This is a genomic window from Bradyrhizobium sp. JR4.3 (assembly GCF_040547695.1).
GTDB classification, from domain to species: Bacteria; Pseudomonadota; Alphaproteobacteria; order Rhizobiales; family Xanthobacteraceae; genus Bradyrhizobium; species Bradyrhizobium canariense.
Genome location: NZ_JBEPQF010000043.1, coordinates 1 through 57,671, shown reverse-complemented (window position 1 = coordinate 57,671; position 57,671 = coordinate 1). Strand labels below are relative to the sequence as shown.

51 protein-coding genes and 7 pseudogenes (1 of these 58 running past the window's edge) are annotated in these 57,671 nt (G+C 59.1%); 24 read left to right on the top strand and 34 right to left on the bottom strand.

Translation table 11 applies throughout. From position 1 onward, the window contains the following. From ABIB91_RS37005 to ABIB91_RS36980, 6 genes and pseudogenes are all read left to right on the top strand, one after another. Window positions 1-178, top strand: the 3' portion of a protein-coding gene (locus ABIB91_RS37005; RefSeq protein WP_354171730.1) for a hypothetical protein. The gene continues 137 nt to the left of window position 1, outside the view; only the last 178 of its 315 coding nucleotides appear in the window; the start codon falls outside the window, past its left edge; the stop codon is at window positions 176-178. Then, window positions 175-906 (top strand): hypothetical protein, encoded by a 732-nt coding sequence (locus tag ABIB91_RS37000; protein WP_354171732.1) that lies wholly within the window; start codon window positions 175-177, stop codon window positions 904-906. Before ABIB91_RS37005 ends, ABIB91_RS37000 begins: the two co-directional genes overlap by 4 nt. Window positions 907-1,072: 166 nt before the next feature. Then, window positions 1,073-1,879, top strand: a complete 807-nt coding sequence (locus ABIB91_RS36995; protein ID WP_354171734.1) for a hypothetical protein — start codon at window positions 1,073-1,075, stop codon at window positions 1,877-1,879. A 118-nt stretch (window positions 1,880-1,997) separates the two neighbouring features. Continuing rightward, window positions 1,998-2,180: a hypothetical protein gene (locus ABIB91_RS36990; protein ID WP_354171736.1), complete on the top strand. Its 183-nt coding sequence runs from the start codon at window positions 1,998-2,000 to the stop codon at window positions 2,178-2,180. Window positions 2,181-2,417: 237 nt separating this feature from the next. Then, window positions 2,418-3,304: pseudogene (locus ABIB91_RS36985) on the top strand (hypothetical protein). Window positions 3,305-3,586: 282 nt separating this feature from the next. Further along, entirely contained in the window at window positions 3,587-4,171 is a 585-nt protein-coding gene (locus ABIB91_RS36980) for an AbiU2 domain-containing protein (protein WP_354171738.1), read from the top strand. Window positions 4,172-4,710: 539 nt separating this feature from the next. Here ABIB91_RS36980 and ABIB91_RS36975 read toward each other — a convergent pair. After that, window positions 4,711-5,791: pseudogene (locus ABIB91_RS36975) on the bottom strand (IS5 family transposase). Between the two features lie 1,023 nt (window positions 5,792-6,814). Between ABIB91_RS36975 and ABIB91_RS36970 the strand changes: the two are divergent. After that, window positions 6,815-6,999 (top strand): annotated as a pseudogene (locus tag ABIB91_RS36970) (hypothetical protein). 364 nt (window positions 7,000-7,363) lie between these two features. Here the strand turns inward: ABIB91_RS36970 and ABIB91_RS36965 are convergent. The 3 genes from ABIB91_RS36965 to ABIB91_RS36955 all read right to left on the bottom strand — a co-directional run bounded on the left by ABIB91_RS36965 (window position 7,364) and on the right by ABIB91_RS36955 (window position 10,355). Beyond that, the gene (locus tag ABIB91_RS36965; RefSeq protein ID WP_280096675.1) at window positions 7,364-7,567 is read right to left on the bottom strand and encodes a cold-shock protein; all 204 of its coding nucleotides are present in this window, start codon (window positions 7,565-7,567) and stop codon (window positions 7,364-7,366) included. Window positions 7,568-8,419: 852 nt separating this feature from the next. After that, window positions 8,420-8,599: a hypothetical protein gene (locus ABIB91_RS36960; RefSeq protein ID WP_354128251.1), complete on the bottom strand. Its 180-nt coding sequence runs from the start codon at window positions 8,597-8,599 to the stop codon at window positions 8,420-8,422. 670 nt (window positions 8,600-9,269) lie between these two features. Continuing rightward, the gene (locus ABIB91_RS36955) at window positions 9,270-10,355 is read right to left on the bottom strand and encodes an IS3 family transposase (RefSeq protein ID WP_354171741.1); all 1,086 of its coding nucleotides are present in this window, start codon (window positions 10,353-10,355) and stop codon (window positions 9,270-9,272) included. A 95-nt stretch (window positions 10,356-10,450) separates the two neighbouring features. Between ABIB91_RS36955 and ABIB91_RS36950 the strand changes: the two genes are divergently transcribed. Beyond that, complete coding sequence (locus ABIB91_RS36950; protein ID WP_280097061.1) at window positions 10,451-10,663, top strand: hypothetical protein; 213 nt, start codon at window positions 10,451-10,453, stop codon at window positions 10,661-10,663. A 390-nt stretch (window positions 10,664-11,053) separates the two neighbouring features. Here ABIB91_RS36950 and ABIB91_RS36945 read toward each other — a convergent pair whose 3' ends face one another. Then, complete coding sequence (locus ABIB91_RS36945) at window positions 11,054-12,085, bottom strand: IS110 family RNA-guided transposase (RefSeq protein ID WP_354171743.1); 1,032 nt, start codon at window positions 12,083-12,085, stop codon at window positions 11,054-11,056. 671 nt (window positions 12,086-12,756) lie between these two features. Here ABIB91_RS36945 and ABIB91_RS36940 point away from each other — a divergent pair. Beyond that, window positions 12,757-13,713: a tetratricopeptide repeat protein gene (locus ABIB91_RS36940; protein WP_354171745.1), complete on the top strand. Its 957-nt coding sequence runs from the start codon at window positions 12,757-12,759 to the stop codon at window positions 13,711-13,713. Window positions 13,714-13,717: 4 nt separating this feature from the next. Here the strand turns inward: ABIB91_RS36940 and ABIB91_RS36935 are convergent, their stop codons facing one another. Both ABIB91_RS36935 and ABIB91_RS36930 read right to left on the bottom strand, forming a co-directional pair. Beyond that, window positions 13,718-13,972, bottom strand: a complete 255-nt coding sequence (locus ABIB91_RS36935) for a hypothetical protein (RefSeq protein WP_279682370.1) — start codon at window positions 13,970-13,972, stop codon at window positions 13,718-13,720. A 377-nt stretch (window positions 13,973-14,349) separates the two neighbouring features. Beyond that, complete coding sequence (locus ABIB91_RS36930; RefSeq protein WP_354171747.1) at window positions 14,350-15,186, bottom strand: site-specific integrase; 837 nt, start codon at window positions 15,184-15,186, stop codon at window positions 14,350-14,352. A 683-nt stretch (window positions 15,187-15,869) separates the two neighbouring features. Here ABIB91_RS36930 and ABIB91_RS36925 point away from each other — a divergent pair. Together ABIB91_RS36925 and ABIB91_RS36920 are read left to right on the top strand one after the other, a co-directional pair. Further along, window positions 15,870-16,682, top strand: coding sequence for an alpha/beta fold hydrolase (locus ABIB91_RS36925; protein WP_354171749.1), 813 nt, complete (start codon window positions 15,870-15,872; stop codon window positions 16,680-16,682). Between the two features lie 22 nt (window positions 16,683-16,704). After that, the gene (locus tag ABIB91_RS36920; protein ID WP_354129023.1) at window positions 16,705-17,412 is read left to right on the top strand and encodes a helix-turn-helix transcriptional regulator; all 708 of its coding nucleotides are present in this window, start codon (window positions 16,705-16,707) and stop codon (window positions 17,410-17,412) included. Here the strand turns inward: ABIB91_RS36920 and ABIB91_RS36915 are convergent. The 4 genes and pseudogenes from ABIB91_RS36915 to ABIB91_RS36900 form a co-directional block, all read right to left on the bottom strand. Next, window positions 17,293-18,072: an aminotransferase class III-fold pyridoxal phosphate-dependent enzyme gene (locus tag ABIB91_RS36915; RefSeq protein WP_279682363.1), complete on the bottom strand. Its 780-nt coding sequence runs from the start codon at window positions 18,070-18,072 to the stop codon at window positions 17,293-17,295. The two genes, ABIB91_RS36920 and ABIB91_RS36915, sit on opposite strands and share 120 nt — an antisense overlap. Before the next feature lie 148 nt (window positions 18,073-18,220). Beyond that, window positions 18,221-18,703 (bottom strand): annotated as a pseudogene (locus ABIB91_RS36910) (aminotransferase class III-fold pyridoxal phosphate-dependent enzyme); the annotation flags it as partial. After that, on the bottom strand, window positions 18,700-18,897 hold the full coding sequence (locus ABIB91_RS36905; RefSeq protein WP_279682361.1) for a hypothetical protein: 198 nt from the start codon (window positions 18,895-18,897) through the stop codon (window positions 18,700-18,702). The gene ABIB91_RS36905 and the pseudogene ABIB91_RS36910, both read right to left, overlap by 4 nt. Beyond that, entirely contained in the window at window positions 18,894-19,520 is a 627-nt protein-coding gene (locus tag ABIB91_RS36900) for an acyl-homoserine-lactone synthase (RefSeq protein ID WP_354171752.1), read from the bottom strand. Before ABIB91_RS36900 ends, ABIB91_RS36905 begins: the two co-directional genes overlap by 4 nt. Before the next feature lie 213 nt (window positions 19,521-19,733). Here ABIB91_RS36900 and ABIB91_RS36895 point away from each other — a divergent pair, with 213 nt between their 5' ends. From ABIB91_RS36895 to ABIB91_RS36885, 3 genes are read left to right on the top strand one after another with little or no spacing between them, the layout of a single operon-like run. Further along, entirely contained in the window at window positions 19,734-20,171 is a 438-nt protein-coding gene (locus ABIB91_RS36895) for a hypothetical protein (protein ID WP_279682358.1), read from the top strand. A 10-nt stretch (window positions 20,172-20,181) separates the two neighbouring features. After that, window positions 20,182-21,486 carry a hypothetical protein gene (locus ABIB91_RS36890; RefSeq protein ID WP_354171754.1) on the top strand — a complete coding sequence of 435 codons (1,305 nt, stop codon included), beginning with the start codon at window positions 20,182-20,184 and terminating at the stop codon, window positions 21,484-21,486. Window positions 21,487-21,517: 31 nt separating this feature from the next. Next, on the top strand, window positions 21,518-22,540 hold the full coding sequence (locus ABIB91_RS36885) for a DUF3616 domain-containing protein (protein ID WP_354171756.1): 1,023 nt from the start codon (window positions 21,518-21,520) through the stop codon (window positions 22,538-22,540). A 418-nt stretch (window positions 22,541-22,958) separates the two neighbouring features. On the opposite strand, the gene ABIB91_RS36880 is transcribed toward ABIB91_RS36885, so the two are convergent. From ABIB91_RS36880 to ABIB91_RS36815, 14 genes are all read right to left on the bottom strand, one after another. Next, a complete protein-coding gene (locus ABIB91_RS36880; protein WP_354171758.1) occupies window positions 22,959-24,326 on the bottom strand; it encodes a DUF2272 domain-containing protein in 1,368 nt (455 codons plus the stop codon). Between the two features lie 24 nt (window positions 24,327-24,350). Next, window positions 24,351-25,499 carry a hypothetical protein gene (locus ABIB91_RS36875; protein ID WP_354213202.1) on the bottom strand — a complete coding sequence of 383 codons (1,149 nt, stop codon included), beginning with the start codon at window positions 25,497-25,499 and terminating at the stop codon, window positions 24,351-24,353. A gap of 205 nt (window positions 25,500-25,704) precedes the next feature. Continuing rightward, entirely contained in the window at window positions 25,705-26,040 is a 336-nt protein-coding gene (locus tag ABIB91_RS36870; protein ID WP_354171762.1) for a hypothetical protein, read from the bottom strand. 314 nt (window positions 26,041-26,354) lie between these two features. Next, complete coding sequence (locus tag ABIB91_RS36865) at window positions 26,355-27,062, bottom strand: hypothetical protein (RefSeq protein WP_354171764.1); 708 nt, start codon at window positions 27,060-27,062, stop codon at window positions 26,355-26,357. Continuing rightward, window positions 27,062-27,283, bottom strand: a complete 222-nt coding sequence (locus tag ABIB91_RS36860) for a hypothetical protein (protein ID WP_354171766.1) — start codon at window positions 27,281-27,283, stop codon at window positions 27,062-27,064. The genes ABIB91_RS36865 and ABIB91_RS36860 overlap by 1 nt, the downstream gene beginning before the upstream one ends. Window positions 27,284-27,904: 621 nt before the next feature. Beyond that, window positions 27,905-29,314: an ankyrin repeat domain-containing protein gene (locus tag ABIB91_RS36855; RefSeq protein WP_354171768.1), complete on the bottom strand. Its 1,410-nt coding sequence runs from the start codon at window positions 29,312-29,314 to the stop codon at window positions 27,905-27,907. 276 nt (window positions 29,315-29,590) lie between these two features. Further along, entirely contained in the window at window positions 29,591-31,777 is a 2,187-nt protein-coding gene (locus ABIB91_RS36850) for a hypothetical protein (protein ID WP_354171770.1), read from the bottom strand. A gap of 357 nt (window positions 31,778-32,134) precedes the next feature. Beyond that, complete coding sequence (gene lysS / locus ABIB91_RS36845) at window positions 32,135-33,613, bottom strand: lysine--tRNA ligase (RefSeq protein ID WP_354171772.1); 1,479 nt, start codon at window positions 33,611-33,613, stop codon at window positions 32,135-32,137. 12 nt (window positions 33,614-33,625) lie between these two features. Next, window positions 33,626-35,119 carry an Orn/Lys/Arg family decarboxylase gene (locus ABIB91_RS36840; RefSeq protein WP_354171774.1) on the bottom strand — a complete coding sequence of 498 codons (1,494 nt, stop codon included), beginning with the start codon at window positions 35,117-35,119 and terminating at the stop codon, window positions 33,626-33,628. Window positions 35,120-35,367: 248 nt separating this feature from the next. Then, complete coding sequence (locus tag ABIB91_RS36835; protein WP_354171776.1) at window positions 35,368-36,090, bottom strand: hypothetical protein; 723 nt, start codon at window positions 36,088-36,090, stop codon at window positions 35,368-35,370. After that, window positions 36,048-37,796, bottom strand: coding sequence for a hypothetical protein (locus ABIB91_RS36830; RefSeq protein WP_354171778.1), 1,749 nt, complete (start codon window positions 37,794-37,796; stop codon window positions 36,048-36,050). The genes ABIB91_RS36835 and ABIB91_RS36830 overlap by 43 nt, the downstream gene beginning before the upstream one ends. A 641-nt stretch (window positions 37,797-38,437) precedes the next feature. Further along, window positions 38,438-39,487: a hypothetical protein gene (locus tag ABIB91_RS36825; protein ID WP_354171780.1), complete on the bottom strand. Its 1,050-nt coding sequence runs from the start codon at window positions 39,485-39,487 to the stop codon at window positions 38,438-38,440. Between the two features lie 78 nt (window positions 39,488-39,565). Continuing rightward, window positions 39,566-40,129 (bottom strand): RNA polymerase sigma factor, encoded by a 564-nt coding sequence (locus ABIB91_RS36820; protein ID WP_354129039.1) that lies wholly within the window; start codon window positions 40,127-40,129, stop codon window positions 39,566-39,568. Continuing rightward, entirely contained in the window at window positions 40,119-41,360 is a 1,242-nt protein-coding gene (locus tag ABIB91_RS36815; protein WP_354171782.1) for an alpha/beta fold hydrolase, read from the bottom strand. Before ABIB91_RS36815 ends, ABIB91_RS36820 begins: the two co-directional genes overlap by 11 nt. Before the next feature lie 368 nt (window positions 41,361-41,728). Between ABIB91_RS36815 and ABIB91_RS36810 the strand changes: the two genes are divergently transcribed. The 3 genes from ABIB91_RS36810 to ABIB91_RS36800 are packed head-to-tail and all read left to right on the top strand — an operon-like array spanning window position 41,729 to window position 43,033. Further along, window positions 41,729-42,253, top strand: a complete 525-nt coding sequence (locus tag ABIB91_RS36810; RefSeq protein ID WP_354171784.1) for a hypothetical protein — start codon at window positions 41,729-41,731, stop codon at window positions 42,251-42,253. Between the two features lie 27 nt (window positions 42,254-42,280). Continuing rightward, window positions 42,281-42,577 (top strand): helix-turn-helix domain-containing protein, encoded by a 297-nt coding sequence (locus ABIB91_RS36805; RefSeq protein WP_279682334.1) that lies wholly within the window; start codon window positions 42,281-42,283, stop codon window positions 42,575-42,577. Between the two features lie 39 nt (window positions 42,578-42,616). Continuing rightward, a complete protein-coding gene (locus tag ABIB91_RS36800) occupies window positions 42,617-43,033 on the top strand; it encodes a BP74-related protein (RefSeq protein WP_354236437.1) in 417 nt (138 codons plus the stop codon). Window positions 43,034-43,072: 39 nt separating this feature from the next. Here ABIB91_RS36800 and ABIB91_RS36795 read toward each other — a convergent pair whose 3' ends face one another. Beyond that, on the bottom strand, window positions 43,073-43,426 hold the full coding sequence (locus ABIB91_RS36795) for a helix-turn-helix domain-containing protein (protein WP_354171788.1): 354 nt from the start codon (window positions 43,424-43,426) through the stop codon (window positions 43,073-43,075). Between the two features lie 114 nt (window positions 43,427-43,540). Here ABIB91_RS36795 and ABIB91_RS36790 point away from each other — a divergent pair, with 114 nt between their 5' ends. Continuing rightward, window positions 43,541-44,137: an HD domain-containing protein gene (locus tag ABIB91_RS36790; protein WP_279682330.1), complete on the top strand. Its 597-nt coding sequence runs from the start codon at window positions 43,541-43,543 to the stop codon at window positions 44,135-44,137. A 100-nt stretch (window positions 44,138-44,237) separates the two neighbouring features. After that, a complete protein-coding gene (locus tag ABIB91_RS36785) occupies window positions 44,238-45,608 on the top strand; it encodes a hypothetical protein (protein ID WP_354171791.1) in 1,371 nt (456 codons plus the stop codon). Window positions 45,609-45,610: 2 nt separating this feature from the next. Here the strand turns inward: ABIB91_RS36785 and ABIB91_RS36780 are convergent, their stop codons facing one another. Genes ABIB91_RS36780 through ABIB91_RS36770 form a run of 3 tightly spaced genes read right to left on the bottom strand, consistent with a single transcriptional unit; the run spans window position 45,611 to window position 47,898 of the window. Then, complete coding sequence (locus ABIB91_RS36780; protein WP_279682326.1) at window positions 45,611-46,300, bottom strand: DUF7002 family protein; 690 nt, start codon at window positions 46,298-46,300, stop codon at window positions 45,611-45,613. Continuing rightward, window positions 46,297-47,694, bottom strand: coding sequence for an adenylosuccinate synthetase (locus ABIB91_RS36775; RefSeq protein ID WP_354171793.1), 1,398 nt, complete (start codon window positions 47,692-47,694; stop codon window positions 46,297-46,299). The genes ABIB91_RS36780 and ABIB91_RS36775 overlap by 4 nt, the downstream gene beginning before the upstream one ends. Window positions 47,695-47,706: 12 nt before the next feature. Next, on the bottom strand, window positions 47,707-47,898 hold the full coding sequence (locus ABIB91_RS36770; protein ID WP_354171795.1) for a hypothetical protein: 192 nt from the start codon (window positions 47,896-47,898) through the stop codon (window positions 47,707-47,709). 379 nt (window positions 47,899-48,277) lie between these two features. Between ABIB91_RS36770 and ABIB91_RS36765 the strand changes: the two are divergent. Beyond that, window positions 48,278-49,570 (top strand): annotated as a pseudogene (locus ABIB91_RS36765) (DUF2130 domain-containing protein). Window positions 49,571-49,637: 67 nt separating this feature from the next. Here the strand turns inward: ABIB91_RS36765 and ABIB91_RS36755 are convergent. From ABIB91_RS36755 to ABIB91_RS36740, 4 genes are read right to left on the bottom strand one after another with little or no spacing between them, the layout of a single operon-like run. Then, window positions 49,638-50,534, bottom strand: coding sequence for a HesA/MoeB/ThiF family protein (locus ABIB91_RS36755; RefSeq protein ID WP_354171801.1), 897 nt, complete (start codon window positions 50,532-50,534; stop codon window positions 49,638-49,640). Beyond that, a complete protein-coding gene (locus ABIB91_RS36750; RefSeq protein ID WP_279682319.1) occupies window positions 50,512-51,030 on the bottom strand; it encodes a hypothetical protein in 519 nt (172 codons plus the stop codon). Before ABIB91_RS36750 ends, ABIB91_RS36755 begins: the two co-directional genes overlap by 23 nt. Next, entirely contained in the window at window positions 51,027-51,356 is a 330-nt protein-coding gene (locus ABIB91_RS36745; protein ID WP_354171803.1) for a hypothetical protein, read from the bottom strand. The genes ABIB91_RS36750 and ABIB91_RS36745 overlap by 4 nt, the downstream gene beginning before the upstream one ends. Then, window positions 51,353-52,042: a multiubiquitin domain-containing protein gene (locus tag ABIB91_RS36740; protein ID WP_354171805.1), complete on the bottom strand. Its 690-nt coding sequence runs from the start codon at window positions 52,040-52,042 to the stop codon at window positions 51,353-51,355. The genes ABIB91_RS36745 and ABIB91_RS36740 overlap by 4 nt, the downstream gene beginning before the upstream one ends. 141 nt (window positions 52,043-52,183) lie before the next feature. Between ABIB91_RS36740 and ABIB91_RS36735 the strand changes: the two genes are divergently transcribed. The 4 genes and pseudogenes from ABIB91_RS36735 (at window position 52,184) to ABIB91_RS36720 (ending at window position 57,077) form a co-directional block, all read left to right on the top strand. Beyond that, complete coding sequence (locus ABIB91_RS36735) at window positions 52,184-52,573, top strand: antitoxin Xre/MbcA/ParS toxin-binding domain-containing protein (RefSeq protein WP_354171807.1); 390 nt, start codon at window positions 52,184-52,186, stop codon at window positions 52,571-52,573. Between the two features lie 2 nt (window positions 52,574-52,575). Beyond that, window positions 52,576-53,277 (top strand): RES family NAD+ phosphorylase, encoded by a 702-nt coding sequence (locus ABIB91_RS36730; protein WP_279682313.1) that lies wholly within the window; start codon window positions 52,576-52,578, stop codon window positions 53,275-53,277. Between the two features lie 2 nt (window positions 53,278-53,279). Then, window positions 53,280-55,286, top strand: a pseudogene (locus ABIB91_RS36725) (ATP-dependent helicase); the annotation flags it as partial. A 192-nt stretch (window positions 55,287-55,478) separates the two neighbouring features. After that, window positions 55,479-57,077, top strand: coding sequence for a Fic family protein (locus ABIB91_RS36720; protein ID WP_354171811.1), 1,599 nt, complete (start codon window positions 55,479-55,481; stop codon window positions 57,075-57,077). A 305-nt stretch (window positions 57,078-57,382) separates the two neighbouring features. Here the strand turns inward: ABIB91_RS36720 and ABIB91_RS36715 are convergent. Beyond that, a pseudogene (locus ABIB91_RS36715) lies at window positions 57,383-57,671 on the bottom strand (transposase); the annotation flags it as partial.

Here is a 57,671-nt window from a genome sequence, read left to right as displayed (position 1 = left end):
CCCGATCGACCCGCGCGATCAAGAGATCAAGGCATTACAACGCGAGCTGTCCGACCTTCGCCATGACCTGATCCGACTGCAACCTCAAGACATCGCGGGCCTGCTGACCAGCTACTATGGCTGCACGATGCGGGCCGAGTGGGAGAGAAATGGAAGCGCGAGACCGCCGAAGCCGTGATCCAGCGCGCCAAGGTCGATCCGCCACTAGCCTCATATCCCGGCATCGAAGAGCGCGCGGTATGCCCGTTATGCGGGGATGGCACGAACGCATTCGGCTCGCGCGGCGGATTCGCCTATCCACGCGGGCTGGAACGTCACCTGACGGGTACGGCAATATGCACCAATGCACGGGTGCTCGGCATGGCATTCAAGCTCTCGGCCGACTACTTGAACGAGACGTCGCTCGCCACCGACCGCACCGAGAAGGAGCGGGACGAGGAGCGGCGGCAGTCGGAACTGATGGTGAGACATGCGGCGCAGGCGCCTCCGGCCTTTCTGTACCAGACCGAGTGGCGCGGCCCGGCGCGAGGCGAGGCAACGATGGGTGAGGCTGAGCAGCGGCTGCGCGATCTCGGCTTCGAGATCATGGTCGAGGGCAATGTTCGGACCTACAGATTCGTCCAGCATGACTGGCTCGTGCTTGCCGATCCGCGCGTCACCAACAAGATCGAATTCGAGGTGACGAGCCTCAGCAAACCGAAGAAAAAGCCACGGCATTGGCGCGCCAATACCTTCTACATGCTCGACAGCTACGCGCTCGATATCCCGGGCAAACTCCGAAAGAGGCTCCAGGAGGCCATCGAAAGCTTCGGTGACGCGGCGAAGTCACTGTCCCGTCAAGGCCTCGCAGGTCGAGCAAGGATTCTATTATGCGAAGACTGGTACGCCGGGCTGGGCCGCGCCTGATTGTGCCCCGGCACGGCGACGCAATCGTCTATGCCGACTTCACCGGCTTGAACCAATGCTGGGCCTCGATCATCGCCCGATGGGCAGGTGCGAAACACACCCAGATCGAGGCAGCAAGGTTGTTTCCGAAAGAGGTGGCCGACATCGCGAGGCACGAGGAAGCGCGATGAAACTCGACCGCAACACCCGGATCGGAGGGCAGCCGGCCAAGCTCGTCCGCGACCTGCTGGCCGATGCCACGAACTCCGATGGCTTCTATACCGATCTGGTCGACGAGCACCTCTTCAGAACATGGTGGCGCGCAACCATCGATGAGCTGATCGAAACCGGCAAGCTCGACGGATCGAATCGCGGCCACGTCCTGCGCCTTTGGACGACCGCACGCAAGCGCGACAAGATCTTCGGAGTGCGCCTGCCCAAAATGCCGGATTTTACTGTTCAGGCGCACGGCCTGATCGAAGCGTTGCTTGCGCACGAGCTGATCTGCGAAGAAGGTCGGCAAAGCGACGGCCGCATGGTCTATCGGGTCACCGACGAGGGCCACGCGACCGGGATGAAGTCCCTGGTTCCCCGCATGAACCGCGCTGCCGCTGAGGCTCTGCTCGAAGAGGTCCTGGCGCGCGTTGAACGGATCAACCGCGACGGCGAGCTCCTCCACTATGTTACAGAGGTGCGCGTGTTCGGGTCCTATCTCACCCACGGCGATGATCTCGGCGACCTGGACGTCGCCATCAAGATGGAACGCAGGCGAATCGCGGGCGAGTGGGTGAAGGCCGCCCAGGCTCTCGCCGACAAGAGCGGCAGGACATTGAGCTTCTTTCACAGGCTGACTTTTCCGGAGACGGAAGTCAGGCGCAGGATTAAGCGCCGTTTGTCGCGGATCTCGCTGCACGACACGAGCGAACTTGACGAGAACCCGCAGATGGGCGGCAAGACCGTCTACACGTTCACACCACCTGCGAATCAGCCTTAAGATCGCTGAACCTGTGCCAATCGCTTCGCGGCCTCAAGCGTACGAAGACCTTCACGCGCGAACAAGCTCTGGTCTCCTGCGCTTGATAGCCTTCTTCGGCGCAGGAGAGATGTCTTCCATGGATTTGATTATTTCCGGCGCACGCCTCGGAGCCGAGAGCAGTCACATTGTGGTCTTTTTCCGCGACGCGAGGTTGATGCTCCCCGGAAGCCTGGAGCATGCCGCCGCCAAACAGACGCTCCGGTCCAACAAATGCGCCAGAGCCGGCCGTCGCCCCAGCGACCATGACCCCGAGGCGTGACCGTCGAGGACCAGGACCGTGCCGGCGGCTCTCGCCGATCCACCCTTTGAGGCTCTTTCGTGATAGGAGGCAGCAGGACGAGACTGAAACAGACGTATCTTTTTGCCGTTGATCCGGCATTGAGACGGGGCCACAACGGCCGCAGTCAGCGATCGATTTCCACCTCTGTCCAGTTCGATGACGCCGTTCCGCCCGAATGACCGAACGGACCTGAAGCCTTGGGAATGGCCGGCCAGAATGTCGACCTATTATACAGACCGTGAATACGGCGCGCGCGCTCCCGCCATTGACACGATCAACGAGCGGCTCTGGGCGGGCCTGTTCAGCCTGATCCAGACCCGGATCGGAGATGGCTCGTTTGGATTCCGCTTCCCGGAGCAGTGTCCCGACGGGAACGGCCCTTGCGGTTGCGACGAGCAGTCGTTCCGTCGCGTCCTGTTGGCCGAGGTGCCATGGATCGAGTGGCCGTTCTCGGCGACCGAAGTGCCGGACACGCCCGTCATTCTCGATCTGCTCGAATTCTGCGCCAGGTCCGTCGGCGAACCGGTTCAAGGCGCCTATCACTCGTTTTTCCGGCACTACCATCTGAGCTGGGACCGCGAACCGGGTTTGGTGCGCTTCGTGGATGACGTGAACATGTTGTTCCGCCGCAACGCGCTCGCATTCGAGCTCACGCGCGCGGGCGAGCTGCGCCGCCTCCTCCCCTCCCCGCCCCGCTCGCCGAGGCAATCGGCTGGGCGCTGTTTCAGACCGGCGATGGCGAGACCGATCGCCTGCTCGAAGGCGCCCGCCGGCGCATTTTGTCGCCCAAGCTGGAGGATCGCCAGGACGCGCTGGAAAAGCTCTGGGACGCATTCGAGCGGCTGAAGACGCTTGAGCCGGGCGCCAACAAGCGGGTTCAGGCCGACGCACTGCTGGACCGCGTCGCCCTGCCCGGATCGGGATTCCGGCAGGCGTTGGCTCGCGAGGCGGCCGAACTGACGATGGTCGGCAACAGCTTTCGCATCCGCCATTCGGAAACGACCCAGGAAGCTCTCACATCGTCCGACCAGATCGACTATCTCTTCGCGCGAATGTTTGCTTTCGTGCGAATCCTTCTGAAGGCAACCGGCCGTGGCGGATAGGAAGCCGCCCGCCGTTGCGACATCGACCGTGACCCCTGGTACGGCGACTCCGATCAGGAAATCGTCGGTCTATGGACGAGCTTTCGGGGATTAGAATTCGTGCTCATGATATCCGCTCCAGTCGTTTCCAAGAGCCCGATTCTAGGTGAATGGCTATACAGACCAGGACGCATCGGAGTAACCACAGGAGGCATTCGTAACCTGATCGAAATGAGTTGGGCCGACCATCGCAAGAATCTGTCCATCAACGCCCGCTTTGATCGATCACTTGTGAAATAGGCCATGAAAACAGGCACAGCGCAGCATCAACTATCGATTGAACAGCGGCTCGATCGCCTTGGCCAGCATGTCGTGAGAGCGCGGCTGTTTCTGGATCTCTGGTCCTACTTCGAACTGGATGACACCAGAAAGCACATCATTGACACCATGCGGGACTACAATGAGTTTTTCCGGTTCACTCCGCACGCATATCTTCTCACCTACTGCATCTACATCGCAGGAGCCTTCGAAAAGAGGCGCGACACGACAAACTTTGGAGCTTTGATCCGAGCCATGACCAGCGCGGGTCATCTGCAGGGCTTGCAAGAAGAGGAGGTCGCGGCGCTCATGCTGACCGCCAAATCTGCAGCCGGGAAAGTGGCCATTCTACGCAACAACGCGTTCGCCCATCGAACCAGCGCCGTTTCTTACAATGATGTTTTCGATCTAGCAAAGGTGTCTCCCGCCGAGTTGCGCGAGCTGACGGATATCGCCCTAAACCTGTTCAATGCAATGGCTGCGATCCGAGGAGTCACCAAACAGCATTTCACCGAGTTACCTACTAGGGACGCGAAGAGCATGATGGCGACGCTGGCCAACAACAGCTAGGAAGTGAGGAACCGCATCACAACACCACCGGCTGTTCAGGATTCTGCCGCCCCGACTCTATGCCGCGCGATCTCAGCACCGGAGGCATCAACCACGATTACGACCGTGCCCGCATCACGGTCATAATCGCGATCGCTGGCGATATCCCGAGCGACACGAGCGCCGTATTGGATAGCTACTTCAGCAGAGCGAAATAGATCCCTACATCGTCCGCCTGTGTCTCGCCGTTGTGGAAAATCGGGAAGTAGTAACGTCGCATAGCCGCGGCTCTCGTCCTTTAACCCGCGATCATGCCCACATGTCGGGACGGCCCGCACCTGTCAAAAACGACAGGGGTTCGTCGAACAGCGCCATTGACCAGGGATGCCCGACCGGCCGGCAGAGCCGAGGGGAAGCAATACACAACTAAAGCCCTAGCAGTTTGCTGAAAAACCTTGAAATGGAGAGTTTTCTTATTCTGTCCGGTCGTTGCTGGGGCGACGCGGCGGAGTTGGATGTAATTTCTAGCCTGGCGTTGGGTGCACCCTGACGCGGGGTGGCTAAGCGGCAAGCAGTTTTGGAATGCGGATCAGATTATAGGCGATCAGATTGAGCAGGAAGTCGGCGGCGACGCGAGCGATGCCACGATGTTTGGTCTTGCGCATGGTGCCATGCTGCTTGCCCCATCCGAAAATGCACTCGACCATCGCCCGACGCGATTGCGACATGCCGTACCCCGGATGCCGCGTGGTTCGTTCGTCGATGGCGCTGTTGCGGTTCTTTTTGGTGACGGCCTGGTTCTGTGTCACATGCGGCGTCACGCCGATGGCGCGAAGATTGGCGACATGATCGGCCGTATCGTACGCCTTGTCCTCACCGGCCGTGATGCGGCTGCCTGCGGCTTTGCGTCTCGCCTTCAGCATGGTCTCCGAAGCCCGGCGTTCGGCGGTGCCATTGGCATGCGTGACCCTGCCGGCCACCGCCAGCCCATGCCGGTTCTCCATGGTGGCGTGGCCCATATAGCAAAGCTTGGCCTCCCGTCCGGCCGCCTTGCGATAAAGCCTGCTGTCCGGATCACTGGTACTCGCAATGGGTGTCGTTCTTGCGCTTATGGCCGTGGAAGTTGGCGCCATCATCATCGTCGCCGCGGCCGTCCTTGGGACGAAAACTCTTCTGCGAAGCCCAGGCTTCGATCAGCGTTCCATCCACCGAAAAATGCTCGTCCGACAATAGTGGTTTGACCTGCGAATGGTTCAGAAGCCTGGTCATGAACTTCGTGAACACATCGCCGTTCTGCAGCCGCTCCCGGTTCTTGGTGAAGGTGGTCGGGTCCCACACCGGATCGTCCGGCGACAGTCCTACGAACCAGCGGTACAAGAGATTGTAGTCCAGTTGCTCCATCAACTGGCGTTCCGACCGAATGCCGTAGAATACCTGCAGCAGCAAGGCGCTCAGCAATTGCTCCGGCGGGATCGAAGGACGCCCCTCGCCGGCGTAGAGCCTTCCAAGGCTGCGGTTCAAATCACTCAAAACATCCCGGACAAGTTCCCGGACCTTCCGCAGCGAATGGTTCGCTGGCACACGCTTATCCGGCGCGATGTACGAAAACAGGCCGCCCTGATCCGTAAACCTGCCGCGCATGATCGCCTCCGCCGAATCGAGATGATAAGTGAATCATCAAGCCTCCTCCGTGGCGAGGGGTTCTTCAGCAGACTGCTAGAAGCTTTGCTGCACTGCGCTCCCTTGAAGCGAGCGAAATCACCCGTGAGGCAGTGCACTAGGCGATAACTTACAGTCGAAGAACAACAGGACGACGATCCTCGCTTGCATTGCCGCGCCGCTCATGTTTCGTGGCGTGGCAATGAAAAAACACAAAAACGCTGATCTACTGAACCAAGCGCATCGACTTCTGGATTACCGTGATCGCGGCGAGCGTAGCGTGGGGCTACTTCTACGAAGGGTTCATGGGCAACTGAGTGACCCGAGGCGACGTAGCCTTGAAGGGACTGCGCTTGCGTTGTCCCTGATGGAATGGACGAGATAGCGGAGAATTGCCTAAACTGACGCGATGCACCGCGAAATCAAAGAGATGCTGATCGGTTCAGGCATCATAATCCTACTCGGCATCGGCATCATCGCATGGCCGCCCCTCGGTCTATTCGTTGACCGCTACTTTTTCTCGTATCTGAGGCTGGCGCTGCAGTGGATACCCTTCATCTCTTGAAGGAAATCGGCACCCGCCCTGAGACAGTTTCAGACTCTCCTCCCCGCGTCCAAGGTAGTCGATGCCCGAAATCCATTGAGTAAGAAAACGTCGCCGAAAGGCTCAAGGTCGTGCGAAAAGCCGTTGCCGGGACGCGGACGGCGTTTTGTAAGCGGATCGGGATTGAAGTGCAGCGCTGGAACAATTTCGAACGGGCATGCCTTTGTCAAAGAGCGTCGGCATTTTGCTGGTGCAAAAGATTCCTGGCCTTATGGGTTGCCGCTCCAACTTCGCCATGAGTTGGACTCCACAAGGCCGCAGCTACAACCCTGAACATGCCCGTCACTCCTGCAGGGTTCACGGCGCGCTTAAATATCGTCGCGCGTGGTGGGATAAGTGCGCTGCTTGCGAACTGCCCACTATGTTGTTAGACCGCGCCCTCAAAATTGAAGGAGCGCCGCTTGCCTAAGAAGAAACAAGTAGTTCGTCGCGAGTGGACCAGGTCCGACGTCAAGGAACTCAAGGCGCACTCAAAGGCACGAACGCCTGTCGTGAAAATAGCCAAGCCAAGATGACCAAGCGAACCGAGGGCTCGCTACGTCAGAAGGCGCTGTACTTGGGAATTGGTCTGGGCCATCAGCGGTGATTGAAAGCTCGCCGGCTCACACCTAACCGACCTGCCGAATTTCGATACTGGTTTGACATCAATCTGACACGCTCGGGTGCAGATTATTCGTCTTGCGATGCGCCGGTGAATCTCGCGGCCTCGTGCTAGAGGTTGAGGGCTCGCTATCGTCAGCCCCGGCGGGCCCTCCCTCAGTCAGCAAGACTGACGTTTAAGTTTTCCATAAGTGTGACATCGACGACATTGCGCCCCCGCACTGTCGCTGTAGGCTTGTCTTGCCGGGGCTGGAATAATATTTCACGTCTTCATTTTACCCGGCTGGCCGCAGTGGTTCGCCGCTGCGGCCTTTTCGTGTGGCGCCTATCTTCACGACGCGTTGGAGGGCTCACCCCATCCGTAGATTTTCAGCCGAGTCTTTTCCGCGGTTGTTCACGACATCGAAGCTAACCTTAGCTCCCTCTGCCAAGGAGGTGTAACCAGCCTTCTCAACCGCTGAGATATGGACGAAGACGTCCTTGCCGCCGTTGTCAGATTGAATGAACCCGTAACCCTTCGTCGGGTTGAACCACTTCACCGTCCCCATAGCCACTTAACTTCTCCATTTTTCAAAACGAAAACTAGTATCGGAATTCGACAAACGCAAGGCTCGTGCGGACGCGCTTTCGCGCAATGGGTTGGATAGCCGATGGTCCTCCCCCCTTCACAACACCCGCCATCTTCGCGCCCTTGACTGCAGCCGCAACCCGCGGTGACGCCCTCCTGCTGGGGGACACAGTGGTAACACTGCCATCCGGCGTGCGCCTGTACGACTGCCCAACCTGTAAGCGTTGTTTCGAGATGCCCGTTTGTCCTAAGGCAGCAAGACTGGCGTATTGAGTCCGCTATTTACCGGATACTGCTCGCGCTTTTTGCTCTGACGCTATCCTGATAGTGCTTTTTTTTGTGCTGGGGAGGACATTTCATGCGAGGCTCTCGCGCAATCCTTTACGCCGAACGACTTCGCGAACTCACTTTTCAGCTCTCAGAGTTGGAAGATCTTGGTTGAAGAAGCAGAGCGCCGCGCCCGCGGTGGGCCCCCACTACGCTTGACACGTCTTGGTTCCGAGGGATGGTGGGCTTCATCTTAAAGCCCGTCCAGCCGCTGACTTGACGAAGAGATCGATCCGGCCGCAGCCCATCCAACTGAAGGGCCTTTCCCCAATGGACGAATTCGCGGTGCTTCTCGCCGAGCTGGACCCGGTGCAAGGCAGAATTCCGGCACCTGCAGAACGAACTGAATCTCGCGACTGGCGCCGGGCCGACCGATATAGCAGCGGTTCGAGATGCGGCACGCCGGATGAGCGGCATCGCAGCCCGTCTTGAGGCTGTGACGCGCGCGTCTCGAAAAGTACGGCCAGCGGAGTACATTGAGCACTCCGCTCGTTTCTCCTGAGGGAGTGAACTACTGGCTCTGAGATTTCGGTTGTCGCCGGGTCTGGCGGTCGATGCGCCTCAGCTCTGCCTTAAGCCGCTCGATCTTGAGCCTCGCTCGGCGGGTGGATGTGCGCTTCGTTTCGATCAGGCCGGCAAGGCGCTCGATCATGTTGAGCTGCTCCAGCAGCATTCGGTTGGCGTCTGTCATGCGAGCTCACATTGTCGGACGCGTGGGCGCGGTGGTCAACTACCTCAGGCCGCCTGCATTTCCCTGGATAGAGCGGCCCCTGCCTAGAAGAGAGCGGCCGATATTTCCGAGGGGAACGCCCTACAAAAAGGGCCGAAATCGAACCCAGCGGAAAATGTAAGCAATTTCACAAAAGTGCACAGAAAGTTGGGCTAGCATCCGATACGCTCCTTCGTTTCACCGCCTAGTGCGGATGCGTATGCCGTTTTTTGCTAGGCGTTTTCTGTGGCTTTGTGTTGGAGGCATTGATGAAGAGCTCTCCCGTGCTTTTTGCCCAACGGTTGAACGAACTCAATTCTCAGCTCTCAGAATTGGAAGAACTTCGAGCTCGGATCAAAGAAGCGGAACGGCGCGCCTGCGGTGCACCGACACTACGTTCGACGTCAAACAATCCGAAGTCTCGCGAAAATCGATATCTGTCCTGACATTCGTAACCAGGCGCGAGCCGCTTTATGCGACGGACTTCCTGAAGGGCGCGACCGGCGCCCTGATGGAGTAGACGGATTAACCTATGCAGTTGCTCACCGTGACCTGAGCCCCAAGTTTCATCCAGCGGTGGGTAGAGTCCGGGAGACATTGAAGTGCTCCCCAAAACTAGGCCAGCTGATGCTGGAATTTGCCGGGGTTATGCTCATGCCGGCGGGGGCGCCGATGAGCCATTCAACAGCGATATCGGCGCCTTGTTGCCGATCGCGCTATGGGGCCGGATTTCGTTGTAGTCTCTACGCCAATCCTCCATTTTCTGCCGCGCGTCGTCAAGGCTCAGGAACCAGTGCGTGTTCAGGCATTCGGTTCTGAACTTGCCGTTGAAGGATTCGATGAAGCTATTGTCCGTCGGCTTGCCGGGACGTGAGAAGTCGAGCACAACGCCTCTTTGATAAGCCCAGATGTCGAGATCGCGGGAGATGAACTCCGATCCCTGATCCACACGAATGCTCTTCGGGTAACCGACGGTTTTGCAGATGCGCTCCAGAGTCAGCACAACGTCCTCGCCTCGATAGCTGAACCGCGGATCGACCGCCGGCGAGAAGCGGCTGAAGATGTCGACAATCGTCAGCACGCGGAGTTTGCGGCCGGTGGCCAGCTGGTCGTGAACGAAGTCCATGGCCCAGGTCTCGTTGATCTGTTTGGCATCGGTTCGATCTTCTCGCAGCTTGGCCTTGACGCGGCGCTTGGGCGTTTTGTTGCGTAATTGCAGGCTCAATTCCCGGTACAGGCGATAGACCCGTTTGACGTTAACGGCCCAGCCCTCCCGTTGCAGCAGCACATGAATGCGCCGATAGCCGTATCTCACGCGCGTCGCGCAGATGTCCTTGATCCGGTGTTTGAGAGCGGCCTGGTCGCCGCGCTTCGACTTGTAGACGTAAAGAGCGCGATCAACCCGAAGCGTGGAGCAGGCCCGCCTGACTGACACCTTCCAGTCACTTCGCACCTTGTCGACAAGCTCGCGCTTGCGGCCAGGCCTCAGAGCTTTTTTGACAGCACATCCTGAAGCATGGCCTTGTCCAACGACAGGTCGGCGACAATCCGCATCAGCTTCCCGTTGACGCAGCCGCTTCATCTCCGAGGGGATCAAGCCTGCATACTTCTTCCGCCAGTTGTAGAAGGTTGCCTCGCTGATCCCGGCCTTGCGGCAGACCTCGGCCACCGCCGAGCCGTCTTCAGCCTGCTTCAGCACGAATGCAATCTGCGCCTCTGAAAACTTCGATGCCTTCATGGAATTATCCTCTCCCCCTCAGGGGATCATAAGTGGAAAATTCCAGTTCAAACTGGCCTATTTGGCGGGGGCACGTCAAACCTCACGAGCGGCTGGTGACCTACATGGCGCACCGCAATCCTGGCCGCACCTCCATGAACGTGATCGGCCGAGAGTTCAGCTTGAAGCCGCAGCAGCGCAAGGACCTGCAAAAGTTGCTTCGTGACGAGAACCACGGGACCACGCTGGCCCTGCGATCAATTGGGGTGACGTATGGCTCGGAAGGTAAAGGGAGGGGAGCGAAGAGCTTCCTCCTAAAGGCCGCCTGATCAGCACTGGCCGCACCAAGGTTTTCATTCGGAGCCTCAGGTGCGGCCTTCTGTGTATCGTGGCACGTCCGCTTCGAACGCAAGGGCGTGCCTAGGAGCGGGTTGGTCGAGGATGCGGCTATGGGCCATGTGTGGACGGCTCCAGGTTGGCAAGAAGAATCTTCACGTCGCAGAATTGGTCGGAGCAGCCATGTGTTCGGCCTTCTTGTGCGGTACTCATGACCGCTGGCCATAATGCCCTCCGCGGATCAGGTTTCGATCAATACCTCGCATTCGACGATGCTATGGCCCATGTGGGTTGTCCTGATCGCCGGATCGACCGGCACTGCATTACGTGCTGTTCGCCTTCCCAACCGTTACGTCACGCCGGGCTTTCCCGTGTGATCTCATTCACGCCGCGAGAGCGGCGGGTTGCTTGTAGCGTTCGTTCCGGGCCATCATCACCCAAGCCATCCGGGCGAGTTTGTTGGCGAGTGCGATAGCGGCAACCTTGGTGGGGCGCCGGGCCAACAATCGAGTGAGCCAGGGCCGATGATCGGTGCCATGGATCTTGGCATAGCGGATGACGGCGAGCGCGCCAGCCGTGAACAGGCTGCGCAAATAGCGATCGCCTTGCTTGCTGATACTGCCAAGCTTGTCCTTGCCCCCGCTCGAGTTCTGCTTCGGCACGAGTCCTACCCAGGCCGAGAAGTCCCGTCCCGATCGGAAAGCCTTGGGATCCGCAATGCTGGCGACCAAGGCTGTTGCCAACGCCGGCCCGACGCCGGGGATCGCGTCCAGCCGTTTGCTCGTCGCGCTTGATCGATGCCAGGCGACGATGCGTCGGTCGAACTCCAGGATTTGAGCCTTCAATGCCCGCAACTGATTGCCGAGAGCAGCAAGACACGCTCGGGCGACCTCGGGGAGCCGGTGGTCGGCTGTATCGGCGACGACTTCCAGCAGTTGCTCGACACCCCTGCGCCCGACAGGGGCGACAATCCCGAGCTCGGCGAGATAGGCGCGGATTGAGTTGATCACGGCCGTCTGCTGGCGGATGAAGAGATGGCGCGCCCGGTGAAGCATCAGACAGCTCTGTTGCTCGACCGTCTTGGTCGGCACGAACCGCATATTGGGTCGCGTGACCGCCTCACAAATCGCCTCCGCGTCGGTGCTGTCGTTCTTCTGCCGCTTGACGTAGGGCTTCACATCGGCCGGAGGCATCAATCGCACCGTATGCCCCAACCCCTGCAGCTCGCGGGACCAATGGTGCGATGATGCGCAAGCTTCGATCCCCACCAGGCATGGCGGCAGCTTCTGGAAAAACGCCAGGACGTACCGGCGCCGCAACTGACGGCGTACGACCACCTGGCCGGCTGCATCAACGCCATGCACTTGAAAGACCGACTTCGCGATATCCAGGCCGACTGTCGAAATTGACTGCATAGGCTGCTCCTCCGAATCGTGGGAGCCTCAGACCGCGCCCACTCCTTGGCACTTTCGTGCCGGTGGAGGAGCCGTCCACAGCATCAATACCGGCTCTGCGGCTCTAGAATGTTTGTGCCTCTAGGATCACAGTCGGCGATTTCTCCGCTATACTTGGTTTTCCGGAGCGGCGGGGGGGGTGCGTCATGGCGATTCCTCGGAATTATTTCCTGTATTTCACGGTTATCGTTCTCTCATGGCTCTTACACGCTAATGCCGAGACGCAGGCACAAGAGAGTTGTGCGAACCTCCAACATCAGCTTGGTGTCCTAAGGTCCTCTGGTGGCGCGGGCTCGCAGTGGGACTCATTCATTCAACAGCGGATGCAACAGCTCGGTTGCTTAGGAGGGCAGCAGAAGCGCTCTGCTCCGCAAATTCCGGCCGGCAGCATGCAGTGCGGTAATGGATACTGCCAACCCGGCACTAAATGTGGAAGCGGCGGAGTGTGCATTCCGCAAGAGGCAGCGGACTGTGGTCAGAGCAGACATTGCCCAGCAGAGACAAAATGTGCAAGCGGAGACAAATGCGTGCCACTGAATGCGATAGACTGCGGCGATGGCAGATCGTGCTCGGCAGGGCAGAAATGTTCGGCTGGCGGAGGCTGCATCCCAGGAGAAGCGGTGGATTGCGGATTGGGTAAATACTGCATTCCAGGAAGAGTTTGCGTCATCTCGAAACAGTGCAGCATTCTATCTTACTTTGCGAGTCGGAAAGATTCGCAGGGCGAAAGCGATTGGATGGAATGTGCCGGCGGTGACGCAACTCGTAGCATCGGCGCATGCACTAGGCTGCTGGATAATCCGAGCCAGAGCAACACCATCAAAGTCGAGACTTACTCCAAGCGAGCCCTCTCGTATGAAAAGATAAACGACTTTGATCGCGCCATCGCAGACTTCGGAATGGCGATCCTCCTAGACCCGTCAGGAAACCTATATAGAAATCGAGCTTTTGCTTTCGTAAAAAAAGGAGACTTTGACGGTGCCATCGCAAGCCTCGATGAAGCGATCAGCGTCAATAGAAGAGACGGAAGCTCATACGCGGCGCGCGGGACTATATATCAACAAAGGGCAGCTACACCGAAACGACATTGGACCGATCTTGCGCGTGCAAAAGCCGCTTACAAAATGGCGTTGCGGTTAACAATCGAGACAGACGGAGAGCTAGAGCTTAGGAAACTTGCACTCGATAACTATACCAAGATTTCCGCGGAAGAAGGCTTAAGCGACTACATCGCAAGTTGGTTAGTTGATGAACCGATGTATTTGCTCCTTGCGGCAATCAGTTGCATTCTGATTGCTAGCACTATCTACGGCTTGTTTGCGTTTTACTCGAACCCATCACGTCCAACTCTGGTCGACCAAGCGACTGTCCCCTCGGGACGCACACCGGATCTGGCTGCCGCGTCTACTGATGGTTTGCTGTCGGACAACCTCGAACTGTCATCTGTGGATTACAGCACTGTAATGGCGCCGCACGACTGGATACACCACTCGCCCAAACACGAGGATCCCAAAAGCGAGCCAAAAGAGCGCAAACCTACGGAGAAGGTTTCTCAACGTTCGCCGTTCGATCGAGGCTATAGAAATTGAGTCCCTATTGTGAGCGATTTTTCAGATAGTAGGTGTTAGCTGCAATTTCAGCTAAGCACATCGAAATATTCACCAGCAACGCTGAAATGCAGAACCCTACGGAGCCGCTAAATATGAAACCAACTAGCGCCCATCTGCTGCCGGCAACCATCGCAAGAGGAATAGCGCCTAGGAGACCAAACGCAAAAGTGACTCCAACAACAAACAGCATTTCTAACACGCCGATCACGCTGAGAATGAATCGTCGAAAGGCGTTCATCTTTGCCTCCAATGCAATTGACCATCCGCATGGGAAGATTAGTGCAGAACGAGCGCTTGCACTACTGTGGTGTTGAAGCTCCTCACGGCCGTGGCGGCAGTCCTCTCCCCTTCAAGGTACATCGGTGGGGGACGTCCATCAGGACACGATCCTGCGTTGAATATGGCGTTAAGAGCCAAGGCCGCGGTGCGTGCAGTGTAAAGGCGACCACGCCAACAAAGGGTAATGAACTCGGGGCCTGTATTGAATGAGCCTCACCCGAGGGAAGCAACGGCAGCATTGGGTCAAACTGCGACCTGCCAAACTGCTCCGGGCTCGTCCGCTCCGACTGCATTACCCGACGCGGTTCTCGCGCGCACTAGAGCGACCTTGCGTCCTCATCGGGTTACCTTGGCACCGCGCGTGCGCTTAACAAGCCCTGACGTGCGGACACGCGACAAGTCCAGACCAGGATATGAGACGTCATCCACTGCTCGCTTAAGGGTTTGGGCACCCCAACGCCGCAGCATTTCTTTGGGACCATAGGTTCGGCCAACCGATTTGCCACTGCTCCGTCCTGTCAGAGCATCCCGCAATTCTTCATCGGGCGTGGTGCGCCGGAGTGCGTCCTGAAAGCCATGGCGGAAGCTGTGGTACACTTTGTTGCGGTCATTGATGCCGACGTGGTTGCGTAGATAGCGGCCCCACCATTTGGACCAAGCACTAAGAGTGCCTTTCTGATCAGGAGCAACCGTAGGGAATAGCCAAGCCCGCTCACCCTCTGTGCGCCGTGTGGCCACGTACTCAAGAAAACCCAATTCTGCGAGCTGGGGATGCACGGGGACAACGCGCTCCGATGTCTTCGTCTTGAGCCGCCGTCCTGCCTTGGTGTCCCGCATGAACCACATGAGCGGAACGCCTGTTTCCTCATCTTCGCGAACGTCGGACACACGCAGGCCCGCGTATTCCGCTTGGCGCGCCCCCACGAACAGCGCGAGCAGTGGCAACCATGTTCCGGCCTCGCCCTTGGCGCCCATGGGAAGCTTGTGCTCGGTGAACAGAGGAGCATTGAAGATTGTCTGCAGGTCGCGGGCATCGAATGGCGCACGCTCGGATTGCTCCTCGGCCAGCCGCATTTCGCTGTACGGGTCAGACCACGGGACATCCTCGGGCACTAAGCCGTGGTGATGACCCCACCCGGCAATAGCTTGCACCGCTCCCAGTTGCTTGTTCACGGTGCCCGGAGAAACCTTTGCGACGGATGACCATCATAAACCTCGTGACCCTGTCTGTATTGCACTCCACGATACTATTCGCGCCGAGTGAGCTCTGTATCCGGTGATATAGACTGGCGATTCGGGTGGCCTTCGGCAGGCGATACCGGACCCCGTGCCAGAAGAATTTTTCTACGACCCGGTAAGAGATGCTTGCGTCCACATATCTGGCCAGTTGATGCGGTTCCGAAGGCTTCATTTCGAAGCAACCGGAAAAAGATGTAGAAACCTCGCGCGCCGACGCCAAGGTGGAAGAAGCGTGTCTCTTGGAGTCGCTGCAGAAGCGGGCTTCGCATGCCTTTGCGGCATGCTTCGCATACTTGCGAAGCACATGCTTAGGTTCTTGACCTACCGTTTCTCGCGTGTAGGATGATCAATCAGACATTGCATATCACAAGATTGTTGGAATTCGAACCCCACGCTCGACCTACGCTCGGATTTCGCGGCACTGTTCGATGGCCGCTAAGAGAAGTTGCGTGACCAGCCTCTTCATTACACGTCAAGACGCATAGACCGCAAAAACCGTTGGTACATCAGTACGGGCATACTTTTCTTAATATTAGCCTTAGTTGTGTGAGGCCGTTCCTTGAAAGTCATATGCAATACCGCGTGGCCGCCGGATCGGTCTCCTGAAATAGAAGATCATGCGTTCGCGTAGGCGAACCGTCGCGGGACTGCGTCTGGGCGTCCTGGAAAGCGCTTCCAGTCGCGTCGGTACGCTTTTGATTCACGGCAACTCGTCGTCGAAGGAAATCTTCGCACGGCAGTTCCGCGCTCTTGAGAGTATGGGGTTCGGTGTGGTGGCACCGGACCTGCCCGGCCACGGTGAATCCGACCGGTCGAACACGCCGCGGAAGACCTACAGTTTCCCCGGCTACGCGGCACTGCTTCACCAACTGATGACCCGGCTCGGATATCGATCGTATCACGTCGTCGGTTGGTCCCTTGGAGGACACATCGGGATTGAGATGCTCGCGCATTATCGCGAGGTGAGATCCCTGGTCCTTACGGGCACCCCTCCTGTTCGCCTGAATGCGGAAGGAGTTGGCGCGGGATTTCGGTGGACCCCGTCGACCGCATTGGCCGGTCGGCGCAGATTCTCGTCGGACGATTGTCAACGTTACGTTCGCGCGATGATGGGGGCCAGGCGGGCTTCCGACGCCCATCTTCGCGCGGCGGCCGCGGCCGACGGCAACGCGCGCTACTGGATGGTTCGAAACGGTATGGCCGGCGTGGGCGCGGACGAGGTCGAGACCGTTTGTGCCGACGAACGTCCGCTGGCGATCCTTCAAGGCGCCGCCGATCCTTTCGTCCGCATCGAATACATCAACGGGCTGAAATACCGAAACATCTGGAAGGGAAGTCCCGTACTGCTCGACGCCGGGCATGCGCCGCATTGGCAAGCGCCGGCGACGTTCAATCGGTACATGAGGGAGTTTCTGCATCACGCTGGCTAATTCCACTGGAGCTGGGGGCACCATGGTTACGACTGTAGAGGATTTCATCGAGAGAACTCAGGTAGCCGGCAGCGACGCCGAGCTGAAAAACCTGTTTCTTGTGACGATGCGGGAGGCAGGATATGAGAACGCGGTTTTCGCGCGGGCGCAGCATAAACGTCTGATTTCGATTCCGTGGAGCGAGTTTCCTCCCGGCTATCTCGACACATACAGGGCCATGCAGTGGGACCGGATCGATCCGGTCGTGCAGCATGTCCACGGCGCACGCGGCCCGTTTAGATGGACCGAAACCTGCCTCCCGAACCAGATCAGCCGAGTTCAACGAAACTTCTTCGAGGAGTGCCGTGAATTGGGCGTCCACTCCGGAATAACGATTCCGATGCGCGGACCCGCCCGCGAAACTGATCTGATTAGTCTCAGCTTTCGAGGACAAGGGGAACCAGAAATCGACAAGACGGCCCGCGTTTACATGATTTGCGTGCAGTATTGGCTCAAGTACTGCGAGCTGGTCGACAAGCGAGAATTACCTGCAGTAGCTTTGACCGCGCAGGAGATCGAGTGTCTAAAGTGGTGCAAGGAAGGGAAAACGAATTGGGAGATCGGAGAAATCCTAAGCATCTCCCAGAAGACAGTCGAATTCCATGTTGGCAACACAATGAAGAAGCTCGGCGCCGGCAATCGCATCACCGCGGTGATCATGGGCATCAAGCACGGAATCATCTCGCTCTAGTCGCGGTGCCGCATCGGTCGATTCGATCGTCGCATCAATGATGTGACCTAGCCGTATCAGCGTCGAGGCGAACAGTTCGATCTCGATGTTAAGCGGCGCCATCACTTTGAGTACTTCGTCGCGGGGCCCGCAACGCTCGATTACGATACGATCAAGGGCCGCAAGGCGCGCGGCTCGATCCGCGTCCGATGGCTTGGTGAACTCCAATCCCTGCATCATTCCTAGTCCTTTTGCCTTCAGGTAACCTGGATGTCGAACGGACAGCGATCGGCACCACTGCGTCAGTATGCGCGAGCGTCGATCCACCTCCTTCTCGAAGTCGTCCGTCCACAGATCCAGCGCGGCAGCTGCCGTCGCGAAAGCGAGCGAATTCCCGCGAAAGGTTCCGCTGTGCTCTCCGGGCGACCAGACGTCGTAGCCCGGTCGCATCAGCAGCAACGACATCGGAAGCCCGTATCCACCGATGGATTTCGCAAGGCACACGATATCGGGTACGATGCCGGCGCGCTCGAAGCTGAAGAACGGTCCGGTTCGACCGCAGCCCGTCTGGATCTCGTCGACGATCAACAGGGCGCCTAGACGCTTCGCGGTGGCAGCGAGACCGCCCAGCCATTCGGCCGACGCAACATTCAGTCCCCCTTCTCCTTGGACGGACTCCACCAAAATCGCTGCGACGGATCGATGCCTCCTGACGGGTCCGCCGACATTCTCTCGAACCGGGCAATTTCGTCGAGGCCGGCCCCGGCGTATCCATCGTAAGGAAGTCTTCACCGCCAAGAAGTCCCTGCGCTGAAGCTCGGCACGACGCCGAGCCGGTAGCAGCCAGCGATCCCATCGACACCCCGTGGAAGGCGTTTGTGAACGCGACGATCGAGGGCCTTCCGGTGGCCTTGCGCGCGAGCTTTATCGCTGCTTCAACGCAATTGGTACCGGTCGGCCCTGGGAACTGCATGCGATACCGTAAGCCTCGGGGGGCAAGGATCTTCTGCTCGAACTTAGACATGAAGTGGAGCTTGATCTCCGTGTGGAAATCGAGCCCGGCGGATATGCCGTCCGACAGCAGATACTCCACTGCTGCGGAACGCAGATGAGGATGGTTGTGTCCGTAATTGAGCGCGCCACAAGCCGACAACAGGTCTACGTAGGTATGGCCCTCAGTATCGGTGATCACCGATCCACGAGCACTTTTGAAAAGCGCGGGAAAATGCCGACAATAGGCCCTGACTTGAGATTCATGCTCGGCAAAGAATTCGAGGTGATCGCAACCGGCGGGTGATAAATTGGAGTTCATGCGTTCGCCCTCCTGAGCCGGTTCGCATCCTCCGCGTCCGCAATGGATTGCATTTTATCCCGCAGCGCGAGGATGTCGGCGACTACCGACTGGTATCCTGCGTCGAGCGCCACGCGCCCAAGGAAGGTCAACGCGTCGGCCATATTCCTTGCAGTATCTTCATCCACCAAGGGGTGGCTTGTTTTCCCGCTCATGCGGCGTGCCTTTCGGCAGACGTGTCCGTATGGGGTGCCAGAATGTCCTTTCCAATGCCGAACTTTTGGCAATGCCAAGCCGGTCGAATGCTAGGTGTCGGCACAAAGAAGGCACGTTCCATCTCTCCTTCGACGGAGTGTGCAGGCCCTAGCCAGTCGATTCCAGACTGGATGAAATGGGCGAGCAGATGTTCACGCGTGACGCCGATCATCCCCATACCGTCATTACGGTGCAGGAACTCTTGAATGGCGCACAAGAGCTCCGGGAAGATCGTACGCCGGATCGCTGGCTCGACCGTTTTGTCGACACACACGCGCGTAACTTCGAAGATGCCCGTCGAAGAGGGAAGGTCGACATGCTCAACGAGATACGGCCAATAGCTACGTAGCATGTAGGGCCCGGTAGTACGGAGCAAGCGAGCCACGCCCCTGACCACCCGCTGCTCATCGCGCCAAACCAGATATGTTGCGGCCGGCGTATCGAATTCGTCAAACTCCAAGCCTCCCCACGACGAGTGGTCCAGCTTCCTTCTCTTGACGAAGACCTCGTATCTCAGCCTGGCCTGCGACGCCAAGGCATCCTGGAAATGATGCGCGGTCGCAATGGAAAACGCTTCGATCATGGGTTGTCGCTCCGATGAACGGTGCCATATCGGAGCAAATCGAAGCGTCGCGGTGTACTGGGAGAATCCCTAAGGCCCGCCTCAAGTACTCGTCATGCCCGGCCCAGCCCGGTGTCTCGCTGGCGTATGTTCCCACCCGGGATATTCCCTAGTTTACTTGTGGGCAGTTTGATCTTCTGCTGCCACCGACCGAAGCTGACGGGAAGGGGATGTATGGCAAAGGGCAAGAAGGGCAAACCAGCCAAGAAGAACGGCAAGCCAGCTAAGAAGCAAGGTTCGACCATGTCCGCCAATTTTGCGGGGATGGCCGGCAGTTTCATATCTCGCGACGAGATCTACCATCGCCTTGAGTGGTATTTCGACCACAGCCACAATCCTAAGGGTCCGCACACGATCGATCCGAACACACCGATTGACGCCTTTTTTGAGAACATGGATCCATCCACCGGCCGCAAAGTCCTCTGGGTGAACATCAACAAGATCAGCCCGACGTTCGTTCCGGCATGGAAAAGCGCACTTTTCCATGGTGTCCAGTTTCCCTGGTTGTCGAAAAAGGACGTTGCGATCGGATTGCGGGACATTCAGTCGTTCGGCAATTTGATCGACTCGGCCGTGCTTACTTACGAGCATTTCGGCTGGCACGTGAGCTAGGGAGTGTAGAATGAGGTTCGCCGTTTCGACAGCGCTTGCGATAGTTATTTTGGCGCCTACGGTTGGAACGGCGGAGACGCTTTCCGCCGCCAAGTATGACAAGAACAAAGACGGCATCCTGGACGAAAACGAAGCCCTGGTGTGGCGCCTCCACGTCCAGGATCCGGTACTTGCGAAGTACGACGTGAACCTCAACGGGAGGCTCGATCCCGCAGAGCTCGATAGACTCAGGGCCGACAGCGCGACCACCTTCTCGGACCGCGCACGTTCTGTGGCCAACGATGTTCTGTTCTTCAAGAACCGCAAGATTGCCGATATCGACAAGGTGGCGTCGACGCGTCCGCCGCCTGCGGCTCCTGCCGAGGTCAAACCTCCGAAAGGCGGTTGCGAAAACCAGCAGCGGCTATTCGTGCGGAGAGATCGCCTCGACACCTACCAGTACAGAGAGGGAACCTTCATTACCGGCTTCGTACCGAAATCCAAGGCGAAGGGGGCTTCCGCGAGCGTCACGCATGACGATTTGGATCGCTCGAATTCCGCCACCATCAACGGGCGTGTCTCCTACGTGATCTCGCAGAACGATCCCATGAGTCCATGCTTCACCGGCCTGCCGGACGACCCATACGCAAAGCATGATTTCCGCGTGCCCTCCTTGTTCGGGACCACGGTTGCGCTTTGGACTGATGCACAAGGGACCATCAATTCGCCAAGGACCAAAAGCGAAAAGAGCGCTCTAAAGGGCGGTTTTGACGCGCAGGCTGCTATTGCGGGAGGTCCTTTCTTTGATCTGCAGTATTTGATCGCGAGCCCTTACGCTCAGACCGACTTCAGAGGGGAAGCGAAAATCTACGGCGTTACCGCGGCATGTGAGCCGTTTGCGCCGAACGTGCGGCTGGGGGGCACGATCGGAGCGCCTGCCACGAAATATCTCGACTGGTTCTGGCAATTGCGGGCCGAAGCCGACGTCAAGAGAGTCGACGTTGTCGGCGCTACCGCCCTTACGCGCGGCGACTACGCGTGGACAGGGGCGGTCGCCCGCCTGCATCTGACGCCGTTCCCGGATAGGAGCGTCTACGACCCCTTCGGAGAGAACTTGTTTCCCGACCTGGTCGGTCGCTTCTATGCCGATATCACGGTGAATTATCACAGGGAGGTAAACCGGGGCATAGATGCTTTGCTGTGGGGTGCCGAGGTCGGGTTTAACATCACGCCGGACGGCGCGGCCTCGATTTCGGTCAGCTACACCAACGGGCTCGATAAGGATACGCTTATCAAGCAGCGCCAGTACCTGGTCGCACTCAATTACAAGCTTTGAACTGTTCCCTTGACGCGACGGGAGTTCCAACATGAAGAATGCGCTCACTTACGCGATCTGCGCGGCGACGAGCCTTCTGTGCGGACCTGCAATCGCGGCGGATTCCGATATCACCACTTATCGCGAGATGTGCGATGCCTCTGCGTCGGTCGCTTTGGACGCAAATCACTTCGTGGTGGCCGATGACGAGATGAATGTGCTCCGCGTGTACCGCCGAGGACAGCCCTCCTCCGTGGCACAGGTGGATTTGTCCAAGTTCCTGGGTACCAAGCCAGACAAGGAATCCGACCTGGAGGGAGCCGCACGCGTTGGCAACACCATCTTCTGGATTTCCTCGCATGGGACCAATAGCGAGGGGAAAGTTCAAGACCGCCGACGCAGATTCTTTGCGACCGAGGTCATTCCGGGGTCCTCGCCGCCCACCCTTCGCCCGCTTGGGAAGCCCTATTCCACATTGGTCGACGATCTCGCCAAGCTTTCGCAGTACAAGTTGGGTGAAGCTGCGACCATACCTCCCAAGACTTTCGGGGCGCTCAATATCGAGGGCCTCGCGGAGGGGGTTAACGGCAACCTTCTCATCGGCTTTCGCAACCCGCTGCCCGGCAACAAGGCCCTCATCATTCCGCTCAAGAACCCAACCGAATTGGTCGACGAGAAACCGGAAGCACGTGAGAAGCCGGAGGTACGTGAGAAGGCAGAAGTACGTCAGAAGATAGAGGCGAGTTTCGGAACTCCCATCGAACTGGATTTACAAGGTCGAGGTATACGAAGCATCGAGCGTGTAGGAAGCGCCTATCTAATCGTCGCGGGACCAATCGACGGCAAAGGGGATTTCAAGCTGTTTCGCTGGTCGGGAAAAGAGAACGGCGAAGGCATCGAGCCCGTCGATGCACCCGCCTTAAAGGGGCTCTTTCCCGAAGCTATGTTCGCGATCCCCGAAACGGGGGAGGTTCAGATTTTGAGCGACGACGGAACATTTCCGGTTGGCGGCGGCGAATGCAAAGGTGCTGCCCGCACCGAACAAACATTTAGAAGCGTTACCATCAAGCCGTAACTACTCAACGGCTCCGCGAACGCTGTCTTGGGCGGACGATCTGTCGGGCTCTTGTGACGAGGGTACCGATTGCTGCCGCGTGGCCGACACATAGCTCCTATAGCCGGGCATCGCTTCGTCGCGGCCCGATGCCGGCAGCAAGCGCCACTGCGCACCCTCACCAGGCGACACGGGATATCGGTCGCGTTTCCGCGCGAAGCGTCACCAGCACCCTCTAATCCGACGAGAGCCCAATCGGGCGGCTTAGCGGCTGCACGCCGGGCTTAGGTCGTCGACGATTTTGCCAGACCGAGCGCCTCTCGAAGTTGGTTTAGGTCGATGCCGCCCCCTAGTTGTCACCGCTTATGGCTGTCAACTTCGGGGGCCTTCGGCGGTCGGCCAAAACGTGGACCTTTGCCGCATTTCGGTCCGGTGCATCTCAAAGCCTGCACCGCATGACCGCGAAGAGGTTTTCTCCTCCCTGATTGGTCGGGAGCAGGAAACCGCCATCGTTCAGTCCCAGCGGCCGCTTCGTGACCGAGTTGCCGACATTGCCACCGACGACCTGCACCTGACTGCCGCCGGCTTCGACGACGACGTCGCAATGTCCGGGATAATCGCCGCCATTCTGATGTTGATAGTCGATCCCCTCTCGTCGGGCCCAGCAGACGAGATCTCCCACTTGCGGCTTCCACTCCCGCAACTGGTAGCCGTAATAGCTTGCTTGGGGTCGCGCCTGCAGCAGGTCCTTGATCGAACGGAAAATGTAGACCGAATGCTGCGGGCTGTAGCTGAAACGGGTGCCAGCGCCGGCAGTCCGCATGACCCATGAAATGAACGCGGCCGACCACGGCACGCTGTGATCGAGACCGGTGAGCGTATCGTTGTTGACACCGTCCTTCCAATATTTGCCGACGTACTTGTAGTAGGGATCCTCGCCCTCCTTGTGCCCAACCCGGGTGGCGTTTCCGTCGATATCGTAGGTCTGTCCCCCGAACCTTTGCCATTCGGCCAAAGCGATGGCAGCCGCGCGGGCGCCAAAGCCGCTCGGCGCTGTCGCATCGGCCACTAGCAGATCGGCCACGTGGGAAGACTCGGTTGCAGACAGATCAAGCTCGAGATTGGCGTTGGCGCGACTGGACATCTGATCCAGGGCCGGAGACAGCGCTGGCCTGGTCCAGACCGCCTTGGTCTTGCTCAACCAGAAGCGCCGATCGTCAATACCCGTTTGACCACCGTTGATCGCGTACGTGACGCCGACGATGTCGTCGTCGTCCGCAAGCTCGTTGCAGGACTTGCCGTGATAGCCGCTCGCACCCCACTCCGCTGCGGCGATCTCTAGACAGTGGTCGTGATAGAACGCGAGGTCGGGATTCGTTTCCAGATCGTCGATGCCCAGGTCGTGACCGAATTTGGCATACGCTGCCCGGCCGGTCATCTGGATCAATCCACGGCCACGGTACTTGAAGCCGTCTCCCGGATTCACGTTTCCGAGGCGGCCACCATAGACGTAGTTGCCCAGTTTCTCCTCATTGTGCGCGTACTGCTGGGCGATTTCCAACGTCGGAAAGCGTCGTGGCCAGACTGCCATCAGGCGCGATGGAGAATAATACAGGCTTTCGATTTGGATCTTGAGACCACCTGTTTCCTGAAGCATCTGCGCAAAGAAATGCGCCAATCTCAATCCGCTGGCGGCGATCTTGTATTTTGAGAGGATTTCGTTGGCGGTTGGCGAGCTAAAAGCGGCCGCATACTCCTCCTTCATTGAGGGCGCCAGAGACTGAACCTGAGCAAAAGTTATTTTCATGACAACATCTCCTCGCGGAAACCGCTACACGTCCTGATTGGCCTGAGCTCTCGAAGTCGGAGTCGCGGCCTCTACGCTCGGGCTCGGCGCCGGCGCTTCGCCGGCAGTGTCGGCTGTCGCTCCGCTGGCAGTGTTGGGCGCCGCTTCGCTGGCCGTATTGGGCTGCACTTCGTCGGTCCGAGTGCCGTCATCGACCGGGGCCTCGGGCGGTGCAGATGGCAGCTCGGGAGCAGGCGGAGGCGTCGGAGGCGGCGACGGCGTAGTGAACGCCCCCACGATGCGATCCATCGCTGCGAACACGAGATCCGCGCTGTAGCCGGCCACGAAGGCAAGGGCGAACGGGGAAAGTGATGCGGTGACGGATCCTGTCGAAGGCTGGAGCAGCCACCCGGCTGCCAGGCCGGACAACGCGCCGATCGGGACCCGCAACGAGTATTTTCTCTTCAGCGCAGACGCTTCCTCGCCGGCCACGGTCTCATCCGAGAGGCGCCTGAGTACGAATGCTATGGCGCCCAGCATTCCGTACAGCACCGGCAGCAGGAAGCCGCCGACGAACGATGTGGCGAGTTCAAGCTGGACTTGAGCCACGACCTCGGGCCTGTCCTTTTCTCCCTTGTATTCGCTTGTGCCTAGGCCGATGACTCCAAGGAAGCTCGCTACCTTGCGCGGAAACCCCATTAGATAGTCGGCGACGTGAAGGTACGTGGCTTGCTTTCCGGCCAGCTCCGAATTCTTGGTCTGGACTGCGGCCTGTGCCGCGGTCTGTACCGCGCCGCCGGCGACGGCCGCAGGAGCGCCTCCGGCCGGCATCACTTCCGCGGCCTCGATGCTCTTATTTACTTCCAGCAATCCCTTCTGCACTGCTACGAATGACGAGAAGTAAAGCTGTAGCAACAGCAATGCCGTGAGGATTCCGTAGAAGAAGCGCCGATAATAACCTCTGGCCTCTTCCGGCGACTTGATCTTGGAATTCAGTGCGCCGTAAGCGGCCCAGAAATGTGACTGCGTCTCCGGGCTTGCTTGCAACAGATTGTTGGTGGTTTGCGCCGCGATGATTGGTGCGGATATCTTTGTGGGAATCTCCACCCCGCGCTCCGAGAGCTTTCTCATCGAGGTGCGCGCCGTCCCGACCGGGTCCGGAGTAGCGGCTGTTTTGGCGGACCAGAAACCCATAACTGCTGTCCGTGAATTGGTCTTTCACGGTGGACAGTGCCTCAGGATGACGCCGGGCACTCCTAGGAGGTTCACTAGGTAGCTCGCGAGGGCCCTTTTGGCGCCGCAAGAGAGGCCCGAGTCGAACAGGGTTTCGACTGGGCGGGAGCCTAGGACATCCACAAGCTGCTTTGCAGAAAATACGTCGCCTGAGGGGGCGCGTCGCTCAGAGAACCTGTCGGGCAATTAGCGTGTGAGCGCTTTCGTTCTCCCTGGGGGCGTTGACGGCCTCCAAGGTAAATGCCTTCAACAATTCGTTCAGCCGCGCTTCCTCATCCCGACCCTCCGGGTAGCGCAGTTGCATGAGCAGTCGGGCGAGCTGCAGCTTGAAGAGAAGCGCCTTTATTGAACGAGGGCTCGGCCGCCGCTTGATGGAGCGGAAATAGCCAGGCATGAAACCACAGAGTCTTTCGATCTCTTCGTCCGAGAATCTCACGTCGCCAGTTTCGAATGGAGCCTCGGTGGGCTTTGTGACAGGTTCGATCGAGCTCTGCTGCGGCACCTCGACGGTCTGTTGAAGAGCTTCCTTGTTGCGTCGAGCGCTCTTAAGCGTCTGGCCATCCGACTCGCGCGCCAGATGTAGTCTTCGGCGCGGCCCGATGTAGGACTATGCGCCGTAAGATGCACGCATTCCGCGCACAACTTACTTTTGCGCCGAAGGCCAGCCCGACACCTCTCGAAGCTCGGTTTGACCCAACAATCGAACGAGTTGGCCGCGGCCCACGAAAAAGTAAGAGGTGAGCTTCTTGCTAGATACACCTGCATCGAAGTGAAGCCATAAGGTTTAGGATTTTGCGCGCGATTTTGTGGTTTCGCTCACGTGTCGTCGTCGGTGAGGTCAACGATGACCTTGGCAATCAGTGTAGACTTGACCGGGTCGTCGACCAGTTGGGCGCGAACGGTGGCGGATGAAACATCTCTCCTGAACGAACCCCATGGCCAGCCCAGCAACTGCTCTGCGTGCCTCTCGAAACTAAGGACCAAGGCTGGATCAGCCCGACGCACGTAGGGCTTGAAAAGCCATGAGAGTTCGGAGCCGAGAGCACCTGCTTGAATGACGGCGCTTTCGTCGACTTCGACAACGACCGCATTTCCAACGCGGCTCACTCTTCCGGTGGGCGCGCCCCGGCTCGTGCCCGCCTTCGCCGACGGGTCCGAACTGACCTTGTAGGTGAAAGGCCGGTCAGGCATTCCGTCCGGATCAATGAAAATGGGCCCCCCTAGATCGGCGTCCGGATCCTCCGGTGGCCCCCTGAGGAAGATGATCCGCCCCGGACGCAGGCTCAAAAGGGCGCCGGTAGGATCAGCTACCAAGCCCCGGAAGAATGTGCTCGTGGCGCTCCGCTTCGCGTATGAGCGGCCAAAGGATATTAGTCGTTCGACGTCGTCGACCCATGGCATCACGATGGTATCGACCTTCATCCCGTGCGGAACGCCGAGAAGGTCGGGCACGCCGTTCACATGGTCATCGTCGAAGTGCGAGAGGAAAAGGAGATCAATCCGGCGTTCCGGCGAATTCTCCACTACTCGATCGACGACGATTCCGCAGCGTTCGAGCCACAATCATAGACGTAGGTGAACTTGCGATTCGCAAATACCTCGACGGTGCCTTGTCCTTGCTGAATCAACGAATTTTCGCCCGGTGCGACCAGTTCTCCCAGATGGAAGCCGCCCTGCCCCACTGCGTATTGGTGACGCGTGTGCATAAGGACGGGCCCCTGCGACAAGATCATTAGCGACGTCATGGTAGTTCCGATAGTTCAACCCTTCCCTACGGCCAAGCCTCGGCAACCGGGGATCGACGCTTAGCCGGTAGGTACGCAATGCGCCATATCATGCTCGTGGCCCGATCGCCGTTGTGCACAGGCGCGGCACGGCCGCCGCAACAAATTCGAAGAAAGACGATGTACGACGATATTCCGACGTCCTCGTATACGTAAGCTAGGGACGTTCCTCGTTGCTTTCGACAGGTACCGCTGGAGGGTCAGTTCGAATTTTTTGGCGCGGATCTGGGAGCGGGCTCGCCATCGCCAAGCACCCCAAGGGAATTCCCTAGTTGTCGGGCAGCGACCCGCGGCTCAAAGTCTAGAACCTGCAATTTTGCAATCTCTCCTAGGAGCGGAACATGAAGTACGCTGTGCTGCTGTTCGTTGCCTTGCTCTCGACAACCACCGTACAAGCCGTCGAGCTATCCTCGAAGGCGCCACTGCCTATGTGCGAGAAAACTGCGAGCGCGGATGCAAAGCTCTTGCGTTTCGCTCAGAACCGCTCGCCGCGGTGTTGCGGTCAATGTACGGATACCAACAACCGTTCGGGCTGCTGGATGCAAATAAATGGGCGAAACTACTGTTCGGCCTGTTGATTCATCAGCGATTATCGCCCCGCGATCGATCGAGTAGCGATTTCAACTCTTTCCCATCGTCGCGGCTCTCGATGAAGGAATAGGCGTCCTTTCCGTCGGAATCGACGACGTCGAGCTGCGGTTTGCCGTCGAGCACCGATTGGATCACGCCCAGATCGAATCCGGTCTCGATGGCGCGCATCAGGACTGTCCTTCCACTCTCCCCCTTAAAAGACGAGTCTGCACCGTTCTTGAGAAGTATCTGTAGAATCTCGCCGGCTTTGCGCGTCACTCTGTCTTTCTCAGAAGCATCGTCACTAGCGATGAAGCGCAAGGTGAGTGTCTCGTCGATCGCGCCGTTGCCCCAGTACTCGAGGAAGTCGCTGCCATAGAGTGCTTTTCCGCGACCGGCCAGATAGGTGACCGCCTCAGGACGATGCGACCGGACGGCCAGAACCAGCGGCGTTTCGCCCGATTTGTTTCGAGAGATAATCGCGTCCTTGGCCTTCAATTGCGCATCGTCTGCGAGGAGTGTCTGCAGCGAGGGTGTATCGCCGCCCGCCGCGGCTTCGTGGACGGCTAAGTTTCCGCCCTCGTCGGCGGCGGCTGCATCGACGCCATGTTGAATGAGAGATTTGACGATCTGTCTCTGTTTCAAATTGATCGCGATCTTAAGAGCGTCTATTCCATCGACTCCTCCCCATCTCGACGCAATAGCTGCCTTTGCGTTCACGTCTGCTCTGGCCTTGATCAAGAGCTCCGCGATCTTCGGTTTCCGTTCGATCAGCGCGATCATGAGAGCGGTACGCCCTGGCCATACGATGTTTCCCGGAAGCTTCTGCTCCCTTGCGTTCTTGTCAGCGCCGCGCCACAACGCGCGCTTTACCTTTTCGGCGCTTCCATCGACGACGGCGTCGAGCAATGGCTGGTCGGACGGTTTGACCGCCTTGCGATAGGGCTCCGCCAAAAAACAAGACATTGCGGCCTGGCCCATCATGATGCGGGGAAGGCCGGCCCGACGGTTGGTGAACTCGGGAAGGATGGTGTTGAAGGCCAAGCTGACAGGGACGAGATACCTGATGTTGCAAGATTCGCCTCGTCGAGCACCGGCTTCAATCAACGCCGTGATGACTTCCTTGTCTCCCAAAAGCGTCGCCATCGTCAGAAGCGAAAGATCGTATTTCTCATTCTGATAATATATGAAAATCACCGCGTTGGGATCCGCGCCGGCGATGAGGTCGCGAAACTTGGGATCCGCGGACATGATCGCCTTGGCGAGTTCGATGCTCTGACGGTCTTGGGCCTCATCCCTGGGTCTCTCTTTCGAGACGACCGCCTTATCTGCCGCTGCAACCTCGCCGTTCGGACACGAAATCGCAACCACGAGAATCGCAGTGGCAAACGCCCGCCGAACCATGGCGGTTATTTTCCGCATTGATCTTCCTTCTTTTTCATCTCCTGGTAGATGATCTTACATTCGTTGCACTTGGCCGCACAGCTTGCCGAACCCGTCGGACATTTGTCGCAGGCGGGCGGCTGCCCGAATTTGGGGGCGCACTCCTTCGCATACTGCTTGCTGAGGTCTGCCAATTGCTCCGCGCAAGTAAGCGACTGTGGATCCCTCGTCTGTGCCAAGCAGGCCGAAGCGCACAGGACCGAGATAACCAGTATCGAAAGGAAACGCAGCATGGATTGTTCTCCTATGGGCGGTTCATTCGACGCCCAACTGCTCCGCGATGACCTTTTTCAGGCAATCCGGCGAAATTTCACCGTCGGCCGAAGGCGCGGCCCCGCAGCGGGACCGGGTACCCAATTGGTTCGAAATCAATAGTCTTGTTACGGGGGACAACCGCCAACCCAGTGGCAACGGGTATCCCAAACCGTCGAGATCGAAGCGAAACAGCTTTTTGGCTATTCCGGTCGATGCTTTTGCGGATCGTGCCACCAGCAATTCGGCCCGTGATGTTTCCAAAGGCGCGCGCGCGTTTCTGGTACTCATCATGCTGGAGATTGGCGAGAGCCATTCTCCGAACCCGGCAAAAGACCCCAAGTCGAAGCGCTTAGAATTCAGTGTGATGATGTTGATCTCGATCTTCTCCCGGAAAGGTCGAAGTTTGGGATCAGCTTCGACGGCGGCCTCTAGAGAGCTGAGGAGATCGAGAGCGGTAGCCAGTCCCGAATTCTCGAAATATCCGCCGTCGACTACTCTCACCTTTACCGGCTTCTTGTCCTTCGGCCCTACGTCTTCGAAGTATCCTGCGGGGGTTACCCAAGGGAAACGCGAACTGAGGAACGCAGCCGTGCTGACCGAAATATTCGGCACGAATTTGGGAAAACGGCGGGCGAGTTCCGTATCGCTCCAGATCGGCACGAATGAGGTTTCAATACCCTCGAATTCAAACGGAGCGATTATACGCCGCTGCCCAGAATTTACCTCGGTGGTATTCAGTACAAGCGCCGGAGCGGGTGACCGCGCTGGCTGCCAAAGACTTGTGAAAGACGACGAAAGTGGAAGCGTCAGTTTGTCGTTTGTACCGCGTAGACTTCTAAATTGCTTCGACGCCACTATTTTCTGCCAGGACTGTTCGAGTCCAAGCTCGAGCGATTGCGCGCGATCAAAAGGCGGGACGGCGATCGGAAGTATCTGCTGGAATGCGTCGGGGAAAAGGAAGCTGCCGAGAAGCGGCGTGAGGTAGTCTTCACTCAACAACTCGTCTGTGGCGTCCTGAAAAATCGGGGAGGTATCGTTAGTCTTGCGGCAGGGGCGCCCCCCAATCACGTTTGTTACCCCCGCTTCGCTGGCCTGATGAAGGAGCGAGGCGAATACCGATCCACCGACGCTTCCTCCCGAGACGCCGCTGATCGCGAAAATATGTCGTCCGAAATTGGGGCAATCGTCCTGGACGGTCGCCAAGAAGCCGGCTGCGTGGTAGGCGGCATAAATGCCCCCGCCTTGGGCGGCGACAATGTATATCGGGTATTTTTTGCTCGAGAAAGCGCTCAGGTCCGCCGAACGAGCTTCCAGCCAGGTTCGAAATTGGTCACGAACCGTGGTTCTCGAAGGCGGACTTTGATTCGGAAGCGTACTTACTCGATGGTCATCGTTCAGATCGAACGCCGAGTACAATAGCGCCGCCAGAACAATGCAGATTATGATCGGAAAGCCTCGACGTCGACCTTCCGTCCCCAGCCACGAGAGCCAGAACCCGGCGAGAAAAAGAGCCATCGCGAGCAACGGAACCGGCATTAGTACTCTAGCAACGACTATGCGCGTGCCCGAGATTGCAAACGCGGCGATGAGAAGCATGGTCGCGACCATCGCAGCCGTCGCCAAGTACGAACGCCCAGAGCCCATGGCCGCTCCGCGCGAATACCGGGACACGATCGCGAGAAGGAGAATTCCGGAGGCGACCGCCAGGACACCAAATGCAAACGACGAATAGAACAGATAGTCGTCGAAGCGCATGATGTTGGACGCGAAGCGGTCGGCGATGGGTGCCACCTGCTCGGCGGTACCGGCGCCGTCGAGGACCAGATAGTCGAGTCTGGCCTGCATGAGAGCCGACCGCACTGGACCGAGCGCCGCATCGTCGATCCTGGACCAGAAAATGCCGACGGCTGCGCCGACTATGGGGAATTGAGCGACAGCCATTGGTACCAGCGGACCGGCTGGCGGGCCTGCACCCGTCGCTGGCCGCCCGTAGATTCGGTCCAAGTAGAAGAGGCCCCAACAGAGCAGCACCAGAGCAATCGAAGATAGGGTTGGTTCGATCCAGGCCCGCGGAACGCCAATAGCGATCGCCTCGGCCATAGACCGATAGATTTCATGCACTTGCGGGGGGAATGCCAGGATGAAACCGCAGGCCAACGCCATCAGGACCGTCTGGCTTCGCTTCAACGTAGCCTCCCGCATTGCGCAACCGAATGCGCCCCGATCGGTCAACTGCCGACGAAGCTAAGATGGCAGATCTTGTCCGTCTCTCCACCTCGCCTATCCTGTCACAGCCGTCGCGTCCATCGTCCTAGGAGGCTCCCTAGGACGCCAAGTCGCGGTAGATCGGGCCCGGTTCGAAAACGTTCAGGCCCCGACCTCGCGGCATGATGGAGCACACTTTCGAACTCACGGGCATCCGGTGTTCAGCGAAAACGAACTGGTAACGAGCGCAGCTACCGCATTGGCAGCGTTCGCCTGTGGGTGGCCGCGAGTTTGGCTTTGTCACAGCCACCCATATGGTTCTCCCGGATCCGCTTCGGTCTAGACCATGGGGAACAGCAGCACATCGGCAAGTCGACGTGCATCCGTCAGGATCATGACGATCCGATCGATGCCCAACCCTGCACCACCGGCCTGCGGCATCCCGTGCTCGATCGCCCTGAGAAAGTCCTCGTCCAAACCGTAAGGCTCTTCGCGTGCGATATCTTGATTTTCGAGCCGTTGCCGCTGTTCGATCGGATCGTTGAGTTCGCTGTAGGCGTTGCCAATTTCCATGCCTGCAACAAAAGGCTCAAACCGCTCGACAAGACGACTATCGCACCGGTGCCGCTTCGTCAGCGGGCTGACCTCGACCGGATGATCAATCACGAAAACCGGTCCCACCAGTTCCGGCTCGACCAGCGCCTCGAAGAGGCCCATGAGCGCCTCACCCCATGTGCAGTGACCGATTTCAGGATCAATCCGTCGATACTCGTTCAGGACATCTGCCTCGGACAACTCGGTCGGGGAGCGCTTGAGAGCCAACGCCACCGCGTCCAGGACCTTCACCCGCGGCCACGGAGGAGCAAAATCGAATGTGCGGTCCCGGAACCTGACGGAATGGGAGCCATGCACCTCCATGGCGAGTCCTCCGACGAGATTCTCGAACCGGACCATTTGCTCGCGGTAGTCAGAAAAGGCTTCGTACCATTCGATCGCCGTGAATTCCGGACTGTGCGAATGATCGATGCCCTCGTTGCGGAAATTCTTGCCGATCTCGAACACCTTCGGGATCCCGCCGCAAAGTGCGCGCTTGAGGCTGCATTCCGGGGAAACCCGCAGATAAAGATCGCTTCCGAGCGCCTTGCTTGTCGTCACGAAGGGCTGGGCCGCGGCGCCTCCGTAGGCGCCGGAGAGAATCGGCGTATCGACTTCGACGAACCCCTCGTTCTCGAAATATCGCCGTATTGCGCGAATGATCTTGGTCCTGCACAAGATCCTCTGGCGAAGCTCGCGGTCGGCGATCAGTGCTACGTGTCGCTCCCTCGCCAAGCGTCCTTGGTCGACGAGAGCCTGATGCACGCTCCCGGCGGCTGTCCGCTTCCCGACCGGCAGCGGCCGGACGGACTTTGCAAGCACATGGAGCGTTTTTACCTTGAGACTCTTTTCGCCCCTCTGCGTCATGAACATCGTGCCCTCGGCTCCGACAAAATCGCCCAGATCGAGGTACTCGACGAGTTCCATGGCCTCCTGATCGCAGTGCGCGGCGGCCACGTAAAGTTGGATACGTTCGTCGTCGTGAACGAGATCGGCGAAGGCGCCCGAACCGAAATGGCGGAGTCCGAGAAGCCGGCCGGCGAAGCGCAACTGGGTCGAATCGGAGATGAGATCGTCGGAGTTGAGTAGTGCATCCCGTATCGGCATCGTCGGCTTGAATGCAGCCGCCGGATAGGGATCGACACCCCGGTCCCGCAAGGCCTTGATACGGGTCAGCCGCACCGACGTTTCGCTGTTCGAGTTGTTGAGCGTTGTCATGTTCATTTCAGCTTCCTTTCAATGTCCAGTGGTTTCGGCGACGACTTCGATAGGGCTCTCGTCCAGGCGACCCGCGACACCCTTGAGGCGTCCTCCGGCCCGCTCGACGGCGAAGAGGTAGTCCGCGACTTCGCGCGTGATCTCCTCTCCGAGACACAGGATGGCCTGGCCAGGGGGATATGCACCGATGGTCTGCGCAGCGACGCGGCCGACCGCTTCGGAAAGGAGCACTTGCTCCGCCGGCGCCATCAGGGCATCGCGAGGGTTCATGGCGCGCGGCGGGCGCAAAGACGGAACACGAAGATGACCGGCGTCGCGGCCACGTTCGGCGGTCTCGACCGCGTGCCGAAACAGATGCGCGAGCGCAACTGCCGACCCCGCGTGCTCGGGTCCGAAGAGCAACAGTACGGTGTCCCGTGTTGCCATCTCGATGTCATTGTCCGCCCCGCCCAAGGCCTGAAGGATCTGAAATCCGCTCACGCCCGTTTCGCGAACGTTGATCAGAACATGGCAGGGATCGCCGCAAATGCCGGAACCAAGGTGCTCGGCGCGAACCACCCGGCAGCCCTGGTAGTTGTCGACCAGCATTCGAAATTGGCTTGCCGAATTTGCGGCCGCTCGCCAAGCTTGGCCGCCGGCGTCCGAGCGCAGAGCTTCCAGTCCCACCTGGACCGAAGCCGGCAGGAAGTAAAGCGGGCTGGTGGTCATCAGACCGAGTTCGCCGGCCTGCCTGAAGTAACGCGCAAGAATCGGATCGTTGAAGTTTGCGACGCTCGATTGGGAGAGGCCGAGGCCCTTCTTGTGCAGCGAGACGACGCACGCATCGGCGCCACAGGCTATCGCAGACTGGGGAAATGTACCGCATTCCAGCAGTCCGTGCAGTGCGCCCCACGCAGCATCGACGATGAGAAATGCGCTCCGCCTCTTGCAGACGGCCGAAATTGCCCGAAGATCGGGGCAATAGCCGTCGTAAGTGGGCGACACGATCCAGACCGCATGCGCGCCGGTGGCGTGCAACCGTTCATCGACCTGGCTCGGGGATAGCGGAATAGTCACGTCGAGATCGGAATCGTATTCGCGATGAACGAACTCGACATCGAGTCCGGCGAGCGCGGCGGACCCCAGCGCGCTTGCATGCGAATTTCGATCAAGAACTACCTTCAAAGGCAGCTTCTCGAGCGCGAGCCGCCTCGCCAACGCGATCCCAAGCCGATTGTTCGCGACCGAACTTCCGGCTTCGACGAATTGCGATTCCGCCGCGCCGTATGCGGTCGCGAGAGCGACATTGACCTCGGCCAGTTTCCCGAGGAGCTTGGGATTGGACCCGCTATTGTCCAGGACGCTGAGGATGCCGAAGAAGTTCCTTTCGATGCGGCGCATGCAATCCATCTCGTGATCGGAAAGCGTGGCGAGCGCCGCCCATGACGGCGGATCGAGCAGCAACCGGTACGCTTGGCCAAAAACATCGGCGAGGCGCTCCGCGGGGGACGTCGACAGGAGAGACAGGTTCATTGTTCGTCCCCCTTCGCCAGCAGACTCTTCAGGGGGGTGCAGAATCGCGTTCTTCCGACCGACGTGAGAAGAACGGTGTAGATCGACGCCTCTCGATTAGGCGCGGGTGTCGTGACCGGTGAGACGCGGGCGGAAGAGCGGTGTTGCGAAATCATCGAAGTCTCCTTCCTGCTTGAAGCGAACGCAGGAAGGATGATGCACGCCGGAAGGACCGACTCCAGCCGATGCAGTTTCAGTACGATGATTTGCTAGGCCATACTCTCGGAGACGATTGGATCGCTCTGAATCGGTCTCGTGTCCTCGGGGTCCGCCAGGATTGCTTCCAACCGCTGCTTCAGGACATCGGCTTCGTAATGGAAGCGATGAAAATGGATCGCCTTCATGTGGTCCATGACGATATCGAGATCGCCAACAATATGACGCACCATATGGCGCATCTCCGCCGCATCGACATTCCGCAGCCTCAGAAGCCGCAGCCATATCTCGAAGTAGCGGAAGACCATTCCGCAAGGAAGGAACAACGCTTTACGCGAGCCGACCAACCATCGGAAGGACCCCAGGCTCTGCTCGGCGAGTTCCACCAGTTCGTCGACCAAGGGCGCTCCATCGGTGTCGTATCCTTGCTTCAAATCCCGAATGTGGTTCCAGAAGTCGTCCGTCGGCGGTGCCCCGGCTTCGTACCGCAAGGTCAGCAGGGCAGCCTCCAGAAGCGTCTTCGTGTGGAGGGTACAGAATTCCATCGACAGCTCGATGTTGGCTCCGGGCCTGAGACGTACAGACTCGGTGGGTTTCAACAACTCCATGGCGTTCGGGTATTGGCCCCTGGCGGCTGCCAGTCGCGCCTGATCCATCCGGACCCCGAGCCGGTCTGCTGCGTCGAACGCGCCTATCCTCCGAACGTTGAGCGCCAGCAGGTCCTGGGCCCTCTTCAACTCCTCGTCGTCGCCGCGGACAATAAGCGGCAGCGGCAAATTCGTGCCATATCGTCGTCATGTTCGAACCAGGTCGACATGACATGTGTGCGCCAGCCTTGATCCATGAAGATCAGATCCTCCATGGTCGGCTTTCGCCAGCCATGCTGGCCGAGGTCGAGTTGTCTGGCGCCGATCTGGACGAAGTCGGAAAGGCGTTGCGCGACCTCTTGCACCTTTTGCTCGGTCGATAGCATTTCAATCCAGGGCACATCGCGTTGAGCCAGTGCTTTGGCCATTCGGACTACGACGCTGGTGCGGAGACCGTCGAAGCTCGAAGCGACAGCGCCGAGCAGAAAGCGCTCGTGAGGTTCGAGGAGATCCACCCAGACGATGTCCAGTATTTTCCAATCTTCGTTGTTCGCGAGGCTTCGCTCGACGCGCAGCCGGAAGCCTGACTGCTTACGACGGAGATGCGACAGCTTCTTCGCTATGTACGCGAGCTGGTATGTTATCCCGCTCACCTTGAACGACGAGGAGGACGTCTCATCGACTTCCGACGCTTCTCTCAAAAATTTTAGATCCCGGTTGATCAGCAATCGCCGGGGCAACCGGAACACCTCCGGCCGGATCCCCCGACGCGAAGCTTCTTCCTGCATCGGGCCGAACTTGTCATGATCGTGAGCGGTCAGGACGACCCGTGTCTCGTGATTTCCGGAAAGCAGATGGCAGACTATTTCCGCGACGCGATCGTGATGAAGGCTTCGCACCAATTCGTCGCTTTCCATCGGCGCGACGTCGGCCAAGATGACGCAAGCCGGCTGCCTTTTGCAAAGGCGCTGGACATGCTCCACCTTGGCGGCGACGGTCAAGCCCTCGTCGCCCTCGGGCGTTTTCACTGCGCTGGGATCTCCATTCCGGAAGAATTGGAAGACCTGGTCTACGAAATCGCCGGGCGCCAACTCGTCCAGCGCGAGCGCAAGCACGGGAATATGAGACCCGCTTTCCAGCTTCAATAGCTTTCCATTTCGGAACCTCTTGCACAGGTACCTGAGACTTGTCTTCTTGCCGGAGAGATGGGGGCCCGCGACAAGGATAAGCCTGGCTCCATCCAAACCGCGCAACTCATCATGTATTTGGTTCGCCATCTGCTCGAGCGGCGCCGGCGATGCGGCTTGAGGCTCGGCCGCGAATCCCGGCCCCAAGATGGAAGCGAACGGCGGCCTCGCCCGGTAGGTTTCGGGAGCCGCCGGCCGAAGGCTGCCCAGCACAAGCTCCAAGCAAGCCGACGGTGAGATGTGACGCTGCTTCAATACGTGGTCGATCGCAGCGCCCTCCCTGTCCCTGCTCCCGAATTCGCGGATGGCAATGCCAGTTGCGGCTTCGGCGACCGCCTCCCTCTCTTCCGCATCGGGCGTGATCGTGCCTCCACGGAGGTAGTTGTTGAACGTGATCGTATCCCAATCAGCGGTCACGACCTTCGTTGTCCCCTTGCCGGCGCCCTTCTGAGGAAGGGCTCCCTCCATCGCGACTACCAGCTCGTCGCAAAATGCAGTTCTCTTCTTCAGCCGCGGAATAACGAGTTCGAGGGCTCTTTCTATAATCAAGGTACGCTTGAAGGCCGAAAACGCGCCGGATAAGTGGTCATCCCGCCACCACTCCTCGTGCTCCTCGAAAGTTTCGCTTTCGAGTTTACGCAGCTCCTTGTCGAAGGATTCGACCTTCGGGTGCTTTCCCGGCTTTTTGTGACGCTTAGCGTACGCCATTCTGGCTCCCCAATTCTTAGGCTTTCAGACTCCGCTGGTTTCGTCACCGAAACAAGCCAATGCAGCGCGGATGCAGAATTATGCGGTCGCTCCCCGCCTGTCGGGAGTGAATCCGGTCGGCATGCGAGCGCGACGGGAGACAAAACCTATTTCTTCGGTCGCAATCCGGGTGGACGGTGTCCAAGTAGTTCTGGCAGGTGGCTCCTGCGATATTTCGTTTCGGTCGCTCATGGATTTCGAGTTTCCGCGGCTTCCATATGCCGAGACCGAAACAGGCCCCCCGAACACCGCCGGCCGGCGGATGCTGAAAACGCCTCGTTGCAATCCGTCCCGCGCAATGCGCAAGTGCAGCGACCACGGAATTCAGCCAGTAGGTGGATCAGATAGGGCGCAAGGTATTCCGGTGGGACGATCGCCGTCTTGAACGCAAAACGACGAGTTGTCGCCGGGGGCCGCGGGCGCTGTCGATTGACCAGCCATTTTGGCCTCGGGCGCGGATGTGTCGATCGGTCTGGCACGCATAGGGTCTCCTCACCTCCGACGCCCAGGTCGAGGCCTAGTTATTCGGGTGTCTGGCGGAAGGCTTGATCCTGCGCCGGCAAGCGATCAGGGGAATGCCTTCGAATAGGTCGAACCTAGGCCTAGTACCGCGCCGCGCTCTCGATCGGAAATATCCGAGCAGCATTGCTCGTCTTTTCGGGCACTAGAGCCATGACGTTCTGCAGGTTCTCAATTTTGTTGTCAGGTGGAGGAAGACTCGCCGGAAGTTCTCTGCTGGACGTCAGAACCTTCCTGTCTCCATTTGACTGATACTGCAGCTTGCCTTCGTAGACCTTCGCCAAATATCGACGTGTCCCTGCAGGTAACTCCCAATATATCTTGTAGTATCCATTATCCGTCGTTGCTACGAGGGTTCCCGATTTTTGCTGCTTATCGAAAGCCACCCGCTCTATGAAGCCTCGTTTCGTGGGATTTTCCGCGATGGTCGCCAACAGATGATACTGGGCGGAAGTAATTCCGTCATATCCCTCGACAAGATGGAAAATTGACTGCGCCAGTACGATGCCGACGACGAGGCTGCAGATGCCGCCCATGACGAGGCCCGACCACGCTCTTGTAGATGGCAGACCCGTTGCGAGAAGCCAGGTCAACAGCAAGGTGCACGCTACGATACCTAGGACGATAACCGCTACGGCGGGCATCTTGTCCCTGAGCAATCCGAACAGGATTACGTCGCTTTTACTCGTGAACGCGAGACCGACCAACATCATTAGGAGAAACACGAGAATGGGCGCGGTATAGCGCGTCGCTGTCATCACGGGCTGCTGCGGTCGTGGAGGCGGCTGCTTGGGTTCGCTCGCAGCGTCTTTGATCGCATGGCCGAACACATCGTCGAACCAACGAACCGGAGGATCCGCCACTTCGATCATCGCCGCACACATCGCGCACGTCTCTATGTGAGACGCACGATCGTCCGTGAGATCGCCCGTGAAGAACCGATCGACCTCACTTGGATCGAGACACGTCGGGGTGGGGTATTGCGATTCGCGCAATACTTTATGATCATGCTCTCGAAGCTGATCAAGTCGCAGGTTCAGCCGCTTGGCGCGGGCCGTGAGGACGGCTTCCATGCGGGTTTTTCCTTCGGGACGCACCAAGGCGTCCGGTTCGGCTTCTTCGATTCTCGTCATAGGGACTGCTCCAACCGGTACTTAGAGAAACCACTTGGAGCGCCGGTTTATTACAGCATTCCACAAAATTAAATTACTTCACGATTTCAATAGCTTATCTAGCTTGCGGCGAAGTCGATGCACCCTCACGGCAGTGGCGGAATATGCGAGCCCGAGTTCGCCCGCTATTTCGCGAATTGTGAGGCCGACTACGAGGCGCTTCAAGATTTCGTTCTCGTCCTTCGAAAGATCCTCTTGGGCAAGGCCCATCACTTCTTCGAATAGCAGACGTTGATCGGCCGGATTGAGTTGGACCCATTCATCGGCCCTTCCAAATTTCGACACGGCCTCCTGGACACGGTCCGAATGTTGATTTTTTCGGGCGATGTCGTTCGCCACATTCACTGTCATCCGCCATACGTACGCCTTGAACTCTTCTGGCTCGTTGATTTCGACGAACGGCTTCATCTTCAGAAGTCGCAGAAAGACCTCCTGTGCCGCATCTTCCGCCGCGGTCCTGTCCCTGAGACGTCGCCAGGCTATCGCGGTGACGAATGGCCACAACCGGTCGTAGACGGAGCGCCATGCGGTCTCGTCGGCAGGCTGTGCCGCCAGCCGTTTGAGACCTTGTGAAAGAACCTCTTCCCTTCGATCAGAGCTCATTTTCGCCGACGATCTGTTCGATATAGGAGGCGATCGCAATGTGCGGATGAAGGGAGCGGGCTACTCGTTCGTTCAGCGGGTTGTTTTGGGAAAAATGCTCCCTGTCCGCGTCCGACACCATATTGTGCAAACCGAATTTTACCTGTTCCGCCAGCGTCGAGACCAATGGTGCAGTTGGCTTCCACCGCAGATGCTTGACCCGGGCGGCAATCTCACTTCTTACGTAAGCCTCCAGGGTGCGGCCGCCGGTCCAGGAATAGGTGCGCTCCCATATCGCATCGATCAACAGCTCTGCTTCGCGAAAAAGCCCGTTCGCGTGATGCTGGGCTGCTAGGTCACAATCGTCGACGAACGAAATGAACTCCTCCACTTCCAAATTCCAAAGGAAGGGAAGCCACAACGAACGCGCATGATTCCGGGTCAAGAACTGGTCGCGATGCCCGAAGTTGCGCAGACGAACGTTATGGACGACGGCTTGATTTTCAGCGGTGCATCGTGTGCACGTTTCCATGGGCCCCTGAACGGAGTGCACGTCTGCGCCTTCAAGAAATCCGCGGTTTCCCGCGGTTCCCACATCTCGGACGAATAGTCGTATGAGTCCGATTGCCCGGACCACGTTGTCCGATAGTCCACACTCACTGCGAACCTTGCGGATACTGCTTCTTCGTTCCCTCAGGATGCTCGACCAAGGGAATGAACGCGGCAGTATCGCGCCAACCAGAACAACGTTCTCGACTCGAAAGTCCGGAAACTTGTCGAGCGTTCGTCCAATGAGATATGAGCCGAAACTGTGGGCGATGACGTGGGGCCGGCGCAATGCCCTGACGTCGACGTCAGCCCTGAGTTCCTCTGCGGTAGCAGATCGCTTCATATATGAGTAAAGGAAGCCGGATGCCACTACTCCCGCTACGGCGGCTACCGCCCAGAAGCTTAGGGCGATCGCATGGAGGGAAAGAGGCCAGCTGAGTTTGACGAGGCCGACTTTGAATATACCTACGCTCAGGATCGCGATCACGAGGGCAATCACCGGCGACCAAGGGTAGATTACAGCCCTCACCACGCCGTACTTACCTTCGTACCCGCCATATTTGTACGGATGACAGTCGAAGTGCGGTGTCATCAATATTTGCAATTCGCGCTGCCAAACACCGTCCGAATTCGCGCCGTGCACGGTAAGCAACGCCGGTTTCCGCCGAACATTCCGATCGTCCGGCGGCTTCTCTTCTGTCATGTGAAGCCCCCACAGCCGCTCCTACCCCGATGAATGAGGGATCGCTGGGGGTGTGTCGCCTAGGGAATCTACGAGGTCCAACAGTTGCTTCGAGCCGGAGACGAGAGGCGATGTGTCGCTTGCTCCCGATTTGAGGGTCCAATCGATGCTCGGCGGATGGCGTGGCGACGCACCCCTCTTTTCCCACCTGCGACGGCTGCGGACCCGGCTGCGAAGGCGGTAAAGCCGAAGGGAAGAAAGGGCTCGGACGGAGGCGGCACCGGTGATGGCGCCAGCGCTTGCAACATTGTCGAACGAACAGAAGTCAATTCTCCGGATCGCGGATGGACTTGAGGCAGCCAGTAGCGTTGCAGCGAGAGCGGGTACTGTTGACTTCATATCCGAATTGCCTGTGCCGGAAGCGGCGGCGGCAAACCATTTTCTCCACCTCGGAAGACTTTCTGCCGGTCGCAGTTGCCCATCAGGAGTCGGATACCGCTGAAGAGCAGCATCAGGCCGAGGCCGAATACCGGAATGGTGAGGATCCCGTAGGCGATCCTGAAGAAGCCGGTCTGCGATCAGATATTGTGGCGGTCGACGACGGCGAGTCCGTCGGCTCTCAATCCCCAAAGTTGGCACCTCAATGTGTTGTTGCTGTTGAACAAGCGGTCCAGGTAAAAATGTCGGCTTTGCCCGAGTTCGAGGACAGCGCCGATGTCGTTGCAGACGGCAACCTTCTCGATCAACGTTCGCCGCCCCGAAACGTCGGTTATCGCGATGTAGGCGTAGATCATGACATTATTGTCGAAAACGTTTTGACCCAGCGCCGTCACCGTACCTTCAACCTCGAACAGATTCATGCTGATCCTCCTGCTGAACCGCCCGAACTTAGCGGTTTGCGGGTAAATATATGATAAATCACATAGACCAGAATCGACGTATTGCCCGACCGTGCCCCTATGGCACGGTCGGGATTCGAAAAGAGATTTCCAACGCGGGATTCGGTAGCCACCAAGGCTCTGGCTGCGAACGTCCGGCGGATCAGGAAGGAAAAAGGATGGACGCAGGACGTCCTGGCCGCCGAGATCGACGTCGAGCAGGGCTTCATCAGTCGAATCGAGAATGGGCGCGCGAACCCCACTCTTCTTGTTCTCGAAACGCTCGCGACGACGCTGGAAGTGCGGGTCGAACAGCTGTTCGAGGTTCAAGCGAAGTCGAGACGCGCCAAGGATCGTTAGGGAGGCATCTCAATGGCTAACAGGATGGCAAAGCTATTGATGGTTGCGGCCAGCTTGGCCGCATGTGGAGCAACATACGCTCAGCAGCCCTCGCCCGAGATCGCGCGCTTCACATTCCGTCAGATGTCCCCCAAGAAGGAGCTGAAGCACTTCGCTTTCGAGGTCCGCGGCAAAGCGGGGATCGACGAGTTGCGGGCCGCACTTGCCAACCCGTCGAACGCCAAACGTCACGTTTCCGGTGTCATCGATCAGCACAAGGCGACCTATAATCCAGAATGGTCGTTCCATCTCATCCCCGAGACGGTTCGCCTGTTCGAGATGCAGATTGAAGTTTGCGACGCCAACGTCACCTACGTCGAAGAGCATCTCGACGAGGTGGGCGGAAGCTTCCTGCCCAAATCGTTCTGGTGCCCCTGGTCTTCGGAGTTAGAGTCCGAGATCCCCGTCCGCCCTTGATCCACCTGGCGTAGCGACGTCGACGGCTTGGCTATCGTCTCACTTCCGTCGTGCACTGCGCATTGCTGCCATGCCTCCCAACACTGACACCAGGAGATCGGCGTCCTCTGGAGTGCCGTCCCACACCGCAAGCGCACTTTCCATGATGCGCTTCTTGGCAAACTCGTCCTCGCGCGAAGGAACGAAAAATCGCATGGGATCAATCCCCAGATGTATGCAAATTTGCATTACGTTATGGCTTACGCCTTTGAAGTCGCCAGCCAGCACCCTGCTGATTTGGCTTTGATCAACCCCGCAAGATTGCGCAAACTGCGTGGTTATCAGCTTTCTAGCCTCCATCCGGGCTTGTATCTCTCCCACGAGCGCCCGCTTCGATTCGCTTGCTAATTTCATGCAAATGTGCATAAATTGGAATATACGATTTTGCAACCTTGTTCAAAGAGGCGTGTGTGGCAGACGCGGTCGATGGAACAACACCGGATTTCCGGGTTATAGTCGGAGGGCTTTATGGCGTGGGAAGCGAATAAGGTGATTGCTGTCAGGATAGATGTTGGACCGTCGATCATGCTCCAAAGCGGAGCATGGTTCGATTTCGCTGCGCCGCACGCCAGCCCCTTCACCATCGAGGACATCGCGCACGGGCTTGCGCACATCTGCCGGTATTCGGGACAGTGCAATGGCTTCTATTCGGTTGCGGAACACAGCCTGTTGGTGAGCGAGACGGCCACCGGCTTTGAGTTGGAAGCATTGATGCACGACGCGGCGGAGGCCTTTCTCGGCGACATCACGCGGCCGCTGAAGCAGATGCTTCCCGAGTACAAACGGATCGAAGGCGAGGTGGAGCGAGCGATCTTCTCCCGGTTCGGCATTCAGACACCAATACCTCGCGAGGTGAAGCAGGCCGACCTGCGCGTGCTCGCCGCCGAACAGCGCCAGATCATGCCTCGAGGAACGGACGACTGGCTGCGTGGACAGGATGTCGTCCCGGCCCCCATCGTCGTCCGCAATTTGCCCCCGGTAGAGGCGAAACGGGCTTGGCTCGAGCGCTACGAGGCGCTGTATCCCTTGCGTTCGAGAGTCAATAGCCTTCGATCCGCCCGGTGAAATGCGGTGATATCCGCGCAGCGCGCTGGACGTAGCGGGCGCCCGCCTGTAGCACCCGCGTTAGTTTAGTTCTCGATCATGTTCGCGACGAGGTCTTACAATGTCGCTCAGAAAAGACCAATCGCTCGATGAACTCGCGAGGATCGGCAACGTTGCACAGTTCATAAGTTATTCGCCCGGCGGGACGCTTCCTCTACAGCAGTACTGCCGTGTCGCGGGTTACGAGCCGAACCATTCGTTCGATTCCGTTCGTGGGGGACTGGTCAGTCTCATCGAACGCAGCCCTGAAGGCACAATCAACCTCCGCAGCTTCACTCCGGATAGTCCGCGCAGCAGGGATTTCCACTACGGCCTGGCGAATGTCGACGAAGCGCAATCCCTCCTCGCTCGGATGTCGGCGGAAGGCTTGTTCGTCATCGCGAACGAGACGGTGGACATTTCCGATGGCGGCGTTTCGGGCGTAATCCAAGGAGGGGTCGCGGAATTCGCTCCGGACGACACTCCGCGATGCGTCGAGAAGGAAGGCACCGCGTCCATGCCGTCCGACCTGGCGCGAGCGGTCATCCGCATCGTATTCGGCTTCGAACCCGAAACGGTGGCGGCCGATCGCGGCCGCTTGGAGTTCAGCATCCATCCGAAACCCCGCGGCTGGCGCCGGACGCATACCCTGATGTGGGAATACGAAGGCACGGAATCGGCGCCGGCGCGACCAGCCATGAAGTGGCCGAACAGGTTCAGCCAGCACATCGGCGACAAGACGTTCGGGCTTCTCGTTGCCCACGCGATAGGTTTGCCCGTCCCTCGCACGACCTGCTTCGCGAGAAGGGTCGCGCCCTTCACGTTCGGCCAGGATACCGCATCTCGCGAGGTATGGACCCGAACGTGTCCGAGAGAGCAGGAACCAGGCCGTTACACGACCGTCAAAGGCTGGACCGATCCTTTCAAGCTACTTGCGATCGAGGATCCGCAAGGCACCGCCATCCCGGCGGTACTCTGCCAAGCCGCCGTCCCGGCGACCTATTCGGGTGCCGCGATCACGGACGCTAACGGTCAAGTGGTCATCGAGGGTACCGCCGGCGAAGGCGACCATTTCATGCTCGGTCGCAAGGTACCGGAGAAAATTCCGACTTCTATTTCTGCCGACGTCCACGGACTCTACGAACACGCGAAGGCGGCTCTGGGTCCCGTACGGTTCGAGTGGGTTCACGACGGCTCTCGAGCGTGGATCGTCCAGTTACACAAAGGCGCGACGGACAGTGCAGCATCCACCATCGTGCCGGGTGACGCCCACCGTTGGGAGGTCTTCAAAGTTTCAAGGGGATTGGAAGCCTTGCGCGTCTTCCTCGATCAGCTTCCGGGCGACGTCGGGGTCCGCATCGAGGGTGAAATCGGACTTACCAGCCACATCGCCGACCTGCTGCGAAAGGCACGGCGGCCGGCTCGGATCGACAACCCCGCGCTAACGCGCTGAATTCAGGGACCGTCTGCGGAATTCGTTCCCTTCCGGCGCCAAAGCTCGGTGTGCTTGCCATTGTGGATCGAATGCACAGCTATCGCGTGATCCCTGATGTCGGACACGCCTCCGAGAACGGTGAGTTCGACGATCGTATTTTGGAGCGTCCGCGTTTTCCGCCTTTTCTCGAACGGGAAGTCCGATATCGGGAGAAATGTATCGAGTCCCCGGGGTGCCGGATTGTAAATAGTGGCGCCACTGTTGATCGGGCTCAATCTGACGCGCTCCCGGTTGGCGCCGACCAGGCTCGCCGTGTCCAGCGTCAAGACGGTCTGCGGTCGGTCCCGGTAGGCTCTTGCGTCCAGCAGCCCTCTGAGCTTTTCCTTCGAGAGCCAGAAGAAGACGCGTGAATTGAGCGTCTTAAACCATTCCGCCGGCGTGGTGCCGTCGGTCAGGCATTTTTCGAGAGCGGATGCCGTCATCGGCTTCTGGTCGCGTACGATCGCATGCGGCAACCCATCGGACGCGATCAGGACCGATTCCGGCCGTCTTGCAGCTTCGAGTTCGCGCCGAGCTTTGCCGGTGTATCCGTAGAGATCTAGCAGCGACGACGTCGAAAGGAGACCGTGCTTGCGGATCGAATCCCAACTGCCGTCCTCGGCCATGTGCCATAGACGCGGATAATGGCGGAGCAGATCTTCTTCCTTCAACGCCAGTTCCTCCGGTCGATGACGCCAAAGCGTTCGAAGCGAGTCGAAATCAGCGACACGGGGGCGTTGGCGACGCGTTCGACGTCGGCGACGAAGGCCCTGGTTTCGTCCGTGAGCTGCTCGAAGCGCCGAGCCTGGCGATTTTCGACGCTGATGTAGTCGGAGAACGACAGCGCGATGTCGGTCGCGCCGTTCATGACGGCAGAGCGTCTAAGCTGCTCCCAATCGAATTCGGCTACCCTCCTGGGGTTGCCCGACACCGATCCGATCTCCTTTTCCTTGAGCTCTGCGGCTGGGATGCCGGAACGGTCGGCGATCTTGTCGAAGTCGATCACGATGCCCATCGGCCCCGAAGCGCCGCCGACACGGATGGGATATCTCCTGACCACCATGACGATCCTTCGCACCCGTGTGGGCGCCACGCCGGCATCCGCCAGACAACCCGATGCGGTCGTCTCTCGCGCCGTCACATGCGGATAATGTCCGTGATGCAGGCTCAATCCCGTTCCCTGCGTGCCCTCGATCATGATCCGCGTTCCGTTTGCATAGGCATTCTCCAGCTCGCGCTGCACGGGCTTCACGTAGGGAGCCAAGTCAGTTTGATTTTTGGCGAGCCGGACCTTTGGCCCCAGCATCGGATTGTCGCTGCGATTCAGAATCTTGCGCGCGAGTGCTGCACCGGCGCCCTGCTTGGTCGAGCCGATCGACCCCAAGCCACCGTCCTGACCTTCGAATTCCCTGTCCCAGTCCTCGATCACCATCGCCTGCTCGTCGATGACCAGCCGATCGGGCGTCAGACCGCACTCCTTGATCTCCTTCAATATTCGTTCAGGATGGATCGTAGAACCTGCGGCGATTAATATCTTCGCCCTGTCGTTTGACTGCGTACCTGACGGAAGTTGTCGATAGTTGTACGGCGGAAAAGCCACCTGATGACCGGCATTTGGCCCGCCGACACGGACCATAACGCCGTATCCCTTGGCAATGTGGGCGCAAACGTGCCCCTTGCCCTCGCTGCCATATTGACCACTGATGATCACATCGACCAGCGGTTCAGCGACCGACGGGAAGAGACCCAATCCCACGACCGCGCGCGCCAGCAATGATGACGGCTCGCACCTCCAGTTTTCCACGACGCGATCTGCGATGCGGTCGAGAAGCCAGACCCCGCTTTCGGTGGAATCGGCCCGAACCTGATCGTATTCCATGCCGGTGTCGGCGACCGAACCGCGATCTTCGTAGCGCTGCTTGATAACCTCGTATGGCGCGGTCACATGCATATGCACGAATTTCTCGCCGAACGTTTCTCTCAAGTGTTTGACCTGGTCGGCGGTCCTGACGGAGTCGACGAGGACGATCTCCTTTTCGCCGTGCACACCGAGATGGTCGACCACGCCGTCACGAACCTATGTGCCGCCGGTCTGGACGTCCAGGCGCTTGCCGGCCTCAATCAGTTCAGAGCGCTCGTTTTTGGTCCCGGCATCGATAAGCAAGGTGCGCGTCGAGATCCGATAGGCACCGAAACGCCGTTCCAATTCGCCTGCAAGCGCCGACTTACCGACCGCAACCGGCCCGGATATCGCGATGACGTATCTCACAAGACCTCCTCCCTCGTCGTGGCGACGAGGACGAATCCCGACTTTTCATCTCAAGCTGATTAACGGGCGGGCAGTACCTGACAAGCTAGGCATTCTCCGAGGTCCGCCAAGGCGTCTCCTGCCCTAATGAACACGAAACTTTTGGTAGCAAATCAATGGGTTGCGCCTCCGCTCGACCGTCGCTCAAGTTCTAGCCATTGAATTATATGTTCCCTATATGTTCTCATGCTGAGTGAGATGATACGGCGGGATCCGCAGCGAAGCGAACGAGCGCGCCGCCGAGCTGGATAGAGGTGTGGACATCGCTTCCATGCCGCGTCGCAGAAATGGCAGCCCCTACCGGGTCTAATCCCGCAACGGATCGAACGACGGGGGAATCATGACCTTCACAGCCACGGTAACAGAGGCGCACGAACCGGTGGTTCGATGCCCCAACTGCAGTCACGACATAAGGCTGACCGAGTCACTGGCGGCCCCCTGCTGGTGGAGAATCGCCGGCGCTTTCAGGAGCAGATGGCGCATAAGGACGCGGAGATCGCCCGCAAGAACGAAGTGCTGGTCAAGGAGCGGGACGATCTCGCAAAGGCGCGCGATCAGGTCGAGGACCAAATAAAGCAACGGCTCGCCGTTGAGCGGAATCATTTGGTTGCAGCCGAGGCGAAGAAGGCGCGGGAGGCAGCAGCCATCGAACTCCAGGCGAAGTCCGCCGAAGCCGCCGAACTTCGCAGGACGCTCGAGGCCAACAACGTCAAGCTCGCCGAGGCCCAGAAGGCGCAGGCCGACGTATTGCGAAAACAGCGCGAACTCGATGACGAAAAGCGGGAAATCGACCTAACCGTGGAAAAGCGGGTGCAATCCTCCGTCGAGGGCGTCCGGATCAAGGCCCGGCAAGACGCCGATGATGCGGCCAAGCTGCGGATTTCGGAAAAGGACCACACGATCGAATCCATGACCCGAACCATCGAGGAGCTCAAGCGCAAGGCCGAACAGGGCTCCCAGCAGACGCAAGGCGAGATGTTCGAACTGGAACTTGAGGAGATCCTTCGCGGCAGGTTCCCGACCGACATAATCGAACCGGTCGCCAAGGGAGAGTTCGGTGCTGATGTGGTACAGCAGGTCAATGGCGCCGGCGGGCAGCCGGCCGGCATCATTCTTTGGGAAACCAAACGTACCAAAAACTGGAGCGATGGTTGGCTCGCCAAACTGCGCGAGGACCAGCGCCGTTGCAGCGCCGATGTCGCGCGTCTCTCACGCCCTTCCCAAAAACGTCGAGTATTTCGATCTTGTCGACGGAGTGTGGGTCGCTCATCCCCGTTGCGCCTTTCCCGTCGCGGTATCGCTGAGGCAGGCGCTAATCGCCGTGTCTAACACGAGGCTGGTCCAGCAAGGACAGCAGACCAAGATGGAGCAGGTCTACAACTATCTGACGGGTACGAAATTCAAGCAGCGCGTCGATGCCGTCATCGATAAGTTCAACGACATGCGGGACGACCTCGATAAGGAACGCAAGTTCATGAACCGACAATGGGCGAAGCGCGAAACGCAAATACTCTCCGTCGTCGAGTCGACCGTCGGAATGGTCGGGGACCTGCAGGTGATCGCCGGCAAGGCGATGCCCGAGATCCCCAGCCTGGATCTTCCGCTCCTTGAGATATCTGACGCGGCCGAATGATGGAGCGCCGAGATGCGTCTTGCCCAAGAAAATTGGCAGACGCAGTCCCGGCGTACGCATCGCTCGCTCAGATAACGGTGCTCGTCCACTTGCGGACCGAGCGCATGATCCGCTCCACCCATCGGTAGCCCTGCCGGTCGCTGGCCATGAGCTTGCGGATGTCAAAGGTCATGTCGCCGACGGCCGCACTCGGGTAATGCGTGCAGGAAGCCGACCAGCGCCGAAATCGTTCGGTCTCGGTGACCAAGCCGGAATTGCCGTCGTACGAGAGATAGGCGCCTGGCCTGGCCCGTCGACTCCAGGGCGTCACCATCTGCACGACCAGCCCGACCGCCAGCGACGCGAGCACACCGTTCGACCACACCACCTGCGGTCGTCCGCCGGCGGCACCATACTTACGGGACTCTTCTGCCAGCGCCGCATCGGTGACGATTCCCATGCAGCGCAGGCACGGGCTGCCGGGCTCGGACAGCACCACCTGGCCCGCGACCAGGTGGCCGTGGCCGCCGCCCAATTTGTGCACGTCCATTCCCTGATCGATGTACGGTATCAGGAAGCGTCGGCAGAAGGCATCAAGTTCGTCCTTGCCGCGCACGTTGTCGAGACCGCCCACGATGACCTCGCAGCGCTTCAGCGCATCGCCCGCAAGCTGCCACTGCTTGCAATGAATCTCGACGCGGGCCTTCGGATTGATCGCAAGGATCATCCTTTTCACGATCGCGACCTTTGCGGTCCGCTTCAACACGTACCACCAGGTGCCCCCGATCAGTCTGTTGAGGTTGGTCAGCGAGATGCGGTCCCCGTCCGCCAGCACGAAGTGGCCGACTCCGGCGTGCGCAAGCTGCTGGGCGACGTGCGAATTGCCACCACCGAGCCCAACCAGGCCGACGGTCATCTCGGCCAGCCGCTGCTCGCTGTTGGCGCCGAGAAAGCTCTGACGATCAAGCCAGCTCGTATTTCGCACTCCATTGCTCGACGATCGGCTGATCGATGCGGATGAAGCGATCGATCGACACGGAAGGTTTGCCGGCCTCGAGCCAGAGAAGGCCGGTCGCGCCGTTGTTGCTCAGCACCAGCAGCCCGTGCGGCATCTTCGGGCATGAATGGAAGAACCCCGGCACGAATTTGTTGCCGCTCTCGAGGTCCACCCCGCTGAATCCGGGAAGGCCGCGACCGCCGTGGGTATGGACATGCAGAAGGGCCGCGGCTGGTCGATAGGCCGCCTGCGCAGCCTTGCGCATTGCGTTGGAGCCGATCCGTGCGCCGACCTTGGGATCGACCTCGTAGTCCTCGTCGGCAACCGGCATGTATTCGCGAACCAGCAGCATCAGGCCGCCCGGCACCGCGGCCGCACCTGCGGTCAAGAAGCCGACGCGCTCGTGTGCGAAAAAGTGGAGCCGAGCGAGGTCGCGCCGGACCAGATCCAGCAGCGAACCGGTGATTTTAAGTGCTACTTTCATTGGAGCTGTCCCAAGTGGATGGCGAGGATCTCGGACCACGGCAGCGCTGCCGGCACGTTGTTGAACGACATCGTGTGCCAGGCGCGGCCTATGATCTGGTGCGCGGTCCAATTCTGGCCGCGGTTCGGAAAGGCCTGCGACAGGAACAGCCGCGTGGTGTAGCTGGCGTGGTTGCGGGGACAGAGCAGACCATCGACGGTCACTTTTCCCCCATTGTGCTGTACCGGCATGCTCGGCAGGTAGACGAGGGGCTGTCCCCCCTCGTCCCAGATTTCGGCGCGGCGGTTGATCCGCCGCAGTGCCGCGAGTTGGAGTTCAGCGGTCACGAAGACTGTCCCACCGGCGGATGGCGGCGAACTCCATGCCGTCCTTGACCTTGAGGCGTTCGCCCGGCGCCATCTCGCGGAAGACGCCGTCGGCACCGATGAAGTCCAACTTGGAACACCGTCATCAGTTCCTCGGTGGTGTAGACGCGGCGCTCGAGTTCGAACTCGGCATCGCCACCGTAGATCACCGTCACCGTCTTCTTGCGGTGCCGTAGCTTGAAGCGTTCGGCACCGCCACCGCCGATGTCGACGACGTCGTCATCATCGAAGACCTGGTCGACGCCGGGACGCTCGAGCGACAGGGACTGATCGTCGCCGGCGCCGGCGAGGAACTTGATCTGCGAGGCGAGCAGCTTCGCAAGCGGCCATTCCATCGCCAGGCCCTCGACGAAAAAGCGGTGGATGTCGCCGCCCTTGATGACGAAGAAACGGCCGACGTTGTTCTTGTCGAGGTCGGAGGTCTCGGTGGGGCGGAGCGTTTCCAGTTCACAGGTCGCGAGGTGCCGCAGCACGACGTAATCCTCGACCGGGTGCTTGCCGGCAGCCATGCAGACTTCGGCCCCGGTGACCTTGGCGTCGTCGAACGCCACCGTGTGGAACTCGAATTGGTCGTCACCGACCTCGGCTTTGAACGAGCGGGCCCGCTGGGCCATTTCGCCGCCGGGGATCTTCAACACCGTATCCATGCGTCTTCTCCGTCTCATGCGCCCGGACAGGCGTCGTTTGGCTTGACGAAATCCCGGAGAGACCGATGATTCCGAATCAGTCCGTATTGGGACTATTTCTAATGGGACTAAAATTGTATTTGGCACAAACCGAGGAGCCCTATGGACATCAGCAACCGGACAGAGACAGCGCAGCAGCCACAAGGACCACGCCCATCAACACTCGATTTCTTCTTCAAACTTGCGGAGATCTGGGATTTGAGCACTGATCAACAGATCAAGTTGCTGGGATCGCCTGGCCGCTCGACCTACTTCCGTTGGCGCAAGGACGGCGGCGACGTTTCTGCGGATACCCTCGAGCGGATTTCGCATCTGGGATCCGTCTACAAGGCTCTCGGCATCCTGCTCGATGCGCCGGAAGCCGCCGTACGCTGGATCCGCCAGCCAAACCGGTTCTTCGAGGGGGCATCTGCCCTCGACATCATGCTCACCGGCAATCTGAGCGACATCATCAGGGTACGACAGTACGTCGATGCCCAGCGCGGAGGCTAAGTTTGGCGTATCCGCAAATCTCAGTCGACGGCCAGTATCGGCGGTTGATTCCCTCGAAATGGCCGACCATCGACATCTACGAGAAATTCGGTTCTCGCGAGATGCAGGCGGTTGCCGCCGAGATCGAGACGATCACCAACCCGCGTCTTGCTGCCAAGGCCCGCATCACCGGCGGCGACATTTCCGCCGATTCAAATTCGCCGAGGCTTCAGAACTGGAATCACGCGCCGTTCGCCTATCCCATGCCGGAGGGCACGTATTCGCTTCCGCCTCCTTATTCGGTCCTCGAGCTTGCCGCCGAAGAGCGCGGCGCTCTTGCCCGGGCAATCCTCCGGCGCGAGGAATTCCTTTCCCGTACCGACGAACCGGCCTGCGGCATCGACATGAGGATGATCACGAACAGGGTCGTCGGGAATTTCGTCGATCTTCGCGGACTGCCGGCCGACACATCGCAAACCGCAAGGTGGATGATGGGGCGGCAGCTATATGAGGATGGGGTTCACGGCGTCCTCTTCAAGATGACCGAACTGCCAGGCAGTGAATTCATCTGTGTTTTCACCAACGAGGTTTTGGTGGACCGTGGCGTGCAAGGCGCCCATTACCGTTTCCGATGGGATGGTCAGCGTATCGGCCGCCTTTATGACTTCGCCGCCGACCGCGACATCGATCGCAACGACATTATCGCCGGGTCCATGGCGGCTTAAGTGCGGTCGAGCACGGCGCCGCCGGAGGACTGGCCGCTGCGCCGCTGCTAGTCATTGCGGGAGCAGGTTCGGGAAAGACCAACACCCTCGCCCATCGGGTCGCCCATCTGATCGTTCAGGGCGCCGATCCGCGCCGAATCCTGTTGATGACGTTTTCCCGGCGCGCCGCCGCCGAGATGACAAGGCGGGTCGAACGGATCGCCCGCAAGGTACTGGGCGAGAACGCTGGGATCATGACCGACGCGCTCACCTGGGCCGGCACCTACCACGGCATTGGCGCCCGGCTGCTGCGCGAGTATGCCGAACAGATCGGCCTGGATCCCGCCTTTACGATTCACGACCGCGTAGACTCTGCAGACCTGATGAACCTCGTCAGGCATGAGAGAGGCTTCTCGAAGACCGAGAGCCGCTTCCCTACCAAAGGGACGTGCCTCTCGATCTACTCGCGCTGCGTCAACGCCGAGATGCCGATCGAGCAGGTAATCGGCGCTTGGTATCCATGGTGTTCCGGGTGGGCCGCAGAGCTCAAGGAACTGTTCGCGGCTTATGTTGAAGCCAAGCAGAAGCAGAACGTGCTGGATTACGATGACCTCCTTCTCTACTGGGCGCAGACGGTCGGCGACGCTGCCTTGGCTGACGACATCGGCGGCCGCTTTGATCACGTCTTGGTCGACGAGTATCAGGACACCAACCGCCTGCAGTCCTCGATCCTGCTCGCGTCGAAGCCCGGAGGCCGGGGGCTGACGGTCGTCGGCGACGACGCTCAATCGATCTACTCGTTCCGCGCCGCGACCGTGCGCAACATCCTCGACTTTCCTGCACAATTTTCGCCGCCCGCCAACATCATCACGCTCGACCGCAATTATCGGTCGACGCAGCCGATCCTTGCCGCCGCCAATGGCGTTATCGACCTTGCCAAGGAACGCTTCACCAAGAACCTATGGACCGAACGCACCTCGGCAGCGAAACCGCAGCTCGTCACCGTACGTGACGAGGCTGACCAGGCGCGCTTCATCGTCGAACGCACTCTCGAGAACCGCGAGTCCGGAACGCTCCTCAAAGAGCAGGCTGTTCTGTTCCGGACATCCAGCCACAGCGGTCCGCTTGAGATCGAATTGACGCGTCGGAACATCCCGTTCGTAAAGTTCGGCGGACTGAAGTTTCTCGATGCCGCTCACATCAAGGACATGCTGGCATTGCTGCGGTTCGTCGAGAATCCGCGCGATCGTGTGGCCGGGTTTCGTCTGCTGCATTTGCTGCCTGGCATCGGCTCAGCCACCGCGCAGCGTGTGCTTGACCACATGGCGCAAGCCTCCGATCCGATCACAGCGCTCGCGGACATACCGACGCCACCGCGCACGGGCGACGACTGGAAGGGCTTCGTCGAAGCGTTGGGCAATCTCCATTATTCCGAGTGGCCCGTCGATCTCGAGCGTGCCCGCCTCTGGTACGAACCGCATCTCGACCGCATCCATGAAGACGCCGAAACACGGCGGGCCGACTTGCTCCAGCTCGAGCAGATCGCCTCCGGATATCCTTCCCGAGAACGCTTCCTAACTGAACTCACGCTGGATCCGCCCGACGCGACTAGCGATCAGGCCGGCGTGCCGCTGCTCGATGAGGACTATCTGATCCTGTCGACGATCCACTCCGCCAAGGGTCAGGAATGGAAGTCGGTCTATCTGCTGAACGTCGTCGACGGCTGCATGCCGTCCGATCTCGGTGCCGGGACCTCGGCCGAGATCGAGGAGGAACGCCGCCTGCTTTACGTCGCCATGACCCGAGCAAAGGATGACCTCCATCTGGTCGTGCCGCAGCGCTTCTTCGTTCACGGTCAGCATTCGCTGGGTGACCGCCACCTCTACGCCTCGAGGACACGGTTCATCCCAGAAAAGCTGCTGGATCTGTTCGAGCGGACGACTTGGCCAGTTGTACCTGCCGGCGCACGTGCTCCTAGCCAAGGACCCAAGGTGGATATCGGCGCGCGCATGCGTGGAATGTGGCGGTAGCTGACCGCCACAAAAGGGGCGAAGGCGCGTCATAATACTAGTGTCGCTACACGGCATAATACTAGTGTAACTAAACAACATAATACTAGTGTTTTAACACAACATAAAAGTAGTGTAAACATACAGCATAAAAGTAGTGTAATCACCCAACCCAAAGTTAGTGCGCGCAAACGCCGGAGCCGGAGGTTCCAGATGCCGAGCCTGAACCAAAAACTGGCCGATTCTCTTAGTAATCTCAAGAAATTATCTGGAGACCCCTCTCGGCGGGTGTTCAAGTCAACTGACCTGTCCCGCACGGACCGCGAGCGCCTAACCGAAGCCGGCTTTCTGACTGAAATCATAAAAGGATGGGTTATGACCACCCGTCCGGCCGACCGCCAGGGCGATACCACCTCTTGGTACTCGTCGTTCTGGGAGTTCGCGAGAGCCTACCTGGATGACCGCTTCGCCAAAGCGTGGGTCCTTTCTCCTGAGGTCTCCGTCTTGCTGAACGCCGAGAACCTCAACGTCCCGCAGCAGATCATCATTCATGCCCCGGACGCCAACAACCAACTGCTCAAGCTACCGCACGACAATTCCTTCTATCTGCTCAGGGTCCCGAAGCTCGCCGTCACCCCGATCGAAGTCGCTGGAATGCGGGCATTCCCGGCTGAGGAAGCCTTGTGCTCGGCTGGACCAGCCTTCTGGCAAAGCAACAAGAACGACGTCGTCGCCCTGATCGGCGCAGTCCGCAGCCCCGTCATCCTGCGCGTTCTCCTGGCCGGAGGGCATGCGCTGGTAGCCGGACGTATCGCGGGCGCCTATCGGACGCTCGGAAATACCCGGGTCGCGGACGAAATCGTCGCCACAATGCAGCGCGCAGGACACGATGTCCGCGAGGATGCCGATCCGTTCAAGGGGCCGGTGCCCATGCAACTAACGGGCGCGCGCCAGGTCTCCCCGATCGCCACCCGCGTCCGTCTCATGTGGGCGGAGATGCGCGACAAGGTCCTGCAGAACTTCGACATCGAGCCGCGGCTGATCAACGATCATGACGCATACATGGCCTCGGTTGACGACATCTACACGTCCGACGCCTACCACTCCCTGTCGATCGAGGGATACACGGTCACCGAAGATCTGATCGAGAAGGTCAGAAGCGGAAAGTGGAATCCCGACGATGATCCGGAAGATCGCGAACAGAAGAATGCGTTGGCGGCCAAAGGATATTGGGATGCATTTCAAGAAGTCCGCAAAGCCGTCGACCGCATTCTCAAGGGAGAGCAATCGGCAGAAGTCGTCGAGGCGGAGCACCTCAATTGGTACCGCGCGCTGTTCCAGCCTTCGCTCGCCGCCGGCATCGTCAAGCCAGAGAACATGGCCGGATACCGCCAGCATTTCCTCCATATCCGAGGCTCTCGGCACACTCCCGTGAACTGGGAGTCGGTACCCGATGCGATGGAAGCGTTCTTCGACTGCCTGAAGCAGGAGAAAGACCCGCGCGTCCGCGCGATACTCGGGCATTTTCTCTTCACGTTTATCCATCCGCTGCCGGACGGAAACGGCAGATCGGGCCGTTTTATCATGAACACGATGCTGGCATCGGGCGGCATTCCTTGGACGATCATTCCGGTCGATCGGCGGGTCGAGTACATGCAAGCTCTCGAAAATGCCAGCAGCGACGGCGACATCGTTCCCTTCGCCAAGATGGTTGCCGACTGCGCGAAACATGAACCGCCGCCGCCGAGGCGCAGCCGCCCAGGCGAGAAGCTGGCGGAAATCGTCGAAGCGGCGTCTCCACTCAAACCATAAGGGATTCCATCCGCTCCGCGCGAAACACGGATGAGACTTCCCGCCACAAGCTCAAAGATGTGCAACCTCTTGTCTGATTGCGGTTGCTGGCACAAGGGTTCAGCTCGTTACCGACAGCCTGCGAGGCTCGCTCTTGTCTACGAGGTCGACGTTCATAGCCGCCTCACGATGGTAGTCCGAAGATCGGGAGCTGCTATCTATTAGGCGCGTGCTGCAGGCACAGAGGTTGCAGCGCAGTCACCCCGACCTCGTCCTCGCAGGACGTCGTCCCGCCTTTTCGGCGGATCCGCTGAATTGCTAATTGATCATGCGGTCGCCTCCTCGCGGGTCCATCGGAACTCGCTTCCATCTGCCCAGATCCGATGCATCACGATCGCTAATTTTCGTGCGACTGCTACGACCGCTCGGCGAAGGCCGCGTCGCTTGGCCACCCTTACACCCCAAGCTTTCAATGCGGACCAACGCTTGGTGCGGGTTAGAAGTGCAAGCGCGGCCTGATAAGTATGGTCCTGAGCATCACATCGCCACACCTCGAAATAGCGCCATTCCGATCGGTTTCCCCAGATGCGTATTTGCGTGGCGTAAGGCCAAGAT

Bases quoted from the DNA above. Each gene is read 5' to 3' on its own strand.
- ABIB91_RS36995 (WP_354171734.1), top strand. From the start codon at position 1,073: ATGAAACTCGACCGCAACACCCGGATCGGAGGGCAGCCGGCCAAGCTC.
- ABIB91_RS36990 (WP_354171736.1), top strand. From the start codon at position 1,998: ATGGATTTGATTATTTCCGGCGCACGCCTCGGAGCCGAGAGCAGTCAC.
- ABIB91_RS36980 (WP_354171738.1), top strand. From the start codon at position 3,587: ATGAAAACAGGCACAGCGCAGCATCAACTATCGATTGAACAGCGGCTC.
- ABIB91_RS36960 (WP_354128251.1), bottom strand. From the start codon at position 8,599: ATGACAGACGCCAACCGAATGCTGCTGGAGCAGCTCAACATGATCGAG.
- ABIB91_RS36955 (WP_354171741.1), bottom strand. From the start codon at position 10,355: ATGAAGGCATCGAAGTTTTCAGAGGCGCAGATTGCATTCGTGCTGAAG.
- ABIB91_RS36945 (WP_354171743.1), bottom strand. From the start codon at position 12,085: ATGCAGTCAATTTCGACAGTCGGCCTGGATATCGCGAAGTCGGTCTTT.
- ABIB91_RS36935 (WP_279682370.1), bottom strand. From the start codon at position 13,972: ATGAACGCCTTTCGACGATTCATTCTCAGCGTGATCGGCGTGTTAGAA.
- ABIB91_RS36925 (WP_354171749.1), top strand. From the start codon at position 15,870: ATGCGTTCGCGTAGGCGAACCGTCGCGGGACTGCGTCTGGGCGTCCTG.
- ABIB91_RS36920 (WP_354129023.1), top strand. From the start codon at position 16,705: ATGGTTACGACTGTAGAGGATTTCATCGAGAGAACTCAGGTAGCCGGC.
- ABIB91_RS36905 (WP_279682361.1), bottom strand. From the start codon at position 18,897: ATGAGCGGGAAAACAAGCCACCCCTTGGTGGATGAAGATACTGCAAGG.
- ABIB91_RS36900 (WP_354171752.1), bottom strand. From the start codon at position 19,520: ATGATCGAAGCGTTTTCCATTGCGACCGCGCATCATTTCCAGGATGCC.
- ABIB91_RS36895 (WP_279682358.1), top strand. From the start codon at position 19,734: ATGGCAAAGGGCAAGAAGGGCAAACCAGCCAAGAAGAACGGCAAGCCA.
- ABIB91_RS36890 (WP_354171754.1), top strand. From the start codon at position 20,182: ATGAGGTTCGCCGTTTCGACAGCGCTTGCGATAGTTATTTTGGCGCCT.
- ABIB91_RS36885 (WP_354171756.1), top strand. From the start codon at position 21,518: ATGAAGAATGCGCTCACTTACGCGATCTGCGCGGCGACGAGCCTTCTG.
- ABIB91_RS36880 (WP_354171758.1), bottom strand. From the start codon at position 24,326: ATGAAAATAACTTTTGCTCAGGTTCAGTCTCTGGCGCCCTCAATGAAG.
- ABIB91_RS36875 (WP_354213202.1), bottom strand. From the start codon at position 25,499: ATGGGTTTCTGGTCCGCCAAAACAGCCGCTACTCCGGACCCGGTCGGG.
- ABIB91_RS36860 (WP_354171766.1), bottom strand. From the start codon at position 27,283: ATGACGTCGCTAATGATCTTGTCGCAGGGGCCCGTCCTTATGCACACG.
- ABIB91_RS36855 (WP_354171768.1), bottom strand. From the start codon at position 29,314: ATGCGGAAAATAACCGCCATGGTTCGGCGGGCGTTTGCCACTGCGATT.
- lysS (WP_354171772.1), bottom strand. From the start codon at position 33,613: ATGAACATGACAACGCTCAACAACTCGAACAGCGAAACGTCGGTGCGG.
- ABIB91_RS36840 (WP_354171774.1), bottom strand. From the start codon at position 35,119: ATGAACCTGTCTCTCCTGTCGACGTCCCCCGCGGAGCGCCTCGCCGAT.
- ABIB91_RS36830 (WP_354171778.1), bottom strand. From the start codon at position 37,796: ATGGCGTACGCTAAGCGTCACAAAAAGCCGGGAAAGCACCCGAAGGTC.
- ABIB91_RS36825 (WP_354171780.1), bottom strand. From the start codon at position 39,487: ATGACGAGAATCGAAGAAGCCGAACCGGACGCCTTGGTGCGTCCCGAA.
- ABIB91_RS36820 (WP_354129039.1), bottom strand. From the start codon at position 40,129: ATGAGCTCTGATCGAAGGGAAGAGGTTCTTTCACAAGGTCTCAAACGG.
- ABIB91_RS36815 (WP_354171782.1), bottom strand. From the start codon at position 41,360: ATGACAGAAGAGAAGCCGCCGGACGATCGGAATGTTCGGCGGAAACCG.
- ABIB91_RS36800 (WP_354236437.1), top strand. From the start codon at position 42,617: ATGGTTGCGGCCAGCTTGGCCGCATGTGGAGCAACATACGCTCAGCAG.
- ABIB91_RS36795 (WP_354171788.1), bottom strand. From the start codon at position 43,426: ATGAAATTAGCAAGCGAATCGAAGCGGGCGCTCGTGGGAGAGATACAA.
- ABIB91_RS36790 (WP_279682330.1), top strand. From the start codon at position 43,541: ATGGCGTGGGAAGCGAATAAGGTGATTGCTGTCAGGATAGATGTTGGA.
- ABIB91_RS36785 (WP_354171791.1), top strand. From the start codon at position 44,238: ATGTCGCTCAGAAAAGACCAATCGCTCGATGAACTCGCGAGGATCGGC.
- ABIB91_RS36750 (WP_279682319.1), bottom strand. From the start codon at position 51,030: ATGAAAGTAGCACTTAAAATCACCGGTTCGCTGCTGGATCTGGTCCGG.
- ABIB91_RS36740 (WP_354171805.1), bottom strand. From the start codon at position 52,042: ATGGATACGGTGTTGAAGATCCCCGGCGGCGAAATGGCCCAGCGGGCC.
- ABIB91_RS36735 (WP_354171807.1), top strand. From the start codon at position 52,184: ATGGACATCAGCAACCGGACAGAGACAGCGCAGCAGCCACAAGGACCA.
- ABIB91_RS36720 (WP_354171811.1), top strand. From the start codon at position 55,479: ATGCCGAGCCTGAACCAAAAACTGGCCGATTCTCTTAGTAATCTCAAG.